Here is a 57,671-nt window from a genome sequence, read left to right as displayed (position 1 = left end):
GTTTCTGAATTAATTAAAAACGGAAATCAATTCGGATTTAACAGTTCTGCTTTCGATCAGTTCAATGAAAATTTAAATAAAAGCTACTCTACGTTAACTTTAAAAGATTACGAAAAAGTAAAAGCACTCCAGATTTCTGAATTTCTGAGTCAGGAAAACGGATTTTACACAGTTTCCAATGTTGTAAAAGTAGATGAAAAGAAAAGAGATGCATTCATTAAAGACGTTGAAAAAAAGCATGATGCTTTGGCAATCGACCGTCAACAGATGAACGAAAACTTTTTGGGCTTGCTGAAAAATGATTTTAACACGTTAATCAATTATTCCCTTTTAGCCATTATTTTAACCATCATTGTGTTCTTCCGTAATTTTGAATTAACGGTTCTCACGATGTTCCCGATTGTTTTAACGGGAGTGGTTACAGCGGGAATTCTTTACTTTTTAGGTCTGGAACTGAATATTTTCAGCACCGTTGTCTGTACTTTGGTTTTCGGAGTCGGCGACGATTTCAGTATTTTCCTTACACAGGCAATGCAGAAAGAGCACACCACCGGAAAAAACGAGCTTCCTACCTACAGAACATCCATTATTCTGGCGGTTTTCACGACCATTTTATCCATCGGTTCATTAATTTTCGCCAAACATCCTGCTTTACATTCATTAGCTTTGGTTGCTTTAATTGGGATGTTCTCCGTAATCATCATCACCTCAACCTTATATCCGTTCTGGTTCCGTTTGCTGATTACGAACAGGGCTAAAAAAGGACTTTCTCCGGTTACCTTCAGGTTATTTTTCAATGCAGTATTGTCTTTTCTGTATTACGGATTAGGCGGATTGCTTTTTTCTGCCATCGGAAGCATCTTTGTAAAGCGATCAAAAGGCAAAACATTAAACTTTATTAAATTAATTTTAGCGAAGTTTTTAACTTCTGTCCTTTATACGAATCCATTTGTAAAGAAAAAGCTCATTAAAAACCCGAATGAAGATTTCAGCAGACCCGCAGTAATTATTGCCAATCATACTTCGTTTCTGGATACTCTGGCTTTGGCAATGACGACGCATAAGATTATTTATCTGGTAAACGACTGGGTGTACAATTCTCCTGTTTTCGGAAAGATTGTGAGAGCATTAGGATTTTATCCCGTTTCTCAGGGTATTGAAAACGGAATGGAAAAGCTGAGAGAAAAAGTAGATCAGGGTTATTCTCTGGTTGTTTTTCCTGAAGCAGAAAGGTCTTATACCAACGATATCAAAAGATTTCACAAAGGAGCTTTTTATATCGCAGAAGAATTCGGACTGGATGTGGTTCCGGTTTACATTCATGGAAATTCTGAAGTACAGCCGAAAGGAGACTTTATTATCTATGACGGTTCAATTACTGTAAAAGTGGGCGACAGAATTGATAAAAATGATGAACGCTTCGGGAAAAATTATTCCGAAAGAACAAAAAAGATCAATGCTTTTTTCAGGGAACAGTTTGCGAAGTTCCGAAGTGAGCTGGAAGATGAAAATTACTTTAAGAAAAAACTATTCCTGAGTTATTTATATAAAGATAATGAAGTAGTAAAGGAAGTAAAAGAAGATTTTAACAAAAACAAATCGGTTTATTTTGAGCTGAATAAACACCTTCCGAAAGATGCAAACATCCTGCATATTGCAGATGATTTCGGACAGAAAGACGTTTTACTTACACTTCAGCAGGCGAGTCGAAAAATCTTCAGCTTAATGAAAGATGAAGAAAAAAGACAAATCGCCGAACAGATTTATTTGGTAAAAAGAAGGAAAATTAAATACATAAAAAACAGTACGGAAATTGATAAAAAGATAGATATTCTTCTGGTTTCGGATAAAAACTTCAAAGCAGACCGAATGGAAAATCTTCCTGAAACCATCATTTTTATGAATGTGGAAAATACGTTACCGGAAAATAATAATTATACACTGAAATTCAGCTCAGAAGCTTTAAAAGTATTTCGTTCTGAAAAATAAATATGAAAAGCATATTTTTGTAAACGATTAAGGAGAACCCATGCAAAAAGATATACTCGTTATATATTATTCACAAACCGGACAGCTTACCGATATTGTAAAAAATATTGCCCATCCTTTTGAAGCCAAAAAGGAAGAGTACCGTGTAACGTATTACAACATTACGCTGAAAAAAGACTTCCCTTTTCCGTGGCCGAATGATGTATTCTTCAACACCTTTCCGGAATCTTATCTTCAGATCCCGAGTGAAATTCTGCCGCCGCCGGAAGAAGTGGTTAACAAAAAGTTTGATTTGATTATCTTTGGTTATCAGGTTTGGTATTTAACACCCTCCATCCCGATCATTTCTTTCCTGAAAAGTGGTTTTGCAGAAAATATCTTAAAAGGCACTCCGGTTGTTACCGTTTCGGCGACAAGAAATATGTGGATGCTTTCTCAGGAAAAACTGAAAGTATATTTAAAGAATTTAAACGCCAAATTGGTAGGAAATATCGCTTTGGTAGACCGACACGACAATTACACCAGTGTTCTTACGATTCTTCGCTGGCTGACTACCGGAAAAAAAGAAAAATCGGGAATTCTTCCTGCCGCCGGAGTTTCGGAGGAAGAAATAAAAGGCTCTGTAAAATACGGGGAAATTATTGAAAAACATTTCAGCAATAATGATCTTGATACTTTACAGCCTGATCTGGTGAGAAACGGAGCGGTGGAAATCCGCGCTTTTCTGGTAAGGGTAGAGAAAGTGGGAAACAAAATTTTCACCATCTGGTCAAACCTCATCATGAAGAAAAAAGAAAAACGACCATTGCTTATTAAATTCTTTAAGGTATATTTGATGGCTGCGATATGGATCATTTCACCTATCGTATTGGTTTTACACTTATTAACAACACCTGTTTTCTGGTTTAAAAGAAAGAAACAAAGAGAATATTTACAAGGAATTAATTTAAAATAGAATGTACGACGTATTTATAACAAAAGCATCAAAATACCTACCCAATGAGCCGGTTTCTAATGATGAAATGGAAACGTATCTTGGTTATATAAACGGTGCAAAATCTAAAGCGAAAGCTCTTATTTTAAGAAATAACAAAATTACGACAAGATACTACGCGTTAGATAAAGAAGGAAATCCTACACATACCAATGCCCAGATTACGGCAAAAGCCATTGAAGGACTTTTTGATGAAAACTTCAAAAAGGAAGACATGAAACTATTGTCTGTGGGAACTACTTCTCCGGATCAGATCCAGCCTTCTCACGCATCCATGGTGCACGGTGAACTGAACATTGGGAAATCTATTGAAATAAATACCGCAACAGGACTTTGTAACTCGGGAATGAATGCCCTGAATTACGGATTTCTTTCTGTAAAAGCAGGAGTTCAGGATCAGGCAGTCTGCGCCGGTTCCGAGAGAATGTCTGCATGGATGACGGCGGATAAATTCAACCACGAAGCAGAAAATCTGGTTTTGCTGGAAGAAAGACCCATCATTGCTTTCAAAAGAGAATTTTTAAGATGGATGCTTTCCGACGGAGCAGGCGCTTTTTTACTTGAAAACAAACCAAGAGAAAACGCTACGAATCTTAAAGTAGAATGGATTGATTTCTATTCTTACGCACACGAGATCGAAGCCTGTATGTACGCAGGATGCGAAAAGCAGGAAGACGGAAGCCTGAAATCATGGGCAGATTATCCGTCCGACGAATGGCTGAAACAGTCTATTTTTGCATTAAAACAGGACACAAAAATTTTAGATAAATATATTCTGGTAAAAGGTGCCGAAAGTTTAAGATCATCCTTCGACAAACATCAGCTTGATCCGGAAACCGTTGATCATGTTTTGGCACATATTTCTTCAGGATACTTCAAAGAAGGTCTTAAAGAAGAATTTGCCAACGTAGGTTTGGATTTCCCTTGGGAAAAATGGTTCTACAACCTTTCAGATATCGGAAACATCGGTGCAGGTTCTATTTTTGTAGCTTTGGAAGAAATAATGAATTCCGGAAAGCTGAAAAAAGGAGAAAAAGTACTTCTTTGTGTTCCTGAAAGCGGAAGATTTGCTTATTCCTGTGCTTTGTTAACGGTTTGCTAATGGAAAACAGACTACCGACATCCGATCAGAACTTTGTGGAAAGCTTAATTCCGCAGCGATTTCCTTTCGTCATGGTGAACAGCATTTCAGAATATTCCGAAAGTCACCTGATTTCAGGTTTTGAAATTAAAGAAGACAATATTTTTGTTCAGAACGGCATTTTTCAGGCCTCGGGAATGATCGAGCATCAGGCGCAAAGTGTTGCTTTGCACACAGGCTATCAATTTTATCTGCTGGGAAAAGAAGCTCCGACAGGTTATATTGGTGCCATTAAAACCTTTGAAGCTACAACATTACCAAAATTGGGAGATACATTAACTTCAAAAGTTTCTATCATCAATGAAATGATGGGCGTAACTTTAGTAGATATCGTAACAAAACTGAACGGTGAGGTTATTGCAAAATCTCAGATGAAAACTGTTGTCATGTAAATTATTAAATATTTGAATTAAAATTTGCGCTTTTTGCGATAAAAAATAATTCAGAAACAATAGAAAATGTAATGGAAATCAAGGAAGAAAACATCATCAATATCCACAACTTTCTCCCGCATCGCGAACCGATGTTAATGACGGACTATATTTTGGAATTGACTAAAGAAAAAGTAATTACTTCCTTCGAAATAAAAGAAGACAACATTTTTGTTCACAATAATGAATTCGTTGAAGCAGGACTAATTGAAAATGCAGCACAAACCTGCTCGTCAATTTTAGGACAGAGCTTTTTTGAAAATCCGGAAGCAGAAACAAAAGTTATAGGCTTCATTACCAACATCAAGAAAATTGAGATATTTACCTTGCCCAAAGTCGGCGACAAAATTATCTCAAAAGCCTCATTGATTTCGCAGTTTGAAAACATCTGTCATATTTTTTGTGAGACTTTTCATAACGAAGAACTGCTCATAAGAAGTGAAATTAATTTATTCATTCAGGAAGTGAAATCATAAATAAACAAAGAAGCTGCTCCAAAAGATCAGCTTCTTTGTTTTAATCCCTCTTTTGATTAATCAATTCTAATGATATCCAGTTTAGATTTCATAAAATTTCTGGTTCTCCGCAATACGCCATAGCCGTTTTCGCTTCCGTCTGCATTGGTATTTCCTTCAATGGTTTCAAAAACATCTCCGCTGCTTTCAATAACAATCCCTGTATGAGTCCAGTCTCGGCTGTTTGCACTGCTCTGCAAAAGAAAAATATCGCCCGGCTGAACATGGTATTCATGACTCCTCACCAAAGTATAGCCAATAAAATTGCCTCTGCGCTGTGCTTCTCCAGCCACCGTATCGCAACTGAAGCTTCTTTTTACAATATTGGTAAAATTACCTCCTATCTGACTTATTGCCTGATCTAGAACGGTCTGCACAAATCCCATACACCAAAGCTGATCCCTTCCTTCACTACCATCCATATAAGCTCTCACCCATGGACCTCTGTTTCCTTCCCCTTTTATGGTAAGTTCTCTTGCTCCGGCAATCAGGTGCTGTTTTGCGGCATTCACCATCAATTCCCTTAATCCTGTTCCCGCAACACGCTGGGTAAAAGCTTTAATCATAGGATCTGCCATTCTCCGGAAAAGCTCTTGGGTTACAATACCATCTTCAGGAAGCCCGTTTGCTTTTTGGTAATTCTTCACCGCTTTTTCTGTAGCCGGTCCGAAGTCACCATCAATCCCTGTTGAAGTTCCCTTTGAAGAATTTAAAAAAGCATAAAGGTTAAGCCAGCTTTGTATTTTCGATACTTCTTTGGAGGAATTCGCAGCTCCTCTTGACTGTACTCCTGAAATCTCGATTTCTCTTTGGAAATAATTTTTAATCATGATAAAAAGAATTTATGGTTATTAATTTTATTTAAAGATCATAACAAATGTAAATTCAAAAACAACACTCGGAAATAACCATTTTGGGTACTATTTTTCAAAAGAAAAAACCAGACATCCTTCTTAAAAACATCCGAAAACACAATAATACGATGTTGCACATTTTTATTATCTTAGCGAACTCATTCAAACCATCTTTCAATATTAATTTCAGATGAAAAAACAAGACCTTCCACAAGACGAAAGCAACTTAAAGTCAGCCAATATGACTGAGGTTTTGTATGTTACAGATGAAAACAACAACTACACGACCGCAAACAGCACTGGCTGGGAAGCAAAAAAAGCAGCTTTGGACGAATCTTTGGCATTAATTAATGAAAGAATTGAAGAAGCAAGACAAAATGTTGCCAACAATACAGCAAGCCCGATTGTCTATTTCATGGAGCTGAATAAAATGGATCTGCAGGTTCTCGCAGCGTATGTAGGAATGTGGCAGTGGCGCGTGAAAAGACACGGCAAACCAAAAATATTTAAAACACTAAGCGATTCTGTACTGAAAAAATATGCCGATGCTTTCGGTATTTCGGTGGATGAACTAAAAAACTTCAAGGGTTAAATAATTCGTTTAAAGTAGAGAGCTACTCAGCTTGTCATTCTGATAAAGGAAGAATCTCTACAGTATAAAACATACATTATTTCCCGCGATAAAAAGAGAAGAGACGAATGGAACTTAATTTTGAACATCACCAGACTGCACATTGCGAAAACGGTGTTGCCTCCAATTTATTATTGAATAAAGGACTGAAGCTCAGCGAGCCTATGATCTTCGGAATCGGTTCCGGATTATTCTTTGTGTATTTACCTTTCCTGAAAGTTAATTTTGCACCGGGTTTCAGCTATCGTCCGATGCCGGGAGCCATTTTCAGCAAAGCCGCAAAAAGACTGGGAATTAAAATCAAAAGAGAAAAATTTTCCAATCCTGCCGAAGCACAAAAAGCATTAGAAAGAAACCTCAACAATAATATTCCGACAGGTTTGCAGGTCGGCGTTTTTAACCTTACTTATTTTCCCGAAGAATATAAATTCCATTTTAACGCTCACAATCTCGTGGTTTACGGAAAAGAAGACGGAAAATTCCTAATCAGCGATCCGGTGATGGATTACACCACAACCCTTACTGAAGCCGAGCTGGAAAAAGTGAGATATGCCAAAGGAGCACTTCCGCCGAAAGGTCATATGTACTACCCTACCCACATTCCGGATCATGTAAATCTGGAAGAGGCGATCAAAAAAGGAATAAAAGATACCTGTAAAAATATGCTGGCTCCCGTTCCAATCATTGGTGTAAAAGCTATGAGATGGGTAGCAAAAAGCATCCCGAAATGGGCTGCCAAAAAAGGTACAAAAACCACCAATCATTATCTGGGACAACTGATCAGAATGCAGGAAGAAATCGGAACCGGCGGTGGCGGATTCAGATTTATTTATGGTGCATTTTTGCAGGAAGCCTCTGTTATTCTTAAAAATGACGAATTACGGGAACTTTCCAAAGAAATCACAGCGATCGGTGATCTTTGGAGAGATTTTGCGGTGGATATTGCAAGAGTGTACAAAAACAGGAACTCCAAAAGCGATATTTATAACCAATTATCAAAATCAATGCTTCACATTGCCGATCTGGAAGAAGCTTTTTATAAAAAACTGAGAAAAGCAATATAACGTGGAACATTTCATAGAAATAAAAAATCTCTACAAAAAATATAAAAATGCAGAAGACTTTTCTGTAAACGATATTTCGCTGAGTATTGCCAAAAACGAAATCTACGGAATTCTCGGACCTAACGGAGCCGGAAAGACAACTTTGATTTCCATGCTTTCCGGATTGATAAAACCGACTTCCGGACATTTTACAATTGACGGACTTTCGCCCCAGAAAAACGGTTTCAGACTGAGACAAATCATCGGGATTGTTCCGCAGGAATATGCTTTGTACCCTACTTTAACGGCAAGAGAAAATTTAATGTTTTTCGGAAGCCTTTACGGGTTGAGTCACAAAAATTTAAAGAATTCGATCACTGAATCTCTGGAAATCATGGGTTTGTCGAAATTTGCAGACAAAAAAGTTGAACAGTTTTCCGGAGGAATGAAGCGCCGCTGTAATCTGATTGCAGGAACCCTTCACAACCCGAAAGTTTTATTTCTGGATGAACCTACTGTTGGTGTGGATGTTCAGTCTAAAAAAGCGATTATCGATTATCTTTTGGATTTAAATAAAAAAGGAACGTGCATCATCTACACTTCCCATCACCTTTCGGAAGCGGAAGAATTCTGTACCAAAATTGCCATCATCGATCATGGGAAAATCCATGCTGTCGGAACACCTGAAGAATTAATCAGTAAGGTTTCCAATGCAGAAAATTTAGAAGACGTTTTTATATCATTAACCGGAAAAGAATTACGAGATGTTGTTGTATAAATTGTGGCGGAGTTTCATCAAGGAGATTCTTTTGCTGAAAAGAGATATCGGAGGAATTGTCATCATTTTTGTGATGCCTTTGCTGTTGATTATCACCATTACTTTAATTCAGGATTCTACCTTTAAAAATCTGGAAGGCACAAAAATTCCGATTATTTTTATTGATAACGACAAATCTGAGATTTCACAAAACATCAAAAAAGAGTTCGAAAATGGTAAAACCTTCGAGCTTCTTACCAATTTCACCGAAGAATCTGCCGAAAAAGCAGTTTTCGGAGGAGATTATCAGATGGCGATTGTTATTCCGAAAAATTTAACGAAGAACATCAATTCCAATGTAGAATCTAAAGTTCAGGCAATCGTCAGTTCATTTGGACTTGAAAATGACTCGACATCTGTGAAGGAAAGTCCCGTTAAATCTGATGATATTCATCTGTATTTTGATCCGGCAACCAATATCGGGTTCAAAAACAATGTGATGACCGCTGTGAACAAAATGGTTTTTGAAATTGAGAACAAAAAGATCTACAAAGCCTTTCAGGATCAGTTGGGAACTACGGAAGATCTCGGAAAAACTAAAAATTTAATCAGCTTTAAAGAAATCACTCCGAAAAAAGGCAAAACAGACATCATGCCGAATTCCGTTCAGCATAATGTTCCGGCTTGGGCGCTGTTTGCGATATTTTTCATTGTCGTTCCTTTGTCTATTAACCTTGTGAAAGAAAAAAGCCAGGGAACAAGCGTAAGAGCAAGAATCAGCCCGACTCCCTATTTCGTTCATATTTTAGGAAAAACATTTACGTATCTCATCATCTGTGTCATCCAGTTTTTACTGATGGTTGCGGTGGGAATTTATCTTTTCCCTTATATGGATCTTCCGCAATTTGACGTTACCGGAAAAATGTTTCCGCTTATTGTCGTGACCATTTTTGCAGGTTTGGCAGCCATCGGATTTGGCGTACTTTTAGGAACGGTTGCCAATACGCAGGAACAGTCGGCTCCGTTTGGTGCGACTTCTGTGGTGGTTTTGGCTGCAATCGGAGGAATCTGGGTTCCCGTATTTTTAATGCCTGAATTTATGCAGACCATCGCCAAATTTTCTCCTATGAATTGGGGATTGAATGCTTATTATGATATTATTTTGAGAAACAGCGGAATCGGAGGAATTGCGAGAGAAATCATTTTCCTGTTTTTATTTTATATAGCAATGGTCGCTATTTCATTATTTTATGAAAGAAAACAAAATGCTGTTTAGGATTAACCACTAAGAGCACAAAGTTTTTCACAAAGGGCTCAAGCATTTATTTTGTGTCCCTTGTGGAACATATTGTGACCTTTGTGGTAAAAATAATTATAAAACACAAATGATATGAATGAAAATGAGATTTTTTTTATTTTATGTAGCCATGGTCGCTATTTCATTATTTTATGAAAGAAAACAAAATGCTGTTTAGGATTAACCACTAAGAGCTCAAAGTTTTTCACAAAGAGCTCAAGCATTTATTTTGTGTCCCTTGTGGAAACTATTGTGACCTTTGTGGTAAAATAATTATAAAACACAAAATGATATGAATGAAAACAACATGCTGTTTGAGGTTTACCAATAATAGCTCAAAGTTTTTCACAAAGAGCTCAAGCATTTATTTTATGTCCCTTGTGGAACCTATTGTGACCTTTGTGGTAAAAATAATTATAAAACACAAAATGATATGAATGAAAATGAAGTTTCAAAAGTTATCTTTGATGCAGGATTAAAAGTTCATCGCCAACTTGGAGCCGGACTTTTAGAAAGCGCATACGAAGAATGTCTGTACTATGAGTTACAGAAATCTGGATTACTGATAGAAAAACAGAAACCAATGCCATTAATTTATGATGACATAAAACTTGACATTGGCTATAGGATTGATTTATTGGTTGAGAGAAAAGTTGTTGTTGAAATAAAATCCGTAGAATCATTAAATGAAATTCATATTGCTCAAGTTTGAACGTATTTAAAATTAAGCAATTGTAAATTGGGTTTATTGATTAATTTTAACTCAGTTTTATTTAAAAATGGGGTTAAAAGATTAATCAACGGAACGATATAAAATTTAGAATATTCATTGTGAACATTGTGTATAACTTTGTGAACTTAGGGGTTTATTCACCACGAAAAACACAAGTTTTTTAACACAGAAAAAGAAAATGTGAAAAATTTATTTTGTGAACCTTGTGAAAACCTTTGTGCCCTTTGTGGTAAAAAAAGAAAACAAAATGCAGTCTAAAGAAAATTTAACTTGTACGGAACAAGTCCGCGTAAGATTCAACGAAACAGATCCGTTGGGAATTGTGTGGCACGGACATTATATCGTTTATTTTGAAGACGGAAGAGAAGCTTTTGGAAGACAGCATGGTTTAACGTATCTTGATATTCAGAAAGCGGGATTTGTAACGCCGATTGTAAAAAGCACCTGCGAACATTTTCTTCCTTTGAAATATGGTGAAACCTTCAGAATTGTAACGACTTTCGTCAATTCAAATTCTGCGAAATTGATCTATAAATACGAGCTTTTTAACGAAGAAGATAAATTGGTCTGTTCAGGTGAAACCATTCAGGTTTTTCTGGATTCTGATAACAATTTATGCTTGTATAATCCTGAGTTTTTTCAGGCATGGAAAGATAAAATGGGACTCTGATGAAGAAAGAAGTTTATATTACAGATTATAACTGCGTCACACCTTTGGGGTTTGATGTTTCTTCAAACTGGAATGCTCTTGTTGAAGGAAAATCCGGCGTAGGTTTACATAAAATCATTGAAAATCAGGAGCCTTTTTATGCTTCGATGATTGATTCTGAAAAACTGGACGAAGAATTCAATAGATTCTTCGACTCCCCTCAGAAATCGGAGATTCGGCGTTTAGCCAATGACAACGTGAGCTTCACAAGACTTGAAAAGATGTTTTTGCTGAGTTTAAAACCATTGGTTGAAAGACATAATATTACAGAAGAAACTGCTTTTATCTTATCAACAACCAAAGGAAATATCAGTTTACTTAAAAATAAAAAGACTTTGCCTGAAGAGGTTTTTCTATCAAATTTAGCTCAGAAAATCGCTGATTTTTTCGGATTTCAAACAAAACCGATTGTGGTTTCTAACGCCTGTGTTTCGGGAGTAATGGCAATTGGTGTCGCTAAGAATATGATTCTGGCAGGAAAATATAAAGATGCTTTTGTTGTTGCCGGAGACGAAATTTCAGAATTTGTGATTTCAGGTTTCAATTCTTTTCAGGCAATCGGAACCGAGATTTGTAAGCCTTACGATAAAAACCGTGACGGAATCAATATCGGCGAAGCGGCAGCAGCGGTTTACATCACTTCAATACGAGATAAAAACGAAAAATTTAGTTTTAAAATTTTAGGAGACTCCGCTATTAACGATGCGAACCATATTTCCGGACCTTCGAGAACGGGAGACGGATTATTTGCAAGCATCAACAACGCAATGACAGAAGCTCAGGTTTCAGCAGAAAAAATAGACTTTATCTCCGCACACGGAACGGCAACCATTTATAATGACGAAATGGAAGCGATCGCTTTTAACAGAATGAATTTACAAAACATTCCTTTACATAGTTTAAAAGCGTATTATGGACACTGTTTGGGCGCATCGGGATTGCTGGAAAGTATCATTTCCATGGAAAGTGCCTTGAATAAAACATTAATTCCATCTAAAAACTTTAAAGAAACAGGAACCTCCCAATCTTTGAATATTATCAAAGAAAACCAATCCGCAGAAATTAAATATATTCTGAAAACAGCTTCCGGTTTTGGCGGATGTAATGCCGCGATTGTTTTGGAAAAATGCTGAAAATAATTTTGTAATTTTATAAAATTAAAGTTTTAAAAATGGACTCCACCGTAGACATCAGAAAACGAATTCACGATTTCATCGATATTGCCGATGAAAGAATTTTACGCATTTTCAAAGGAATTATTGATGCTGAAGAAGAGGAAAATAATTATTCTGTTCCAGACTCACACTACGATGTAATAAATGAAAGAAGAGAAAAATATATAAAAGGGGAAAGCAAATCTTACACTTGGGAGGAAGTTCAGGAAAAAGCTAAATCTGCTTTAAAATGATTTATGAATTAATTATACAGGAAGAAGCAAGTTTAGAAATTCTTGAAGCCTATATTTATTATGAAAATGCACAAAAAGGCTTAGGCGAAAAATTCATGAAGCAACTAAACAAATACTTTGTTAGAATTCAAGACCACCCAAAACATTTCGAGATAAAAAAAAATTACAGAGAAGCATTTGTACAGAAATTTCCTTACCTCATAATTTTTGATATTATTGATAACAAAATCATTATACTATCTGTTTTCAACACCCATCAAAATCCAACAAAAAAGCCCTAATCTTTTTGAAACTTACTCATGAAGAAAACAGACATCTGCACCATAGAAAATTCAAAAATAGTTCTCAACAACGAGGTTATTTTTGAAACCCCCACTGAAAACTTCTCAGACTTTGCGAAAGAAGCTTATAAAAGTTTAGCGCTGAATTATCCGAAATTTCATAAAATGGATCATTTAAGCAAACTCGCTTTTCTTGCCTCTGAAATTATTCTCAAGGATGAAGACCAAAGCAGAACTGCATTGGTTTTTGCAAACAGATCATCAAGCTTAGATACCGATTTTAAATATCAGGAAAGCATCAATTCTCAGGAAAATTACTTTCCGAGTCCCGCGGTTTTTGTGTATACTTTACCGAATATCTGCGTAGGTGAAATCAGCATCAGACACAAAATGCAGACCGAAAATGCGTTTTTTGTTTTGGATGAATTGGATGAAGAATTTTTAAACAATTATTCAGCACAGCTTTTACAGTCCGGAAAGGCAGATAAAGTATTGTGTGGCTGGGTAGAACTATATCAGGAAAGTTACAAAGCTTTTGTATATTTGCTGACATTATAAATTTGATAATTTGAAAATGTGCTGATTTGAAAATGTAAAATCATGTCAATAAAGCATAACAATTAGTTAATACATTTTCAAATTGTCTCATTAACATATTTTCAAATTAATTTTATGGAAAACTTAAGAGAAGAATTAAAACACAAAATCATCGAAGTTCTTAATTTAGAAGACGTTGCAGTAGAAGAAATCAAAGATACAGATCCTTTATTTGGAGGAGGTCTTGGTTTGGATTCTATTGATGCTCTGGAGCTGATCGTTCTTTTGGATAAAGAATACGGAATAAAATTAGCCGATCCGAAAAAAGGAAAGGAGATTTTTACGTCCATCGAAACCATGGCAAAATTCATCGAAGAAAACAGAACAAAATAATTCAATCTAACAATGTATCAATTTAGCAATGTACCAATATTGTTAGGCTGTTAAACTGATACATTGGTACATTATTAAAAGATGGGTCAAAAAATTGCCATAACAGGAATGGGCATCATTTCCGCCATTGGAAACAATGTGGAGGAAAATCTGAGTTCGCTGACTTCCGGAAAGCACGGGATTTCGGACATTACTTTGTTTGAAACACGTCATAAAGGAAACATCAAAACAGGCGAAATCAAATTGTCTAATGAAGAACTTGCCGCAAAACTTCAGCTTAAAGAAGATCATCATGCAACAAGAACCGCTCTGTTAGGAATGATGGCGGCAAAAGAAGCTTTGGAAAGTGCCGGAATTTCGGATATCAATGAATATAAAATGGGACTGATTTCTTCAACCAGTGTTGGCGGAATGGATGTTACCGAAAAATATTTCTACTCCTATGAAGACTTTCCTGAAAAGCAAAAATACATTGACTCACACGACGCGGGAAATTCGTCTTTGTTAATCGCTGATTATCTCGGATTAAAAGGTATGGTTTCCACCATCAGTACAGCTTGCTCATCGGCGGCAAACGCGATTATGATGGGCGCAAAACTGATTAAAAACGGCGTTTTAGACCGTGTAATTGTCGGCGGAACAGATTCTCTTTCAAAATTTACTTTGAACGGTTTCAATACGTTGATGATTTTAACGGATTCTTACAATACGCCTTTCGACAACGACAGAAAAGGTCTGAATCTGGGTGAAGCTGCCGCTTTCATCGTTTTAGAATCTGATGAAGTCGTAAAAAAAGAAAATAAAAAAGTTTTGGGTTATCTCTCCGGTTACGGAAATGCCAATGATGCGCATCACCAAACCGCTTCTTCGGAAAACGGACAGGGAGCTTATTTAGCGATGGAAAAAGCATTAAAAGTTTCGGGCTTAGATAAAGAAAATATCGATTACATCAACGTTCACGGAACAGCAACGCCAAATAACGATTTATCGGAAGGAATTGCAATGATCCGGATTTTTGGGGAAAACAATGTTCCGGAATTCAGTTCTACAAAAGCGTTTACCGGTCATACGCTTGCTGCGGCGGCGGGAATTGAAGCCGTGTATTCTCTTTTGGCGATTCAAAATAATATCATTTTCCCGAATCTGAACTTTAAAACAAAAATGGCAGAGTTTGATTTAACGCCGGTAACGGAGCTTAAAGAGAAAAACATCAACCACGTTCTTTCCAATTCATTTGGTTTTGGAGGAAATTGTTCAACTTTAATTTTCTCAAAATCATGAGTGCCGTTTACATCAACAGTGCAGCCTGTATTTCAGCTCAGGACACTTTAAATGAAGATTTTTTCCGTAATCTCAAACCTGAAAATTCAGTTCAGGTTTTAAAAGCTATTGAACCTGTTTACAAAGAATTCATTCCTCCTGCAATGATCCGAAGAATGTCTAAAACGGTAAAAATGAGTTCCGTAGCTTCTCAATACGCTTTAAAAGAAGCAGGAATTGAAAATCCAGATGCGATTATCACAGGAACCGGAATGGGCTGTTCTCAGGATTCGGAAAAGTTTCTGAAAAATGTGCTGGATAATCATGAAGAGTTTCTGACTCCGACCTATTTTATTCAGTCTACTCACAATACGGTTGCAGGACAAATCGCTTTAGGTTTGCAATGTCACGCGTACAATTTCACGTATGTAAACACTTCGTCGTCTCTGGAATTTTCGTTTTTAGATGGAAAATTACAGATTAATGACGGTGAAGCTGAAAACGTTCTGGTCGGTTCAACAGACGAACAGACGGAAAGAGTGATGGAACTGTACAAATTAAACAAAACCATTAAAAAAGAAGAAAATCTTCCTGTTGATTTTCTGAATTCTGAAATAGAAGGTGTCATTTGGGGAGAAGGTGCTAGTTTTTTTGTCTTAGGAAAGGAAAAAACAGAAAGCTCTTATGCTCAATTATTGGATATTCAGATCACTAACAAATTAGATTTGGAAGAAACTCAGCAGTTTATTGAAGATTTTCTGGCTAAAAATAATTTAACGAATAAAGATATCGATGCGGTTATTTTAGGTTTCAGCGGAGATTTAAAATCGGATGTTTATTACAAAAATGCAATGGGTTCGTTTGACAACTCGACTTTGCTGTATTACAAACATTTGAGTGGTGAATTTAATACGGCAAGTGGTTTTTCTACCTTTATGGCTTGTCATATTCTTAAAAATCAGGAGATTCCGGAAGTGATGATGATTAACGATCTTAAAAAAGAAGAAATTAAAAATGTTCTGCTTTACAATCATTTAGGAGGAAATGATCACAGTCTGGTTTTGTTGGAGAAAGCTTAAAAGTAAAACCTAACAGGTTTTTGAAACCTGTTAGGTTTAATTGAAAATAGGTTCCGTTTGCAGGAGTATTCTATTTAGCAAAGAAAAACAGCATAATTACCATTTCGACGAAGGAGAAATCTCTTAATAATCTTAACTTCTAAACTAAAACTTAATGGTTTATTTTAGCGTAAACATTAAGAATATTAATTTGAGATTCTTCCTTCCGCTTAGCTTCATTCAGAATGACAGCATGGATACAGATTGTGAATATTTTAAACCCAAAATTTAAAGACAATAAAGATGAAACACTATCTATTTATCTTATTTTATCTTTTCTGCAACGTTATTATTTTCGCGTTTCACGGAAGTTTTTGGGTGTATCTGTTCTGTTTTTTGCTGTTTTCTGCGCTTGTAATCTGGGGTTCTTTCGATATTGAACTGGGATATTTTGTCAACAGCATTACGCATAAAAGAACGAAAATCAGAGAAGTGGCACTGACTTTTGATGATGGCCCGACTGAATTCACCCCAAAATTTTTAGATCTTTTAAAAGAAAACGAGGTAAAAGCAACCTTTTTCTGCATCGGAAAACAGATTGAAAAATATCCTGAAACTTTTCAACGAATCATTGCGGAAGGTCATACCGTTGGAAATCATACTTTATCGCACTCCAACAACACCGGTTTTTTATCGACATCAAAAATGACGGAAGAAATTGAGAAATGTGATGAAATCATGCTGAAAACCGGAAATATAAAGACGAATTTATACCGTCCTCCTTTCGGAGTGACCAATCCGAATATTGCCAAAGCGATCAAAAAAACTGGCAAAAAAAGCATTGGATGGAACGTCCGTTCTCTTGATACGATGACAGAAGATGAGAAAAAAATCTACCAGAAAGTAACGAAAAATTTAAAAAAAGGAAGCATTGTCCTTCTTCATGATACTTCACAAAAAACGTACAATGTTTTGGAGGATTTATTAGTATTTTTGAAGCAGAAAAATTATTCAACTTTTACAATTGATAAATTTGAAAGCCATTAAGTCCACAGGGATTTCACCAGGAAGACAAGAATTATTAATAAATATTCTTTAATAGTGTCCTTTGTGAAAACCTTGTCATCCTTGTGGTTAAATTTAAAGACGTTAAACAATGATTAAAAATATAGCTTTAAGCACTCTTTTATTAATTTCGACTTTTGTTTTTGCTCAAAACACGGCAATGTCGGGAGCGGAAGCGAAAGCATTTGTAACCAAAGTTTCTTCGGAAACCAAAGAAATAAAAACGTTACAGGCAGATTTTACTCAGACCAAAAAGATGGATTTTTTGGATAAAAACATTGTCACCTACGGAAAAATGTCTTTGAAAACACCGAATATGCTGAGTTGGAAGTACACAAAACCCTATCAATACAGCATTGTTTTTAAAGACAACAAAATATTGATTAATGATCAGGGTAAAAAATCTTCGGTGGATGCAAAAAGCAAAACATTTGAAAAAATCAACAAATTAATTGTAGGAAGCTCAAACGGACAAATGTTCAACGATCCGGAATTCTCTGTTTCTTACCTGAAGAATGCGACTTCAAACATTGCTAAATTCACTCCGAAATCGGCTCAGCTTTTAAAATACATCAAGCAGATCGAGCTGCATTTTCCTAAAAATCAATCTACGGTTTCTCAGGTTAATATGACGGAATCTTCGGGAGACACCACGAATATTGTTTTCAAAAACACCAAGATCAATGCGCCTGTTGCAGCTTCGGAATTTAGCTTATAGTCTGATTTTCATTCTGTTTGCTTCATGCAAAACGTATAAGCTTACTGATGTAAAACAGATTCCGTCTTCTGAAAAAACGGTGGAAAATTTATATTTTTCATCCAAAGAAGATTATGTGTATAAATGTCAAATGGATATTTATAAAAATCATGTGAGCGGAATTTTAATTATCAAAAAAATCAGCGAAACGACCCATCGTGTGGTTCTGACTTCTGATTTTGGGAATAAACTGATTGATTTTGAGATTTCTGAAGATGATTTCAAGCTGAATTATGTTCTTCCTGATCTGGATAAGAAAATCGTAATTAATTTTTTGAGGAATGATTTTCAGCAGCTTCTGAAGCAGAAATATCCGGTAACAGAAAGTTTTGAAAACGAAAATTCTAAGATTTATCTTTCTAAAATCGATAAGAAAGGGTATTATTTGTTCTTCAACAAAGAAAATAATCTGTTAAAACAAATCGTTTACACGAAAAACAAAAAGGAAAAGATCGATTTTACATTTGATGCAAAGAAAAATATGTTTGCAGACAGTCTTAATTTACAACATAAAGATTTTAAAATCAATATAAAACTATTCCAGATCACCGAAAACCAATAACCTTACATGAAAACAAAGATTTTTGCCTTGCTGATTCTGATCTCCGGATTTTTATCAGCTCAGGTTACTTTCAATCCCGGAATAAGAGCGGGAGTAAATTTTGCCAATCTTACGAACCGAAGCAATGAAACCTTTTATCTCCATGAAGATGAAAACCCGGAAAAAGTAACTCATACAAGTCTGAAAACGGTAACCGATTTTTATATTGGATTACAGGGGAACATTAGATTTACAGAACGTTATGCTTTGCAACCGGAAGTTAACTATTCCAGACAGGGAACCAATTTACAGTACACTACAGAAAACGGAGTTCTTCCGGAAAAAAGACTGCATTATAATTTTATCGGGGTACAGCTTACAAACAAAATTTATATCAAAAATTTCAGTGTTTTTGCCGGTCCGTTTCTGGATTTGGCTGTCGGCGAAAACAATTCCGGACTTGATCTTGGTTTTTCGGGAGGTCTTGGTTATGATATTTTTAAAAATCTGGGGATTGAAGTAAGAGTTAAAAAAGGTTTTGCATCAATGCTGGATCACGAAAATTCCTCCTTCCTATTTTCCAATTCAAATATGGTTTTTCAGATTGGTGGTTATTACACGTTCCATTTTAAGAAATAGAATTGATGTTGATGACCAAAACCATTTTCTTTTCCTTTCAAAAAAACATATCTTCGCAAAGGTTTAAATATTAAATTTTTTGAAATTTTAAAATTCAGAAAAAGATTTCAAACAACTGAAACAGAATACATCATGCAGACAATACTTACAGACTTTTATACGTTACAATCCTACGAAAAAACGGAAAGCGGAAGTTTCACCGCGCAGATTTCCCTGAATAAAGATCACGATATTTTTAAGGGACATTTTCCGGGAAATCCTGTAACACCGGGAGTTTGTATGATGCAGATCGTGAAGGAACTTACGGAAGAATTTACCGGCTCTTCATTATTTTTAAAAACGGCATCGAATGTAAAGTTTATGGCAATCATCAATCCTTTTGAAACTCCGGATCTGAAAATTCAGCTTGATATTACTGAGAATGAAGGAGATGTAAAGGTAAAGAACACGACTTCTTTTGGCGAGACTATTGCATTAAAAATGTCGGTAAATTATCAAAAATTGACAAAATGAAATTAATTTTTTCGTTCATCACGGCTTTTATGCTTTTTTTTCAGTCGGGGCTTGAATCTCTGAGAGAAAGTTATGCCAAAGCAAGCAGCTCTAATGCCAATACAGAAGCGTTCATCAGTTTAGCCGAAAAAACTTCGGGATCGGATGCGGCAATTCAGGGATATAAAGCAGCGGCGCAGATTATGGAGGCAAAAATTTCCAAAAACAACAGAAAAGCTTTGGTAAAATCAGGAGCAACCAATCTTGAAGCGGTTATTAAAAGCAATCCGAATAATGCTGAACTAAGACTGATCCGCATGAGCGTTCAGGAAAACATTCCGAAAATTGTAGGTTACAGAGGAAGCCTTAAAGATGATAAGGTATTTCTCATCAATAATTACAGCAAACAAAATTCAGCTTTAAAAAGTTATATTAAAAAATTTGCAGCACAGTCTAAAACCATGACGGAGACTGAAAAGGCAAATTTTAAATAAAAAACGATTAATCAGCCATTTACATGAATCTTTCTGAAGTACGAAATGCAATCTCTGAAAAGAAAATTTGTGTTTTAATTCCTACTTATAACAATGAAAAAACTCTGAAAAGAGTAATCGACGGTGTTCTGGATTATACGGAAGACATTATTGTTGTAAATGACGGCTCTACAGATTCTACGAAAGAGATTTTAGGAAGTTATTCGCAGATCAAAGTCATTGATTTACCGGAGAATAAAGGAAAAGGAAATGGTTTAAAAATCGGCTTTAGAAAGGCTAAAGAACAGGGCTACGATTATGCGATCACGATTGATTCCGACGGACAGCATTATCCGGATGACATTCCTGTTTTTGTGGAGGCTTTGCTGAATGAAAAGGAAGATGTTTTATTGATTGGGAATCGAAATATGTCGCAGGACGGAATTCCAAAGAAAAGCAGTTTCGGAAACCGTTTCTCTAATTTCTGGTTCTGGTTTGAAACGGGAATCAAACTTGAAGACACCCAATCCGGCTATCGATTATATCCTTTACACAAAATTCCCAAGAAATATTTTACGCCAAAGTTTGAATTTGAAATTGAAATCATTGTGAGAACAGCGTGGAGACACGTTCCGGTTAAAAATGTTCCGGTGAAGGTGCTTTACGATCCTGCGGAAAGAGTTTCTCACTTCAGACCTTTTAAAGATTTTACGAGGATTAGTATTCTGAATACTATTCTGGTTACCATCACTTTACTTTATATTATTCCGCGAAACTTCGTGAATAATTTCAAAAAAAAAAGCATTAAAAGATTCATAAAAGAAGATGTTCTGGAAAGTGACGGAAGCAACAGAATTAAAGCTTTTTCGATTGCTTTGGGCGTTTTTGTAGGCTTTTCTCCATTTTGGGGATTTCATACGCTGATTGTTATTTCTCTTTCTGTACTATTCAAGCTGAATAAAGTACTTGCTTTTTTTGCATCCAATGTAAGTTTACCGCCTTTTATTCCCTTCATTATTGCCGCTTCGCTGTTTCTGGGTTCTCCTTTTGTGCATGGAGACAGCAATATTTTCAGTCAGGAACTGAACTTCGATCTGGTAAAAAATAATCTGTTGCAGTATGTTATCGGAAGCTTTATTCTGGCGACTTCTGCCTCTGCGATTTTAGGTGTTGCGACTTTTCTTTTTCTGAATAAAGTAAGTCCTGATACAGATTAAACTCTCTATTTCAGTTTTTTCACTGTTTTTATCAGATATTTTTCCACATTTTTTCTATCCGGAACGGTTGTAATTTCTTTGGTTAAAGCCTTTTCGAATTCTGTTTTTGCTTTTGCATATTCTTTCTGACTATAATAATATTTTCCTGCATGATAATAAACAAGCCAGAAATCAGGATTTAAAGACTGATAACGGGACAGAAAATCGTCAGTGAGCAAAACATCTCCTTCAATTCCTTTTTCTACCTCTTCACTCATCATTTTGTACCGTTCGTAATTTTTAAATTCCGGAGAGTCTAAGAAAGTATCTTTTGCAATATTCAGTTCAGATTTTGCAAACGCACCGCTTTTTAATCTTTTATCCGAAAAAATTTCATTTAGATCATAACAAACAAATTCTCCCAACTGATAAGGATTTGCAGAAACCCACACTAGTTTTTTCTGAGGTGAAAAGATCACGGCGTGATGCGCCAAAAGCTGATTGATTGCTTTTTCGTTTCCAAATCCTATCTTCTCTCCTTTCAAGCCGGATTTGTCTCTTAAAATCGCAGCCATTTTTTCGGGATTGAGCTTTTTATTTTCTTCTAAAAGTTCCTTCAGTTTTTCATAACGGTATTCTGAATGGCTTTCCGCAATATGTTTCTGATTCCTTTTATCATTTTTATAAGCCTCCGACTGGAAATGATTGGTGCAAAAAACACGGCTTGTGTTTTCCACTTTATACACCCCTAAATTATTGGGAGAAACTTCAATAATCACCGCATTTTTATCATTCGCACTTCCGACCAGAATAGATTCCGAAACGAAGACTTTTCTCTTTTTGGCAATGGCAATTGCTTCATCAATGGTTCTGGCATATTGTAAAATTTCCCTTGTCACCAGAGAAATCGGTGTTTTTGCAGTCAGTGGAATTTTAGATTTTCCAGCGTTAATGGTAACCGTAATTCCTTCTTTGTTCATCCCTGAAACTACGCCGATCATTCCTGCCCATGTCACAGAAAGATAAGGAATTCCTTCTTCCGGCTGAACGAACTCTATGACCTTATTTTTAGCAAAATCATCTCCCACGTAAAAGTCGAAATTTCTTCCGATGAGCAGATCTCCGTCTTCTGTATTTTCATTCCAGACCGCAAGAGAAGTACATCCCACCATCATTAAATCCTGCATGGCATGACCAATGTCGTGCGCTCCGTGCAAATACATACTTCGCAGAAACTTTGGCGCGATGAAATTATATTTGTCCGAAGAATATTGAGACATTCCGTAGATTTCTGCCTGAAAATCTTCCCTTACATTAAGATACATTTTCCGGTTATACCATTTCAGGAAACCTCGCAGTAAATTTTGTTTAAACTTAGACGGAACAAATCCTTCAATTTTGGAAAAGAAAATTTCTTCCTGTTTCTGCATCAGATTTTGGGTTAAAGCGCCATTGTTATAACCTAATTGCAGAGGATTTCCCTGAATATACAATTCCCAGATCTGCTGCTTATTTTTTGTTAAATAATTCTGATTGAAACTGAAGGTAGAATCGTTGATTTTGTTAACCTTCGGAATATCAAGCGAATATTGTTTTACATCGGGAATATGTTTGATGGATTTTCTTATTCCGCAAGAGTTGAGGAAAAGGATAAGGTTTAGACTGAGAAAAATTAAGATTAGAGCTTTGTCATTTCGACAAAAGGAGAAATCTATTTTTTTACGTTTAGATTCTTCATTCCACTTCGTTTCGTTCAGAATGACAGACTGCACATTAGTCTTACCTTTATTTTTCACCTTTATTTTTATTAATCAATTGTGTTAATCTTTCATCAATCAACTCTTTTCCGAGAATTTCTGCACAAGTGTTGAATGCGCCGATCGTACAGCCCAAAATTCCGTGCATATTGACGGACTGCCCCGTAAGAAAAAGATTGTCGATTTTCGTGCGTGGAGAAACCATCGTTTTCAATGGATTTTCTGAGCTTTTCCTATAGCCGTACATATTTCCGTTAAAACTTCCTATATAATCGCGATAAGACAACGGTGAAGAAGTGTAAAAATACTTAATCGATTTTCTTAAATCAGGAAACTTCTTTTCTAAAGCATCGATCATTTTTTCAGCTTTTTCCAGCTTGAATTTTTCATACAATGCTCCTCTTTCATGTTTGTCTGCAACGGTATTGACGGTTTCCTTCCACTCCTCCACTTCCTGAAAATCCATGTAGGAAATGGCAGTAAGACTTTCTGCAAAACCAGGATTGTGTTTGGATTCTGTGGAAGAAAGCATATACGTTTCAGGCCATTTTTCTTTTTGATAACGGTGGGCATTCCAGACCATTTCCTCATTGGCAAAATGGTAAATATTATAATTAAAATTCTGAAAAGATTGCGGTTTCATTACCAGATAAACGCTGAAACATGATGGAACTGGTTCCCAACTTATAATTCTGTTGACAAATGATTTTTTAAGCCTTTCTTCGCCAAGAAGTTTCAGGGTTGTGCGAATTTCGATATTTGAGATGAATTTTTTTGCAAAATATTCTTTTCCTTCTGAGGTTTTTACTCCGGATAACATATTGTTTTCATCAAAAATAAATTCGGAAACTTCAGCATGTTTGTGTACTTCTGCTCCATATTCACGAAGTCTGCGAATCAGCAGTTTGGAAATCTGGCTTCCTCCTTTGATACATTTGTAAGCACTTTGAATATAAGAATTTACGGTAAGTGCATGGACATAAAACGGAACGTTTTCAGAATCTCCTGCATATAAAAAATTAGAACCCAATAAAACGGACTGGAGCTTTTTATTTGAGGTTAAAGATTCAATAAATCTTTTGGTATTTAAATGAAGGATTTCCTCGTTATAATTGTCTTTTCCCACAAGATTGTATCTGGGAAACTGACTGCAAACTCTCTGAATTTCTTCACAATAGTCTTCTAAATTGTCTTTTTCTTCGGGAAAGTATTTTGATAGCTGTTCAACAAAATTTCTGTAGCCTTGTGCGTGAGGATATTCGGTTTCATCGTCTCCAAAAGTGATTTTGTCGTAGCCGTTCTCGTCCATCTTATGAAGCTGAAGTTCATCCATAATTCCCAGATAGGAAAAATACTGATGAAGATTCTGCCCTTTGGAAAGTCCTCCTAAATAGTGAACTCCGGTATCGAAGATGAGCTTGTCGCGGGAAAAGGTCTGTAAATTTCCGCCGTACTGATTGTTTTTCTCGAGAACGCACACCTTCAAACCTTCCTTCGCCAGAACAAGCGCCGAAACAAGACCGCCCAATCCGCTGCCGATGATGAGTATGTCGTGTGTTTTTTTCAAGGAAGAAAGTGTCTTTAATGATTTTGAATTTTAAAACGCAACGTCCACAAAGATTTTTCTTAATCACTTTCTGTTTTTAAGTTCGCAAAGGCGTTAACACTCAGCGAAGATAAAAGGAAACTTAGGACTTTATTTTAAATCTCTAAATCATTTAATGTTTGAGTTAAATATTAGTTTTCTGAAGGTAAAAGTAGGAAATTTAATTAATATCGTCCCAAAAATCAAAATAATTGAACCATTGGAGCGGATATTTTTTGATCATGGATTCGAGATTTCGGGTGTAAGAGTTCAAAAGTCCCTGTGCATCTCGTTTTTTGACGTTTTCGGCAACTCTTGCGTACAAATGATAATGCAGATTTTTTTCTTTCATCACATACACATACACGACCGGAACGCCTAATCTGGAAGCAATGAGAAAAGGTCCTGCAGGAAATTTCGCTGTTTTACCCAGCAATTCACCTTCTAAAAACTTAGATCCTTCAAAATAACGGTCTCCGGTAAAGCAAATGAGCTCGTTTTTAGACAAGGCTTCATTGATGTCGAAAATATGGGACATATCGTCTTTCACGTAGATAAATTTGATGTTGCTTTTCTTAACGGAAACACTTTCAAGGTATTCTTTAATGACTGTAACTTCCTGATCTGTTGTTACTAAGTTGATCTGACAGTCGAAATCAATATCGGCAAAGAAATGTTCGGCAATTTCAAAATTTCCGATGTGCGCACTGATGAGAACGCCGCCTTTTTTTTCGGCTAAAAGGTTCCTGAGGTTTTGAATTCCATCGAATTCGTAGGTATATTTGTTGCGCAATCCTGCTGAAATGGCAGTTTTATCAATAAGAACGGTTCCGAAAGTGAAATAGCTTTTAAACAGAGAAAGTTTTGTTTTCCAGAAGCCATACTTCAGTCTTTCTGAAAAATAATAACGGTAGTATCTGTTGCTGTTTTTTTCGAATAAAAAGTAATAGAACGCAACAAAGTAAAGCACTACATATGAACTTCTGATCCCGATATTTCTAATGCACCAGACGAAAATTTTGTAGCCCAGAATCGTCCCTTTAGATTTACCTTTCCACTTGTTCATATTTTTTGTTCTTAACGCAAAGTTCGCAAGAAATTTTTAACTACTACCTGTTTTTTAAGTTCGCAAGGGCGTTTTACTCAGCAAAGAAGCTAAATCAGTTATACGCTTTTTTCAGTAATCTTGTTTTCGATCACGGTATAAAAATCTTCAAAAGTCACGATGTTTTTGAAGTCTGCTTCTCCTAATTTCACTCCGAAATTAGATTCGATAACCACTACAAGATCAATATAATCTAAGCTGTCTAAACCCAGCGTTTTTTTAAAGTTTGCATCATTGCTGATTTCATCGCCGTCTACTTCAAATTCGTTGACTAAAAAGTCATTGGCAATCGCAATAATCTTTTCCCTTTCCATGTTTTTAATTAAATTTTTTAACAATTAATGCAGAGTTGGTTCCCCCAAATCCGAAAGAATTCGACAAAAATACATCAATTTTTTGACTTTTAGTTTCGGCGATCAAATTTATCTTTTTCGCCTCATCATCAGGATTTTCCAGATTGATATTCGGGGCTACAAAATCGTTCTGCATCATAAGGATCGAGTAAATAACTTCACTCGCACCTGCCATCCAGCATTCATGACCGGTCATTGATTTCGTGGAACTTACCGGAACTTCGCTTCCGAAAATTTCGAAAATGGCTTTTGCTTCATTGGCGTCACCAATTGGCGTTGACGTCGCATGAGCATTAATGTAATCGATATCTTTTGCCGATAATCCGGATTGTTTCAAAGCGCGATCCATTGCTAAAGCCGGTCCGTCTACATTGGGTGTGGAAATATGTCCTCCGTTGGAAGAAAAACCATACCCTACAATTTCTGCAATGATATTCGCGCCTCTTTTCTGAGCAGATTCTAAGCTTTCAACAATTAAAGTTGCTGCTCCTCCACTCGGAATTAATCCGTCTCTGTCTTTATCAAAAGGTCTCGATGCTTTTGTCGGTTCATTTTCCCGTACTGAGAAAACGCCCAAACCGTCAAAGCTCGCCATCGAATATTTATTGGTTTCCTGTGCTCCTCCGCAAATAATCATCTCCTGAAAACCATTTTTAATCATCATATAAGCCAGTCCCAAAGAATGAGATCCGCTTGCACAGGCTGCACTGATGGTTAAATTGATCCCTCTCAGTTTAAAAATAGTCGAAAGGTTCATGGTAACGGTAGAGTTCATGGATTTAAAGATGGCTCCCGAACCCATTAACGTTGTATCTTTTTTCTCTCTCGCAATATCGATCGATTCTACCACCGCCTTGGAAACACTGTCGTTTCCGTATAAAATTCCGACTTCGTTGTGGTCTAAAAAATCCTGCTCTATATTTGCCTGTTGTAAAGCATCAAGCGTTGCGATGTAGGCATATTCGCTTTCTTCACCCATGCTTACGCGCTGTCTGCGACTGAGAAGATTTTTGAGATCCGGCTTCGGAACCACGCCTGTTAATCCCGATCTGAAACCAAATTCTTTTCTTTCGTCTACTAAATGAATTCCGGATTTTCCCTGAAATAAAGATTCTTTCACCTCTTCCAAAGAAGTTCCGATGCAGGAATAAATTCCCATTCCGGTAATGACAACCCTATTTTCCATGTAATGTTCAAGGTTTTAGGTTTTAGGTTTTAGGTTGCAGCTCACAACTGCTTCCTTTTATCTGCCACCTGATTTTATGAGTAGATTCCTCCGTTAATATTGATGACTTCGCCTGTAATGTACGATGACTTTTTAGACGCTAAAAATGCGACTAAATCTGCCACTTCTTCTGCTTCCCCGAATCGGTTTGCAGGAATCATTGCTTTTAATTCGTCTTCATTGAATTCCTGCGTCATGTCCGTTTTTATGAATCCCGGTGCAACAGCGTTTACGGTGATGTTTCTTTTCGCCACTTCCTGAGCCAGCGCTTTTGTAGCTCCTACCAAAGCTCCTTTCGCCGCCGAATAATTGGTCTGTCCTGCCGTTCCCTTTACTCCGGAAACAGAAACCATATTGATGATTCTGCCGTATTTATTGCGCAGCAGTTTCTGGATAAAGAAATTCGTCACGTTGAAAAAGCCATTTAAACTGGTGTTAATCACTGCGTTCCAGTCTTCACTCGGCATCCACATGAACAATCCGTCTCTTGTAATTCCGGCATTATTTACGATCACCTCAACAACGGATTTAGGATTATTTTCCTGCCATTCTGTTAAAACTTTTTGAGTTTCTTCGGCATTTCCTACATCAAATTTCAAAATTTCTCCGGTAGATCCCAATTCTTCAACTTTAGCCAGCGTTTCTTTAGCTGCCGCTTCGTTTGAAGTGTAGTTGATTAAGATATGATAGTTTTTTTCTTCAGCCAGTTTTATACAGATTGCTCTTCCGATTCCTCTTGAGCCTCCTGTGACGATTGCACATTTCATGTGTTGCTTATGTAGTTTTAGTTTTTTGTATATATTTTCCTTTCCTTAAGTATGACAATTAATTTCCTTAAAAAATTACATTGTCTTTAAATATTTCTTCACTTCTTCCAGATAAGGATACATTATCATATCATCTGAAAATGCAGGAATTATTTTTCTTATTTCATCGTACAATTCTTTGGTTGCCGATGAAATTTTATCCTGAAAACCAAGATATTCTATTGCCTGAACAATAGTAATGGCTTCAATCGTCAATACCTCGAATGCATTTTCGATTACTTTTCTGCAAATAACTGCTGCATTGGTTCCCATACTTACAATATCCTGATTATCATTATTATTAGGTATACTGTGAACATACATCGGATTGGATAACATCTGGCTTTCTGCCGTAGTGGAAGTTGCCGTAAACTGAACACCCTGCATCCCGAAATTGAATCCTAATTTACCTAAATTAACAAACGGAGGCAAAATTTCGTTGATTTTAGAATTCAGTAAATAATTAAGCTGTCTTTCTGCCAACATTGTTAATTTGGTGACCACAATTTTCAGCTTGTCCATTTCAAGGGAAATGTAATCGCCGTGGAAATTTCCGCCGTGGTAAACATGCTGATCTTCCACATTGATGATCGGATTATCATTTGCTGAATTGATCTCGTTTTCCAATACTTTCTCAGTATATTCCAACGTATCCAGAACAGGTCCCAAAATCTGAGGAACACATCGTAAAGAGTAGTATTCCTGAACTTTTTCCTTGAAAACTTTTTCCTGCTCTTCAAAGTGAGTATATAAATGATCGGCTCTTTTTCTGATCAATTGACTGTCAGACAAATGAGCACGCATTTTTTCTGCAATTTTCTGCTGTCCTTCGTGAAGTTTGGTTCCGTTCAGCACTTCAGATAAATGATCGTCATACGCCTGAACAATTTCGTTGATCGCACAAGATAATTTGATTGAAATATCAGTTAACTGATTCGCTTTATGCGCATTAACGACTCCAATTCCGGACATCACGGATGTTCCGTTCATCAAAGCCAGTCCTTCACGGATTTCTACCTGAATCGGCTGTAAATTTTCAATTTCAAAAACGTTCTTTGTTGATTGTCTTTCTCCTTTATAGAAAACTTCTCCTTCCCCGATCAATACCAACGCAAGATGTGCCAACTGAACCAGATCTCCACTTGCCCCAACACCTCCGTGTTCAAAAATAAGCGGCGTAATACCTCTGTTTATCAATTCTTTAAGTAAATTTACTACAGAATGATGAACGCCCGATTTTCCTAATGATAAGGTATTCAGTCTTGCCAACATACAGGCTTTTGCTTCGTCTGCCGGAAGCGGATTCCCGATCCCCGAAGAATGGCTTCTGATTAAGTTATACTGAAGCTGATGGGTATCTTCATCGCTGATTTTGAACTGCGCCATGGGTCCGAAACCTGTGTTCACCCCATAAATTACTTTATTTTTTGAAAATTCTTTTAAAAACTGAAAACTTTCATCCACTCTGGCAAGAAGTGTTTCATCCAGTTCTATTTTCTCATTGTTGATGATGACTTTCTTAAAGTCGCTCAGTTCTAAAAAGTTATTTATTTTCATCAATTAAAAAGTAATAAGATAATTTTGTAATTATTAATTAATTGTCATTAATTTTGCGGCAAAGATAGAAGTTATTATTAAAATAAAAAATCAAAGATGAGTAAAGAATTTGTTGACGTTCTTGTAATCGGCGCCGGACCGTCCGGTTGCGTATCTTCTTCATATTTAAAGAAGAACAGCGTCAACGTGAAAGTTGTTGAAAAAACAAAATTTCCAAGACTGGTGGTCGGCGAAAGCCTGATTCCGCGTGTGATGGATCATTTTGATGAAGCCGGACTGTTTCCTGCTCTGGATAAAATGGGCTTTGAGAAGAAACTGGGAGCACGTTTTTTAAGAGGCAACGAGGTCTGCATTTTTGATTTCAGCAATAAATTCGGGGAAGGATGGGACTGGACATGGCAGGTTCCGAGAGCGGATTTTGATAATGTTTTAGCTCAGGAAGTGATTAATAAAGGAATTGATCTTGAATTCGAAACGGAAGTGATCGGCATTGAATTCAACGGAACAGATTCTGTAACGACTGTAAAAAATAAGAACGGCGAAATAAAAGAAATTCATGCCAAATTTGTGATCGATTCCAGCGGTTACGGTAGGGTTTTACCGAGACTTTTAGATTTGGAAAAACCTTCAAAGCTTTCTCCTCATTCTGCGATTTTCTCTCACGTAAAAGACATTAACCGGGAAGAAGGAACGGAAGGAACTCTGATTTCTTTTGATATTATCGAAACGGAAGTCTGGCTTTGGGTAATTCCTTTCTCCAACGGAAACACGAGCGTAGGAATTGTAGGACCAACTGATTTTATTGATAAACTCTCTGAAAACGGCGATACAACTGAAGCCTTGAGAAAAGCAATTTCCCTTTCGGATTATTATGTAAAACGTTTCGGGGATGTAGATTTTCTTTTTGAACCTCAACATCTGAAAGATTATTCGTGCTCGGTAAAAAAATTATTCGGAGACGGATTTGCCTTAACAGGAAATGCTTCGGAATTCTTAGATCCTGTTTTCTCTTCAGGAATGGCTTTTGCCACGGAAGGCGGAATGACCGCAGCAAAATTAGCCTTAAGACAACTGAACGGCGAACAAGTAGACTGGCAAAAAGAATTTGCAGACTATATTTTATACGGCGTTGATGTTTTCACCACCTACGTAAAAGAATGGTACACCGGAAATCTTCAGGAATTATTTTTTCACCAGCCGGAAAATCCTGATGTGAAGAGAAAAATCTGTGCAGTTTTGGCGGGTTATGTCTGGAATAAAAAGAATACTTTTGTGAGAATTCATGATACGGCGATTAAAAATCTGGCGGAATTTATTAAGACAGAAAAACAACAAGCATAAAAAAACCGCTTCTGAAATATGAAGTGGTTTTGTATTATTTTTATTTTACCTGAGTTCGGGATAAGAAATAAATTTAAATAATTGATTTATAGCATTATATTAATTTATCGCAAAGAAAAACAAAAGATTTTTTTACTTATTTAAAGTTTGCAAGTTAAACAAAGGCACTTCGTTTATTTAAAAAAGACAAAAATGGTATTACTTTGATCAGTTTTACGCCTTTGTATATCTTAAAAGCTGAATTCTTGATAATTGAATCTCTTTGTTTATCATTGCGGTTAAGAAGACTTATCCCGAACTCAGATTATTTAATCTTTTTTTCAATCATATGAGCCAAAGTCTTTGCTGTTTTGGCATATCCTTCCGAAATTCTGTCATTATTATTTGGAAGTCCCACAAAATTATCGCCGGGAGCATTCTTACCTTCGATTTCCAGTAAAACATGAGAAGGATTTTCTGTTTCTACAAACTTTAAAAGGGTACTCAGTTTTGAAGGCTGATTCATAATTCCTCCGAACCATCCCGGATAAATCCAGATAGTTTCCACTATAAGAGTATATTTTGCAGATGAATTGTTCACAGAAGTTTTGATATCCGTATTTTTATTCATAGAAGCTAAAAATTTGTCTACAAACTGAGTATTTTTAGAATATTCCCAGTCTTTCTTCCACTTTTCAAATTCCTCAGGACTTTTACCTGCTTTTTGGATCGCTATTTCCTGTTTAGCAATGTAGCCAGCCTCATCTACATTTTCTTTATAGAATGCAACATGGCTGTAATCCATCTTAATGTTCAGTTCAGTCTGACCTTTTAAGAAATCGAAATCTCCGTAAATCACTTTCATCTTTTGTGCATGCAGAACGCAGGCTAAAAAAACCAGAAAGGATAGGAATGTTTTTTTCATGAGTTATTAATTTATTTATATTAGTTACGTAAATCCAAGAAGACAATAGGCTTTCTGCTGTTCGGGTTAAATACCGTTTTAGATAAAACATCAAAATCTACCAGTTCAATTTTCGGGCTCACTCTTAATTTTGCCCTGAAATGATCTCTTACTTCATTTACAAAACCCTCGGAATCGCTGTCTGTGCTTATTTTAATGATGATTTCATCCAACCCGATTTCGTTTGACTGAATAACAATCTGATAACAGAGAATATTATTGAAATCGTTCAGGATGTCATTCATTGCAGGCGGATACAATGTGGTGCCTTTGTATTTGATCATCTGCTGTTTTCTTCCGATGACAGGTCCGAGTCTCATCGTATTTCTTCCGCATTTACACGGCTCATAGTGTGCCTTTACAATATCTCCTGTTCTGAATCTCAGCAACGGAATTGCTTCAACACCCAAAGTGGTGATCGTTAATTCTCCGCTTTCGCCTTCTCTCGCGGGATTTCCTTCATCATCAAGAATTTCCGTGATAATCAATTCCGGATGGTGATGTCCGCCAATTTGTTCTTCACACTCTGTAAAAGCGGTGCTCATTTCTGTTGAAGCGTAGGTTGAAAAAAGTTTAATATCCCACTTTTCTTTAATTTTCTGTGAAAGAATATTATCCGTAAAATCCTGATTTTTGATGCTTTCTCCGATACACACAGCTCCGTAAACACTGGAATTTTTATAATCTATCCCATGTTTTTCGGCATAATCGATCATTTTTAGCAAAAAAGACGGAACGGTAATTAAATATTTCGGCTTGTATCTGAAAATGGAATCCCATTGAAGTTCGGGAATTCCCGGTCCCATTCTTACCACACTCGCTCCCATTTTTCTGAGTCCTAAAAAGTAAGCAAGTCCCGCCATAAATCTTTTATCGATCGTGGTAATCATCTGTACCACATCTCCTTTTTTAATTCCGGCACACGCAAAGGAAATAGCTTCGTTGTACGCTAATCTTTCAAGATCGTTATCTGATAATCCGAACGTTACAGGATCTCCCAGTGTTCCGGATGTCGTGCTGTAATCCACAATTTTATCGGGTGTCACACAGAAAAAATCATCGTTATGCTGCTGAATATCGTTCTTCGTTGTGGTCGGAATTTTCTGCAGGTCTTCCAAAGTCTGAATATCAGCAATATGGATATGGTTTTCTTTGAATAATCTTTGATAAAATGGTGAATGAGTTTCAAGATACGTTAAAAGTTCCTGAAGTTTTCGCTCCTGAAACTTTTTTATTTCCTGAATGTCTGATCTTTCGATGGATGGATAAAAGTCCAATGGTTTTATTTTTAAAGGACAAATTTATTAGTTTATTTTAATTTGTAGCAGGTTTTGCTGATTATGCAGATTTATTTTCCTGCGGATTTCGATGATGACTTGTTTTTGTTATTATTCGTTAAAAGCATTTTGCTGTAAGTATTAACGCAAAGTTCCTGTTCTGCATTCTTTTTATTTTAGAAGGCAAAGGCAAATAATTTGCTTCGCGAAACTTAGAAATATCGCTTTATCAGATCAATATTCGGATTAACTCTTTGCTCATCAGAAAAAATAGTATCACTATAAATAAATTTGCGTTTAAATTTATAAACGAAAATGTAAGTTTCGGTTAAAACCAATTTAAAATATTACTATTGAAGCTGGCTAAAGCCCACCCCTCTGATAAACATCCATAAGAAATCCGCGGTATTTGTGAAAACATTCGTGCTATTTGGGTTTAAAAACATGTTCAAAACTTTACAATTAACACCAGATTGTTCACAAAAAATTAATCTTTTCATTTATTTTTCTGAAACAGAACTTTTTAATAGGAAATATCAAAATAAAACATATATTATAAACCGACAAATTTTAGTAAATTTGCCAACTTAATTAATCAACGATATTGATATATTACAATGAGCCAATTTAAAGAGTACAAAAACCTCAACCTTATTGACGTAGCCGAGAACATCGCAGAATTCTGGAAGCAGAATAAAACTTTCAATAAGAGTGTTGAGATTCGTGAGGGGCAACCTGAGTTTGTGTTTTATGAAGGTCCGCCTTCAGCAAACGGTATGCCCGGAATTCACCACGTAATGGCCAGAGCGTTGAAGGATATTTTCTGTCGTTATCAGACCCAAAACGGAAAGCAGGTTTTCCGTAAAGCGGGTTGGGATACGCACGGACTTCCGGTAGAGCTTGGTGTGGAAAAAGAATTAGGAATCACTAAAGAAGATATTGGCAGAAAAATTTCTATTGAAGATTACAACAAAGCATGTCGTGAAGCGGTAATGCGTTATACAGATGTATGGAATAACCTTACCGAGAAAATCGGATATTGGGTAGATCTTGATGATCCGTACATCACGTACAAATCAAAATACATGGAAACGGTTTGGTGGCTTCTGAAACAATTGTACAACAAAGATCTGCTGTATAAAGGTTACACGATTCAGCCGTATTCGCCAAAAGCAGGAACCGGACTTTCTTCTGCGGAGTTAAATATGCCGGGGACGTATCATGATGTTTCGGATACTACGATTGTGGCGCAGTTTAAAGCAAATAAAGATCAAATTGAAGAAAGATTTGGAATAAGAGAAGTTGTATATTTGTTAGCCTGGACAACTACTCCATGGACTTTACCATCAAATACAGCTTTAGCAATTGGAAATAACATATATTACCAATTAATTAAAACATTTAATCAATATACGGGAGAGCCTATTAATATTATTCTTGCAAAAAGTTTAGTTAGTAAACAATTTGGAAACAAATATAAACTTAGTAATGATGAAGAATTTGGTTCATATAAATTTGGTGATAAATTAATTCCTTATAAGATTCTCAAAGAAATTGAAAGTTTTGAACTAGAAGGCTTGCAATATGAACAACTGATACCTTGGTTTTTACCTGTTGAAAATCCTCAAGAGGCATTTAAAGTAATATTAGGAGATTTTGTATCAGAAGAAGACGGAACAGGTATTGTTCACATCGCGCCTACTTTTGGTGCGGATGATGCGAAAGCGGCAAAAGAAGCCGGAGTTCCGCCCATGTTGGTAAAAGATGAAAATGATAATCTTGTTCCGCTAGTAGATTTACAGGGAAGATTTATCAAGGGAGAAAATGTTCCTGAATTATTCTCAGGAAAATACATCAAGAACGAATATTACGATGAAGGAACTGCACCCGAAAAATCATGGGATGTAGAACTGGCAATTTTACTGAAAACAGAAAATAAAGCCTTCAAAGTAGAAAAATATGTTCACAGCTACCCTCATTGCTGGAGAACAGATAAGCCTGTATTGTATTATCCGCTGGATTCATGGTTTGTGAAAATGACGGCTGTAAAAGACCGTTTGGTAGATTTAAACAAAGAAATCAACTGGAAGCCGAAATCTACAGGAGAAGGACGTTTTGCGAACTGGATTGAAAATGTAAACGACTGGAATCTTTCCCGTTCAAGATATTGGGGAATTCCTTTGCCAATCTGGAGAACAGAAGATCTGAAGGAGGAAAAGATCATCGGATCTGTAGAAGAATTATACAACGAGATTGAAAAATCTGTAGAAGCAGGATTGATGACTGAAAATCCGTTTAAGGATTTCATCATCGGAGATATGTCTGAGAATAATTATGCGTCTGTGGATCTGCATAAAAATATTGTAGACAAAATCGTTTTGGTTTCAGATTCAGGAAAAGCGATGAAGCGTGAGAGCGACCTGATCGACGTTTGGTTCGATTCCGGTTCAATGCCTTATGCGCAATTGCATTATCCTTTTGAAAATAAAGAATTAATTGATAATAATAAAGCGTTCCCTGCAGATTTCATTGCGGAAGGTGTTGACCAGACTCGTGGTTGGTTCTATACGCTTCATGCGATCGGAACAGCGGTTTTTGATTCTGTTGCTTATAAAAATGTAATGAGTAACGGGCTTGTTTTGGACAAAAACGGGCTGAAAATGTCAAAATCCAAAGGTAATGCAGTAGATCCGTTTGAAACTTTAGCGGTTTACGGTCCGGATGCAACACGTTGGTATATGATTTCCAATGCGAATCCTTGGGAAAACCTGAAATTCGACATCGAAGGAATTGATGAAGTGAGAAGAAAATTCTTCGGAACACTGTACAATACGTATTCATTCTTTGCGTTGTATGCGAATGTGGACGGATTTAATTATTCTGAAAAAGAAGTTGAGAACAGACCGGAAATCGACCGATGGATTCTTTCTGAGCTGAATTTGTTAATTAAGGAAGTTAAAGCGTTCTACGAAGATTACGAACCGACAAGAGTAGCGAGAGCGATCAATACTTTTGTGAATGACAATTTATCCAACTGGTACGTAAGACTTTGCAGAAGACGTTTCTGGAAAGGAGATTATTCTGAAGATAAAATCTCAGCTTACCAGACTTTATATACTTGTCTTGAAACGGTTGCTAAATTATCTGCGCCAATCGCTCCGTTCTTTATGGATCAGTTGTATCAGGATTTAAATAAAGTAACCGGAAAAGAAACTGCGGAATCGATCCACTTAACGGATTTCCCTGTTGCTGATGAAAGTTTAATTGATGCAGATTTGGTTGAAAAAACACATTTAGCACAGACGATAACAAGTTTAGTTCTTTCCATCAGACGTGCAGAAAGTTTGAAAGTAAGACAACCTCTTCAAAGAGTGTTGATTCCTGTTTTGGATAAGAAAACGGAAGAACAGATTTCCGCGGTTGCAGATTTAATTAAGCAGGAAGTAAACGTTAAAGAATTACAGTTAATTAATGCTGAAGAAGCGTCTCACCTAATTGTAAAACAGATCAAACCGAACTTCAAAGCTTTAGGTCCAAAATTAGGAAAAGACATGAAAACGGTGGGTGGAGAAATTACCAATTTCACCGCAGAACAGATCTCCACTTTGGAAAAAGAAGGAAAAATTGATGTGCAGGGTTACGAAATCACACCGGAAGATGTGGAAATTTCCACAAAAGACATTCCGGGATGGACGGTAACTTCCGACGGAAAAACCACTGTGGCATTAGATTTGACGCTAACAGATGAATTAAAATCTGAAGGTATCGCAAGAGAATTCATCAACAGAGTTCAGAACCTGCGAAAAGAGAAGGATTTCGATTTGACGGACAGAATTACGATCTCTTTGGAAGAAAACGCTCCTTTCATTGATGACATCAAGAAAAATGAAGAATATATTTCATCCGAAGTCTTGTCAAATAAAATAGAAATTGTATCTTCACTTTCAAATTTTAACGAAATCGAAATAGATGAGGTTAATTTTAAGATAAATGTTGAAAAAAATTAACTTATAGTTATTGTTTTTCAAATTCCATTTCATAATTTTATTAAAAAAGAGAAACGAACATGTCAGACGAAAGAGTAAGATACAGTGATGCTGATTTACAAGAGTTTAAAGCAATCATTAAGGAAAAAATAGAAAAGGCTGAAAAGGATTTACAACTGATCAGAGAAAGTTTTATCAACGACCAAAATAACGGTACGGATGACACTTCCCCTACTTTCAAAGCATTTGAGGAAGGCGCTGAAACGTTGAGCAAAGAACAGAATTCTATTTTGGCCGGAAGACAGGAGAAATTCGTACGTGACCTGAAGAACGCTTTGATAAGAATTGAAAACAAAACTTACGGTGTATGCAGAGTAACGGGTAAACTTATTCCGAAGGAAAGACTGTTGGCGGTTCCTCATGCTACGCTGAGCATCGAAGCGAAAAATATGCAGAAATAACCACAAGGTTAGCTACAATAAATTTGGGTTTATATCGTATTTCGAGGAATACTTTATAAACCTAATTTTTAATATCTACCCATGAGCGAATTATTAATTTTAGGAATTATCGTTGCCATCGTATTGGCATTTTTCAACAGAGACCGGATTAAAAACAGGTTCTTTCCGGATGAAAAGCGCAATTATACGATTGACGATCAGTTTAATTCTGATAAACGGGAAAGGGAAAAAGAGATCGACCGTCTTCTGAGCAAGATGGGAAAAAACGGAGTGAATGATCTGTCGGCAAAAGACAGAAAAAGACTTGACGAATTGTCTAAAAAGTAAAATTTAAATTAAAAAAAATGGAATCCATAATAGTCCACACCAAAAACGCAATGGAGCTTACTGCCCTGAAAAGTGTTTTGAAAGAAATGAACATTAAGTTCGAGAAATTCCATACCAAGAATACCCATCACAACGAAAAAACGGTAAAGAAGATCGTTGACAAAAGAAACGAAAAGATAGGAAAACCTTACAAACCAAAAGGATTATAATGAAGAAGATAGCATTTGTAACCTTGCTTATTTTATTAATAGATCAGGCTTCAAAAATTTATGTAAAAACGCATTTTAATCTTGATGACAGTATTTCTGTACTTCCGGGATTTAAATTAACGTTTGTTGAAAATCCGGGAATGGCTTACGGACTTCATTTCGGAGGTATCATCGGGAAATATTTTCTGGTTTTGGTAAGAATTATCCTGATCGGCGGAATGATCTATTTGTTTAAAAAATGGTTACAGAAAGGAGAATCCAATTATCTTCTGATTCCGATGGCAATGATTTTTGCCGGAGCAATAGGAAATCTTATCGACGGAATGTTTTATGGACTTATTTTCGACAGCGGAACGGTTTACGATGAGAGCATCAACAGATGGATCGGGTATGGAGGAATTTCGAAATTCACCAGTTTCGGAGAAGGATATTCTACTTTCATGAAAGGCTGTGTAGTTGATATGCTGCATTTTCCGCTGGTAGACTGGAACGTTCCTGAAAGCTGGCCTTTAATCGGAGGAAAACATCTGGAATTTTTTAAATATATTTTCAACGTAGCCGATTCGGCAATTACAGTGGGAGCTGCTTTATTATTGATTTTCAGAAAAAAAGCATTTCCGAACGGTCTGGAATTTTAAAAGAAGATACTGTTGATGAAAAAATTAATTAAAAACATTTTTAAAATTTTCCTGCTTCTTTTTGTGGCAGGAATTATTTTTATTGCCTGGGCGAATTACAGCATTAAAAAAGACAGCGAAGCCCATATATCATACAATATCTCAGAGGTTCCGAATATGAAAACGGCATTGCTTCTGGGAACAGGAAAAACACTGAGCAACGGAAAACCGAATGCCTATTTTTATAACCGAATTCAGGCTGCAGCCGATTTATATAAAAGCGGAAAGGCGAAATACATTATTGTAAGCGGTGATAACAGTCAGAAAAACTATAATGAACCTGAAGATATGCAAATGGCTTTGATGGAATACGGAGTTCCAAAGGATAATATTTTTCTGGATTTTGCCGGTTTCAGAACACTGGATTCTGTTGTACGCGCGAAGGAAATCTTCGGACAAAATCAATTAATTATTGTTTCACAGAAATTCCATAATGAAAGGGCGGTATTTTTAGCCCAACAAAACGGCATGGAAGCTTTCGGATACAATGCTCCGGATGTTAATAAATATGCCGGTCTGAAGACGAATCTGAGAGAATATCTGGCGAAAGCAAAAGCGTATCTGGATCTTCTTTTAGAAGTTGAACCGAAGTTTGGAGGAGATAAGATTTTAATTCCTTAATATTTTTTTCTTGCAGATTTTTAACGCAAAGTTTTTAATTTGATAATAATTACTTTTCTAAGTGTGCAAAGAAGCATCAACAAGTTGATTTGATGAAGCTCCGTTTTCAAGCTTCGTGCAGCAAATTTATTTGCTTTGCCTTCTAAAAATAATAGCTTTTGAATAAAATCTTTGCGTTTAAATTCTCCAAACACAAATAACGCTAATGTTTTCACGAATACCACAAACAATAAAACATAAACATCTCTGTAAATTCATGGAATCTGAGGGAGAATTAATTAAATTTGCAGTTCATTAATTTTTAAATATAAATTTTAAACAATGTCAAGAATTCTTACCGGCATTCAAGCCACCGGAACACCTCATTTGGGAAACTTGTTGGGTGCAATTATTCCTGCGATAGAATTATCGAAACAGGAAGGAAACGAATCATTTTTATTCATCGCAAATCTGCATTCTTTAACGCAGATTAAAGACGCGAAAGAACTGAAACAGAATACCTACGAGATTGCTGCGGCTTGGCTTGCTTGTGGATTAGATACCGAAAAAACATTTTTTTACAGACAGAGCGACATCCCTGAAACCTGTGAACTTTCTTGGCATTTATCATGTTTTTTTCCTTATCAGAGATTAACTTTGGCGCATTCATTCAAGGATAAAGCAGACCGTTTGCAGGATGTGAATGCAGGTTTGTTTACGTACCCTATTTTAATGGCTGCAGATATTTTATTATACGATGCGGAGATTGTTCCGGTAGGAAAAGACCAGCTTCAGCATTTGGAAATTGCGCGTGATGTAGCTTCCAGATTTAATAATCAGATGGGAGAAGTTTTTGTTTTACCTCAATCTGAACTTCAGGAAAACACAAAGTACGTTCCCGGAGTTGACGGACACAAGATGTCTAAATCGCGAGGAAACATCATCAATATTTTCCTGCCTGAAAAGGAATTGAAAAAGCAGGTGATGAGCATTGAATCGGATTCTAAAACTTTAGAAGAGCCTAAAGATCCGGAAAACGATAAAACATTTGCCATCTATCAACTAATTGCTACTCCGGAACAAACTGAAGAATTAAGAGCGAAATATTTAGCCGGAAACTTTGGTTACGGTCATGCGAAAAAAGAACTTCTGGATCTTATTTTAACAAGATTTGAAAAAGAAAGAGAACTTTTCTCTTATTATATGAACAATCTTGAGGAACTGGAAGCAAAACTTCAGGAAGGTGCAGCAAAAACGAGAGTGATTGCTACGGAAACGATGAAAAGAGTGAGAGAAAGTCTGGGAATTTAATAACTTATCATTCAAATAAAATCGGCATTCATTAAAATGAGTGCCGATTTATTTTTTGTGACTTCGAATTTGATTACTATGAATTAATTTTTCTTTTTTAGCAAGATATAATTCGCTGCATCGGCTTCCAAAATCATAGAGAACGGATTCATCAAAATCTATCAGAAAAGTTTTTTTGAATGTCAATTTTGTTATAATCGTGGGCATTTTAATAAGTCTGGACTTATCTAAATCATAATAATTCCATTCCCCTATATAATCATCTGTAAGAAGATTTACACTTGATTCTCCACTTCCGTCGTTATTTGCAGGACCAAACTCGTATCTACTCATTCCAATCAGCCTTATTGTTTTATCTTTTGGTTCGTATCTGAACTGCGCCGAATAACCTGCTCTCATGAAATCAATATAAAATTCAAAACCATTTTTTGTATAACTTACCCCAGTAAAATCACCCGACGTTTCAATTTCTTTACTGTAAATCGGCTTAAAATCTAAAGATGATAATTTACATATAATTTTCAATTTCTGAGTATCAAAATAGACAGAATCCGGGACTCCGTCATGATCAAGATCTTTTTCCTGAGCAGATATAATATTTGTAATGCTAAAAAACAGCAAAAAAACCAGTCTTTTCATTTATTGTTATTGAATTAATTTTCGGCGGCACCTTCGGTGCCGCCGAAACTCTTATAAATACTCTTTAATCTGCAAAAGATGCGTAATCACTTTCAAGCCTTCTTCAGATTTGTTTTCCTTTAAAACATCAAAGAAAATCACATCCATACCAAAATTCTGCGCACCGACAACATCTGCAACCCAGTCATCGCCAATTAAAATACTGTTTTCTTTTGTGGCTTCTGAAAGGTTCAGAGAGTATTCAAAAATTTCGGGACGTGGCTTTCTTACACCAACTAAATCTGCGCTTGTGATGGTCTGAAAATATTTATCAATGCCGGATAAAATACATTTTCTCTCCGTCACTTCTTTGAAGCCGTTTGAAATAATATGCAGGGTATAATTTTTTGCTTTAAGATATTCCAGAATATATTCTGCACCTTCTACCAGTTCATTATAATTAAGAATTTTATCTAAGAAATGTTCCTCGAAATACATCGATAATTCCGGATCATCAACCTCAAAATTTTTAAAAGTATCATAAAAACGGTGTTTTCTGAGATATTCTTTATCAATAATTCCATCGCGGATATCTTCCCAGAGTTTTTCATTGATTTCATGATAAACAGAATGGAATTCTTCAAAATTGATATTATATTTCAAGCCGATTTCTTCCTTCTCAAAAAGATCTTTTATCGTTAAATATGCATTGCGGCGGTGATCCCAAAGTGTATTATCGAGATCAAAAAAAATGTGCTGAATTTTCATACAGCACAAAATTAATAATTTTAATTCTTGGATACAGGATAATTCTTGCCTTTGGCTTTCACTACCTCGACGCTCTTTGAAAAGTTGAGTAAAAACTCAATAGTTTGTTTCTTAGGTTTCAAAGCTTTCACTTTTAAGGGATCATTTTTTTTCATAGGCGAAAATGTTTTCCTTAAAAACGAGAATTTTCCGAAATTATTATCTAGCGTGTTAAGATAATATTATTTTCTTCCATGATTTTTCTCAGGTTGATTAAAGCGTACCGTACTCTTCCCAGTGTGGTATTGATGCTCATGTCGGTATGATCTGCAATTTCTTTGAAACTTAACCCGTCAAAAAATCTTAATTTAATGACTTCCTGCTGATTTTCAGGCAGAAACTGAAGCATTCTTAGAAGATCTTCCTGAATCTGGCTGGTAACAAGCTGATCTTCGATATTTTCGGAAGGCTCTCTCAAAAGATCAAAAACAGAATATTCGTCCGTTTCAAAAGTAGTTTCTGAAACCTTCATATTTTTAGATTTCAATCTGAAATGATCGATAATAAGATTGTGAGCAATTCTTTTTGCCCAAAGAATGAATTTTCCTTCCTCGTTATAGCGTCCTTCCTTCAGCATAATGATAATTTTCATGAAGGTATCCTGAAACACGTCATTTGCTAAATCTTCATCATTAATTTTGTAAAAAATGAATGTAAACAATTCTCTTTGATGGCGGTGTATAAGTGTAGACAACGCCTCTTCGTCTCCTTTTTGGTAAAGGGAAATTAGTAAACTATCCGATTTTGATTTCATAACTTCTTCTCAATAAATAATGCTGACCATAATTTTTCCAGATATTTTATCTGGCTTCAGCTGTAAATACAAAACAATTCTTCAGAGTAAAGTCGAATCAATAGGCGGATACAATTTTTCTATGGTGTAAATATAATAAATTTTTAATAACTGTTAACCATTTATTAATTTTTTACGAGAAAATTTAAAAAAACCTATTTAAACATGTCATGAATGAATACAGTAGGGATATTTAGTGTAAAATTAACATTCACCCCTTTCAGTTCTTTACCATTTATTCCACTGTTTCCGATCGGAAAAGCATAACCTCCGGTAAGATCCAGAATCCCGAAAAGTGTAACGCCTACTTTTGGAGCAAAATATTTATTGGTTCCTTCTGCTCCCATCAGAAAATAATAGGAATGGTTGAAGTCTACATTTTTTTCAAAATTCAGCAAAACATCCGCAGAAATTTTGGGCATAATTGCAAATTGGGAATGCGCAGAACCCATCAAAGCAGAACCTCCCAAACGGTAAATAACATCATCATTTTTTAAGAAAAGCAGCTTCCCTCCTACTTCCCCGAAACTTTGGTTTTGGTAAGTATATCCCACACTTATCATTTTATGTACCGTTAACTGTGCTTTAGCAAATGTACTCAGGAAAAATACGGAAAGGATTGCGATTGCAGATCTGGCGTTTATCATTCTTCAAATTTTATTTAATGTAAAAATAAAAAAAACTGCCTTATCAAAAAGATAAAGCAGCCATTTATATTGTATCTGTTTAAAATTAAATTCCGAAAGAAGCTTTAATCTCTTCTACTTTGTCTAATTTTTCCCATGTAAAGAACTCAAGATTTTCCAGAGTAAGCTCATTTTTATGACCTTTATTGAAAGTTTTGCTAGCAATATAATGTTCTTTTCCCATGTGTCCGTAAGAAGCCGTTTCCTGATAGATCGGATTTCTTAGCTTTAAATTCTGCTCAATGGCGTAAGGTCTCAAATCGAAGATGGTAGACACTTTTTTAGCAATTTCTCCATCGTTAAGATCTACTTTTGCCGTTCCGTACGTGTTAATGTACAATCCGCAAGGCTCTGCAACCCCGATTGCGTAAGAAACCTGTACCAAAACTTCATCCGCAACTCCTGCAGCTACCAAATTTTTAGCAATGTGTCTTGTTGCATAAGCAGCACTTCTGTCTACTTTTGAAGGATCTTTTCCTGAGAATGCACCACCACCGTGAGCTCCTTTTCCTCCGTACGTATCTACGATAATCTTTCTTCCTGTAAGACCTGTATCTCCGTGAGGACCACCGATTACGAATTTACCGGTCGGGTTGATATGATATTTGATCTGATCGTTGAATAACGCTTTAATCTCTTCTGTCTGTAAAGCAACGACTCTTGGAATCAGAATATTTTTGATGTCTTCTCTGATTTTGTTTAGCATTTCTTCTTCAGATCCGAAATCGTCGTGCTGTGTAGAAACTACGATAGAATCTATTCTGATTGGTTTGTGATCGTCAGAATACTCAATCGTAACCTGAGATTTTGCATCAGGACGAAGATATTTGATCTCTGAATCTTCTCTTCTGATCGCAGAAAGTTCCTTAAGAATAGTATGTGCAAGATCCAGAGCCAAAGGCATATAATTTGCCGTTTCGTTGGTTGCATATCCGAACATCATTCCCTGATCTCCCGCTCCCTGTGCGTTTGCTTTAGCTTCGAAAGACTCATCATTTACCGCTCTGTCTACCCCCTGATTGATATCCGGAGACTGCTCATGGATTGCAGAAATAACCCCGCAAGAATCTCCGTTGAACATATATTCTCCTTTTGTATATCCGATTCCGTTGATAACTTCTCTGGCAATCGTCTGTACATCAAGATAAGCATCCGATTTTACTTCACCAGCCAAAACCACCTGTCCTGTTGTTACAAGAGTTTCGCAAGCTACCTTTGAATTTTTATCGTATGCTAAAAAGTGATCGATTAATGCGTCGGAAATCTGATCGGCAATTTTGTCCGGATGTCCTTCTGAAACGGATTCAGATGTAAATAAATAAGACATATTATTCTGTTTGTTTTTTAGATTAAAAAATATACGAAGAAAAATAAGAATAAATTGTCTAATGAAGGTCTAAAAAAGAATACTGTTTTAGCATATTTTTATAGAGGTTGCAATCAGGTCAAATTTTTCCTCGTTCGTAAACGTTGGCAAATTTAAGTACTATTTTTTAATACTCAAAATTTTTGTCTACTTATTATCTCTTCTTTAAATTAATGATTTGATGATATTTAACATAAAACACTATTGCGGTTTTATGCTTACAAATTCTTTCGGATTTTCGTGATAATTCAGTTTTTTCTCTAAAGAATTTCTGATAGAATGCGATAATTCATCAATAATTTTCTGCTTAAAGGTCGGTTTGTAGTAAATAATGCTGATTTCTCTGTACGGGAAAGGCTTCTTAAATCTGAAAACATTCTCCTTCTGTACATCAGAAAGCTGATTAAGAGCCAACTCCGGCAAAATACTGATTCCTCCTACTTTATCCACCATGTGAACCAATGTCTGGATATTAGAAGCGAGAAAATCCAAGTTTTTAGGCTTTAATGTATTTTCTTTTAAATGACAGATATTTTCGAACTGGTTTCTCAGACAGTTTCCTTCTTCAAGCAGCCATACTTTTTCTACATTCAGTTCTTCCGGAACCACATAAGAGTTTTTCTTGTTGGCTTCTTTTTCAGAACTGTAGATCATCAATTCTTCATTGAATAAGAAATCCTGATAAAATTCATCTGCCGCATCATAAGGTGTGGAAATAATTCCGGCATCCAACTCTCCTGCTTTCAAAGCTTTGATGATGTTGTCTGTCGTCATTTCCTTTACATTCATCTGAATTTTCGGGTTTTCTTCCAAAAATTTGAAGATTTCCGTAGGCAGGATGAAAGAAGAAACGGTAGGAATAATTCCGATGTTGATGGTTCCTCCTAAAATATTGTTTAAAAGATTGGCTTTATTTTTAAGTTCATTGACAGATTCTATAATCACCTTCGCCTGATCGATGATCTGAAGCCCAACATCTGTGGTACGGATCGGGTGCGTTGTCCTGTCGAAAACCTTCACATCCAGTTCATCCTCAAATTTCTGTATCATTGCACTTAGTGTAGGCTGCGTAATGAAGCATGCTTGAGCCGCTTTCCCAAAATGTTTGTACTTATCAACCGCGATAAGATACTCGAGTTGCTGAATGTTCATCTGATTAATATTATCTATTACAAAGATAAAATGTTTTTGCCATTTGCAATTAAAAATTCAAGTAAATTTGATATTTAGTACCTTTACATAAACAAATACAGTTAAAAAATCATTCACAAAAATCATAAATCTATGGATTCTAAAAAATTAACCTTAAGTAACGGCGCTCCCTATTACGAACATCAGGATTCACAAACAGTCGGTCCGAGAGGTCCGGTATTGCTGCAGGATTTTATTTTACAGGAAAATCTTGCTCATTTTGTAAGAGAAAGAATCCCGGAAAGAATTGTTCATGCAAAAGGAACGGGAGCTTACGGAACCTTTACGGTTACCCACGATATTACCCAATATACAAAGGCAAAATTATTTTCTAAAGTTGGCAATTCATGCAGAATGTTTGCCCGTTTTTCCACGGTAGGCGGAGAAAAAGGAAGCGCAGATACGGCAAGAGATCCAAGAGGTTTTGCCCTGAAATTTTATACAGAAGACGGAAACTGGGATCTGGTTGGAAACAACACGCCGGTATTTTTCATCAAGGATGCGAAAAAATTCCCGGATTTCATCCATACCCAAAAAAGAGTTCCGAAAACGAATCTGAAAAGTGCAACCATGATGTGGGATTTCTGGAGTCTGAATCCTGAATCTCTTCATCAGGTTCTTATCTTAATGTCGGACAGAGGTACACCTTACGGACACAGACACATGCACGGTTTCGGTTCTCACACGTTCTCTATGATCAATGCTCAGAATGAAAGAGTCTGGGTGAAGTTTCACCTGAAATCCAAACAGGGAATTAAAAATTTCACCAATGATGAAGCGGTAAAAATGGCAGGAGAAAATCCAGATTTTGCGCAGGAAGATCTTTGCAACGCGATTGAGGAAGGAGATTTCCCGAAATGGACAATGTATATTCAGGTAATGACGGAAGATCAGGCAAGAGATTTCAGATGGAATCCTTTTGATATTACCAAAGTATGGTTCCAGAGCGATTTTCCGTTAATTGAAGTCGGAGAAATGGAACTGAACGAAGTTCCGGTTAATTATTTTGCGCACGTAGAACAATCTGTTTTCTCGCCGAGTAATTTAATCGACGGAATTAGCTTTTCACCCGATAAAATGCTTCAGGGAAGACTATTCTCTTATCCGGATGCGCACCGATACAGAGTAGGCGTAAATGCTCATCTGCTGGAAGTTAACAGATGTCCTTTTGCGGTTAACAATTATCAGAGAGACGGATTTATGGCAGATTCAAGCCATTATCAGGATAAGCCGAATTATCATCCGAACAGCTTTGATGATATTAAGCCGGATCCTGCCTACAAAAGTTTCGAATATGAACTGGACAGCGCGCACGTAGCGAGCTACAACAGAAATGAAAATGATGACGATCATTACACCCAACCCGGATTATTGTATACAAAGGCAATGAATACGGAAGACAGACAAAACCTTGTAAATAACATCGTTGGAAGCATGAAAGGAATCACGGGACCGAAAAAAGATGAGATCATTAACAGACAGTTATGTCATTTTTTCAGAGCTAATATTGAGCTTGGAATGAAAGTGGCATCTCAACTGAATGTGGTTATTGATGCAAATATGATGAACCACACGAAATAAGTATCTTAAACAATAATTTCAATCAGAAGGAAAAAAAATCAATATTTCTTGCTTTTTTTTATAAAAAATTCATAATTTGCACAGAATAATATTTTAAAGTGGAAAATGGGTTACGAAAATATATTATTAAATAAGGAAGATAAAATATCTATTATTACAATAAACAGACCTGAGAGTTTAAATGCACTTAATGCTAAAACAATCAGCGAATTAAGTTCAGCTTTGGACGAATTAGATTCAGACCAATCCTGCAGAGTAGTTGTTCTTACAGGTAGTGGTGAAAAATCTTTCGTTGCCGGAGCAGATATTAAAGAATTTAGTGATTTTGGACAGGAAAAGGCAGAAGAACTTGCCAAAAACGGACACAATACTTTATTCAACAAAATTGAAAATATGACCAAGCCAGTAATTGCAGCCGTAAACGGTTTTGCATTAGGCGGAGGTCTTGAGCTTGCCATGGCTTGCCACATCAGATACGCATCGGAAAATGCAAAACTGGGGCTTCCGGAAGTAACTTTAGGATTAATTCCCGGTTACGGAGGAACCCAGAGATTACCGAAGCTTGTAGGAAAAGGCATTGCCAATGAAATGATCTTCTCTGCCAAGATGATTCCTGCTGCAAAAGCAAAAGAAATCGGACTGGTAAATGAAGTATATCCAATAGAAGAATTATTAAACAAAACAAAAGAATTAGCCAACGTTATTGCCCACAATTCACCAATGGCAATTTCCAAAGCAATTCAAGCTGTAAACTTATCGGACACGGATAAAGGTTTTGAAACTGAGATTAAATATTTCGGAGAGCTTTTTGAAATGGACGACAAAAAAGAAGGAGTTTCTGCTTTTCTTGAAAAAAGAAAGCCGGGCTTCTAGCCTTTTTTACCCTTAATACAAATTATTTCGAAACAAACAAATGCGGCGGTATGAATAAGTTTGACAAAGCTTATCTAAAAATGGCTCAGGAATGGGCAAAACTTTCCTACTGTAAACGAAAACAAGTAGGAGCTCTTATCGTAAAAGATAGGATGATTATTTCAGATGGTTATAATGGTACTCCTTCAGGATTTGAAAACTGCTGTGAGGACAATGACGGCAAAACACACTGGTACGTACTTCATGCAGAAGCCAATGCTATTTTAAAACTGGCAGCTTCTACGCAGTCTGCAAAAGGCGCAACACTGTATTTAACGCTCTCACCCTGTAAAGAATGCAGTAAGCTCATTCTTCAGGCGGGAATCACCAGACTTGTCTACATCAATGAATATTCGGACGACGACGGGATATCATTTTTAAGAAACCACAATATTGAAATAGAACAAATTTCGGAAAGTGAACTAAAAAAATAACACAACATGACTTGGGATGAAAAAATTAAGGATTTTGAGATCTTTCTTCGATTCGAGAGAAACTTTTCAGAAAACACTCTCGACGCCTATATTCGAGACATCAAAAAACTAAAAGAATACGCAGAAGAAGATCTGGACAACGTCGGACCGGATACTATAGGCTACGAAAATCTGCAGGAATACATCTTCAATCTTTCCAAACAAAAATTCAGCGAAAGATCTCAGGCAAGATGGATCTCTTCCATTAAAGCATTCTTCAAATTTTTACTGGAGGATGAATACCGTGAAGACAATCCGGCTTCTTTGCTTGAAGGTCCTAAATTGGGTCTTTACTTACCGGATACCTTAAGTCTGCCCGATATCAATAAGATTATCAGCGCGATTGAGGTAAATTCCGACCTTGGAAAGAGAAACCAATGTATTATCGAAGTTCTGTACGGATGCGGACTCCGTGTTTCGGAACTTATTGATCTGAAAATTTCCAATATCAATTTTAAAGAGCAGTATATTAAGGTAAACGGAAAGGGAAACAAAACACGTTTCGTTCCTTTAGCGGATTATACGGCAGATCTTTTGGAAAATTACATTCAGGAAGTACGTTCTAAAAGTAAAATTAATAAGAAATACGAAGACACTTTATTCCTGAACAGTCGCGGAACGTCGATGTCCAGAGTAATCGTATTTTTAATTATAAAAGAATTAACAGACAAAGCGGGCGTAAGCAAAAAGATATCACCGCATACATTCAGACATTCTTTTGCAACCCATTTGCTTCAGAATGGTGCAGATCTTCGTTATATTCAGGAAATGCTCGGTCATTCCAGTATTACGACGACAGAGATCTACACCCACCTGAAAACAGAAGAGCTGCGTGATGTGATCTTGTCTTATCACCCGAGAAATATTAATGTAACTCAATGAAAATATTGAAATATTGCCCCAACTGCGGCAAAGAATCTTTACAGTGGGATGGAGAAAGAAAATGGAGCTGCCAAAACTGTGGTTTCACATTATACAACAACGTTGCCGGAGCGGTAGCTGTGGTAATAAGATATAATGATGAAATTTATCTTACAAGAAGAAACAGAGATCCTAAAAAGGGAAAACTTGATCTTGCAGGAGGTTTTGTAGATCCGAAGGAAAGTGCAGAAGAAACCTGTAAAAGAGAACTTTTTGAAGAGCTGCAGCTGGATGTTGATATTTCAAATTTAAAGTACTTAACGAGCCTTCCAAACGTCTATCAGTACAAAGAGATTGATTATAATACCATTGATCTTTTTTATGAATACCGCGTTCCGGAAAAATTTGAAGTGAATCTTGAACTGTCTGAAATTTCAGAAGCAGTCTGGATTCCTTTAAAAGAACTGAATCTCGAGGATATTGCTTTCGATTCTCAGAAAAAGTTTTTTGAAGAGTATCTGAAGAATATTTAATATTCCTAAAATATATTTCTCCCGCAGATTTTACAGACATCTACTGAATATGTGAAATTTGCGGGAGATTTTTTATGCTCTTGTATTGCATGATCGACCTAAACCAACTACTCTTATAGTTGACTTTCAAAATCTGATTATTTTATCGCAGAGGAAAACGAAGAAGTATTGTATTCTCTGAAATGCTTTTAAGAAATGATTGACTGCCTGAATAGAATAAGCAGAATGAAAATCAAACAGTTAAACCATTCATCTTTTTAAATTCTTATATCGATTAAGTATGATTAATAGGTTTTGGATTTCAGCATCTGATCAAAATACTGAATCAGTAAAGCTCTTTCTGCATCGGACAGATTGGCTTCCTTATGATAAACAATATAACCCGGCATCGGCATCGTTTTATTCTGAATAGTCTGGATCGATTTACTCAGCATACTCTGCTTTAAATCTTTATTGTACGTATCCCAAATCGAAAAATTAAGATGTTCCCGCCCTTCATTGATATGACTTTTCACAGACCATGAAATCGGCGCAATGTAGGCATATTTAGGATAGACGGTTTCGTTGGAATGGCAATCGTAGCACGCTCCTTTCAATAATTCCTGAATTTTTGCAGGTGTTTTTTTAGCATCCACAAAATTCACTTTGTGATCAACCGGAGGATTTACTTTATCTGTTGAAATAAACTGAATTAAAGCAAATCCCAGCAAAGTCCAGAAAAATATTTTCTTAAATGTTTTCATATTTATCTTGAAGGCGTTACCAAAGCATCATTTCCTTTCAGATCAAGCTTATTACCATCTTTCGGCTGAGATTTCGGCTCTGCTTTCGGTGTGCTGATTTTTGAAGGATCCAGAACTCTTGTATCTTTCAGATCCCAGTTTTCGTTGCTGTCCCAAAGCGGTCTTACGATGGCTGTTTTGTAGTAAATGTAGGAATCTTCCGCGAAAGTTTCGTTCTGGAAATCTGCTTCATCCCAGAAGCCGTTTTCGTTATTATCTGCCAAAATCCTTACGATGTATTCTCCGGGTTTAAGAATATCAAATTTCACCTCGCTTCCTTTGGTATATTTCTGGAACAATACTTTATCTGAATTATCCAATAACTGAAGCCAGTAGCTTGATTTCGGAGCATTCTGAAGGATGAATTTTAAACTTCCGAAATTCTCAACTTTATCCACTTCAAAATCGAAACGTTTCGACTGATAATTTTTTGCAAAGAATGATGAAACGGTTTCTTTCGGAATGGTAAGCTGATATTTTTTACCTGAAATAAAATCCGCTTTCACCAAAATCTGATACGGATTTTTCTCTGAGATTTTTGCGGTAAAAGGAACAGTGTTCAATGAGTCTCCTGCAACTCTGAAAATCCATTTATCGGTATTTATTTTATCCACATAATAATTGGAAAGGATTTTAAATTCTTCTTTCGGAGGAAGCATGGCACCGCCGTTATCGCTGTTGATATCCATTGCGTTTTTCGCATTGTATCTGTAAAACAACGAGGCGTTATAAAGGCTGTCTTTTTTTCCGACACCTGCATTGTACCCGAATTTTAAATTCTCGTTTGTAGTCTGTCCTACATCACTTTTCACAGCATCAAACCAGATTCTTACGGAATCAGACTTCGGAGCGTGGGTTACCTTGTAATCCTTTATTTTCTCGTTTAAAGGTTTTACGGTTACTTCATTAGGTTTTCCTTCGAAAGTCATGAGAACTCCTCCCGGAGCTTCTTTCATTTCAAGATATTTCACCGGTTTTTTAGAAGGATATAATTTCAGATTTAATCCTGAAACCGATTTTTCTACGACAACAGGATCTTTCTGGAAACCTACTTTTTCTTTTCCCGGATCGTAGATGGAATTTCCGTTTTCATCTTCAAAAGCAATGATTTTATATTTTCCGGCAGCAAGATAATTCAGTTCAAAATAGCCATCATCATCAACTTTTGTTATATAATACGGCTTTTGCTTGTAATTGATGGTGTCTTTTACCTGATATAATCCTACCACAAATTTATTTTCACTGGCTTTTTTAATGGATAAAGCATCTCTTACATCCCCGCTTACATAAAGATCATCAAGCTTGTCTCCGGTAGAAAACGCGAAATTGTAATATCTCAGAATATTGGCTTCATTATTATCTGCAATAGAATTTCCGAAATTAAAATTATACGTTGTATTTGCCTGTAAAGTATCTTTCCACTGGATCAGGATAAATTTATTGGCAATATTGGAAGGAACAATTCTGGTGATATTTTTAATCGGCGGAGAAATGTTCAGGTTTTTGTTGATGTCTTTTAACGTAATGTATTCGTCAAAATCTATTCGCAACTGCTTTATATCTCTCGGAACATTTACTCTTGAAGAATCTATATTTGAGCTTAAAAATTTCGGAGCTAAGGAATCTTTTGCGCCCCCGATAGGCGAACCTACTCTTGCACAAGACTGCAAAAGAAAAGCGAAAACCAATAAAAAAAGAATTCTTTTCATGAAGATGTTTACGCAAAAATAAACATTATTCTCCATAAACTTCACCATGACCTTTCAATGTATCGCGATCATCGCTCATTACGCTGTGAAGTTTATCTTTCTGAGGCGGAAAATCTTCGAATAATCCAGACAAAGCCAAAGCTGTATATACTCTGTTGGAATATTTATTTCCGATGGCGATAATGGTGACTTTAGATTTCAGAAGATGGGCAAAAACGGAATTGGTTCCGTGCCACCAACCGTTGTGATACGTAAGTTTTTCCCCGTTATCAAAAATTTTCATCCTGAAGCCGAAACCGTAATTGTTCATGCCGAATTTTTCATTGCTGTAAGGCGTGAAAACCTGCTCCATCAATTCTGGCTTTAAAAAATCCTTCGAAAACATTGCTTTTGAAAAACTGTATAAATCTCTCGGTGTGGTATATACATTTTTGTCTCCGTAAATTAAATCCAGCCTGTCTAAAGGATACAGTTTATTTCCTCCGTAATAAAAAGACTGTGACGCTGTAGGAATATCTTTTTCCTGAAAAATATAGGAGTTTTTCATTTTCAGAGGATCAAAAACCATTTCTTTCATCGCCTGAGGAAAAGGAACTTTCGTTACTTTTTCAATAATTAAAGCCAACATGGCAAAATTGGTATTGCAGTACATAAATCCGGTGTCTGTTTCTCTCGCCAGATCCGGTTTATATTTAATGATCATATTCAAAATATCCTCATTGGTAAGGAACGTTTTTGAAAGTTCTGCGGGAGCCGGCTGAATTTTCGTAATGAAGTATTCGTATTTCGGAAGACCGCTTCTTTGGTCGAGTAACGTTTTAACGGTAACATTCGGATAAGGAAAACCCGGAAAATACTGGGTAAGATGATCGGATAAATTCACTTTTCCTGCTTCCACCAACTTCAGCATTGCCATTGCGGTTAATGTTTTTGAAACGGAAGCGACATGAAGCGGCGTATTTTTATCAATCGGGTTCTGATTTCCTTCTCTGGCAAAGCCTCTGTAATTTTCGTAAATAATATTATCTCCTTTCGCGACTAAAATTCCCCCACTCAGATCGCCGTTTTCCCAAACTTTCTGATAATAGCTGTTGATATAATTTGCCAGTGAAGCCTTATTGGCAACCTGATTTTCCGCGGGCGTAAAAACTTTGTTTACATCTACATTTCCGTAATTGGGAAGATTGGTCGTGCTTTCAGCAACACTGTCCTGATTTTCAGATTTTTTTTTGCAGGAAAAAAGAAATAAAAAAGCAGATAATACAAGGATAAAATTACGCTTCGTCATGAGTTTCGAAAATGAGCGGCAATTTAATAAAACTCGAAATAATTCGTATCTCCTGAATAGAAATTATGAATTATTTAACATAAATAAAAATGAAAAATAATTCATAAAGTAGTATCGTAAAAATTTGTTTCTAACCTTACTGAATTTCAAGGCTAAGCAAACTGTGCCACAATTTTATCTACAATCACCTGCGCCAGTTTTTCCTTGCTCTGTACCGTCCATCCTGCAATATGCGGAGTAACAATTACTTTCTCGGACTCCAGAAGGTATTGAAGGTCTTCATTTTCTGTTTCCAGATTTTCGAAAGAAGATTTTTCGTATTCCAAAACGTCAAGACAGGCACCTTTTATTTTTCCGGCTTTTAACGCCTCAACTAAACTTTTCGTTTCAACATTCTTTCCTCTTGCTGTGTTTACAAAATAGAAATTGTTTTTCATCTCAGAGATAAACGAACCGTCCACCAGATAATACGTCTGTTCTGTTAATGGAATGTGTAAGCTTACAACTTCGGCTCTTTCCTTTAATTCTTCCAAAGAAACCTGTGTTGCAAATTCATCCGATAGATCCGGCAGAATATCATGAAAAATCACGGTACAGCCAAAACCTGAAAGTCTTTTTGCTGTGGCTTTTCCCATGTTTCCGTAACCGATAAGTCCCACTGTTTTTCCCAACAGTTCGTCGCCTCTGTTTTCTTCCCGAAGCCAAATCCCGTTTTTCACTTCCTGCGATGCGATAAAAAGCCGGTTCATTAAAATCAGCAACATTCCGACAACGTGTTCTGCCACAGAATCCCTGTTTCCTTCCGGAGAATTGATCAGTTGAATTCCCAGTTTCTCAGCAACCGGAATGTTTATATTTTCCATTCCTGCTCCTACTCTTGCAATGAATTTCAGATTTTTAGCTTTTTCTAAAAAATTCTTATCCAAAGGAATTCTGCTTCGGATGATAATTCCGTCATATTGTTCAATTTTAGCACAAACCTCATCATAAGAAGAGCTGAAATCTTCTTCCAGAATAAAGTTTTTAGCTAAAAGCTGTTCGGTAATTAAGGGATGGTTTTTATCGAGGAGTAAAATTCTCATTTTTTTTAACACTAATGACACTAATATTGTTTCACAAATGGCTCTAAACTATAATTTGCCGTTGATTACTCTTTTTACTCCATCTTTAAACTGATGAGTATTAAAATTAATCAACATTCCAAGTTTGGAATTGCTCAATCGAAGATAGGTAAGAATCTGAGCTAAATGCACATCATTCAGTAACTCAACGGATTTTATTTCTAATATAAATTTATTTTCAATAAATAAATCGAGCCTGTAACCTACATCTAATTTCACATCTTCATAAATCAAAGGCATGGGTTTTTGTTTTTCTACAAAAAGTCCCTGCTTTTGAAGTTCATACAGCATACATTCTTCGTAAGCACTCTCCAACAATCCGGGTCCTAAAACTTTATGAACTAAATAACCGGACTCATAAACTATTTTCGAGATTTCATTTTCAGAAATATCATTTTTCATCTTGTGTTATAATAATTTAAAACACAAATTTCTTTTTAAATGTAGTAACGAAATAAAATTACTTGCGGAAATTTATGTAATCATTTGTGTTATTTGTGTTTAATCAGGATTCCTGGAAAAGCTTTTTAAGCTCAATAGATTCAGAGGGTTTCATTCTTCCAGAAAGAATCAGGGAAAGTTCTTTTCTTCTCAGTGCCGCTGCATATCGTTCTTTTTCAAGATCTGTTTCAGGTTCCATATCTGGAATCGGGATCGGTCTGTTGAACTCATCTACCGCAACGAAGGTATAAATTCCTTTGTTGGTCTGAATTTTTTTATGATTGATCGGATCATCCAGCCAAACATCTACATAGATTTCCATTGAGGTGGAAAAAGCTCTGGAAACTTTGGATTCCATTACAACAATTCCTCCTTCCGGAATCGGATGATCGAATGAAACGTGATTTACGGATGCCGTTACGACTCTTCTTTCGCAATGTCTTGTTGCGGAAATCGAAGCACATCGGTCCATTCTTGCCAATAATTCTCCTCCGAAAAGGTTTCTCAATTGGTTGGTATCATTCGGAAGTACAATATTCGTCATCACCGTCAGAGATTCTGACGCCTTTTTTATTTTTGCCATTTCGTTGTCTTAGTGTTGTTTTGAGTTGCCGGAACTTTTGCCGCGTTCTGCACGGCGGGCTGAACCGCTTTTGGAACCACAGAATCTTTCTTTAAAGAATCCGCAACCGGAGCAGGATTCATTATTTTTGGCTGAGCTTTTACAGTATCCTGAATTCTGTGTGTTTTTGTCTGTACAGAGATATTGGCTTTGTCAAAAGATTTCTCTCCGAAAAGAAGTTCCTGCTGCGTGTATGCTACGTATACGATTCCTAAAATCGGGATGATAACCAGAAAAGCCCAAAGAATAGATTTATTAAACTGATAATCTTTTTCGGTATTCAAAGAAATTTCTGACTGAGTGTTTTTATTGCTGATATCGGAAATCTTAATTTCTTCAAGACCATAAAAATCCGGATGATCCGACTGCAGTCTGTTTCCTTTGAAGTGCGTTTTGCCGTCTTCTACAAAAAGGACTCCTAAACCCTGAATTTCAAGCGTCTGATCTGCCTGTAATTTTTTCTTCCAAAAATCCGTCTGAATCTGAAGATCTGTTTTTGAAGCTTCCAAAGTCATCTGTTTCTGCCCCGCAATAAAAGATGCCAAATCATCAGATTTTGCCTCATAATCGGAACTGTAAACGATTTTGCTTGCAGGAGGAAGAATGCTCCCATTTTCGGAATTGATAATGGCTTTGGAATTTTCCAAAGAAAAAACGCCAAAATCCGGAACAATAACGGTTCCGAATTGTTTCAAATATTCTAAAATGTAAGCTGAAATATTCATTTGGCAGCAAATTTATGACTTTTTGAGTAAAAAATAGATTAAAATATTTCATGCTTAACTGTAACCAAATTTATTTTTAACCAATCATATAATTCATCTAATGAATAAGGATTAGATTTTCATGTGTATGACTTATTCTTCTGACAATAATTTGTTGTAGACTGTAGATATTTCTATTTTAATTTCTTAGATATGCCCCATTGAATTTTCTACATACTTTGCCACATAATTTAGTATTAATGTTCTCTTTTTTGTTTTTCTGTTGTAAACTATATTAACTAAAAAATCATCAGGATACCATGCAACAAAAAGAATATCATAATCTTTCGGATTTTTTCTCCAAACATTTCTTATATAGCTAACTCAATATATTTCGTCAAGTGATCAATTTTTGAAAAAGTTCATACGGATCACACCTTACCTTTCTTCTCATACTTTTAGCCTGTGC

At 36.2% G+C, this 57,671-nt stretch carries 61 protein-coding genes and 1 pseudogene (1 of these 62 running past the window's edge); 38 read left to right on the top strand and 24 right to left on the bottom strand.

Annotated elements, in window-relative coordinates; all coding sequences use genetic code 11:
• The 5 genes from BW951_RS20710 to BW951_RS20690 all read left to right on the top strand — a co-directional run.
• On the top strand, positions 1-1,989 hold the 3' portion of the coding sequence (locus tag BW951_RS20710) for an MMPL family transporter (RefSeq protein WP_228427581.1). It extends 969 nt beyond the left edge of the window; 1,989 of the gene's 2,958 nt are visible here — the last part of the coding sequence; the start codon falls outside the window, past its left edge; its stop codon occupies positions 1,987-1,989.
• Between the two features lie 40 nt (positions 1,990-2,029).
• Positions 2,030-2,944, top strand: a complete 915-nt coding sequence (locus BW951_RS20705) for a hypothetical protein (protein WP_076396320.1) — start codon at positions 2,030-2,032, stop codon at positions 2,942-2,944.
• 1 nt (position 2,945) lies between these two features.
• A complete protein-coding gene (gene darB, locus BW951_RS20700) occupies positions 2,946-4,085 on the top strand; it encodes a dialkylresorcinol biosynthesis protein DarB (RefSeq protein ID WP_076396318.1) in 1,140 nt (379 codons plus the stop codon).
• On the top strand, positions 4,085-4,516 hold the full coding sequence (locus tag BW951_RS20695; protein WP_076396316.1) for a hotdog family protein: 432 nt from the start codon (positions 4,085-4,087) through the stop codon (positions 4,514-4,516). The genes darB and BW951_RS20695 overlap by 1 nt, the downstream gene beginning before the upstream one ends.
• Before the next feature lie 71 nt (positions 4,517-4,587).
• Positions 4,588-5,031: a hotdog family protein gene (locus BW951_RS20690; RefSeq protein ID WP_076396314.1), complete on the top strand. Its 444-nt coding sequence runs from the start codon at positions 4,588-4,590 to the stop codon at positions 5,029-5,031.
• 56 nt (positions 5,032-5,087) lie between these two features.
• Here the strand turns inward: BW951_RS20690 and BW951_RS20685 are convergent, their stop codons facing one another.
• Entirely contained in the window at positions 5,088-5,900 is an 813-nt protein-coding gene (locus BW951_RS20685; protein ID WP_076396312.1) for a peptidoglycan-binding protein, read from the bottom strand.
• Positions 5,901-6,114: 214 nt separating this feature from the next.
• On the opposite strand from BW951_RS20685, the gene DarG reads away from it, so the two are divergent.
• The 20 genes and pseudogenes from DarG to BW951_RS20585 all read left to right on the top strand — a co-directional run bounded on the left by DarG (position 6,115) and on the right by BW951_RS20585 (position 21,215).
• Positions 6,115-6,516 carry a flexirubin biosynthesis protein DarG gene (gene DarG, locus BW951_RS20680; protein ID WP_076396310.1) on the top strand — a complete coding sequence of 134 codons (402 nt, stop codon included), beginning with the start codon at positions 6,115-6,117 and terminating at the stop codon, positions 6,514-6,516.
• A 107-nt stretch (positions 6,517-6,623) separates the two neighbouring features.
• Positions 6,624-7,619: a BtrH-related acyltransferase DarH gene (gene darH / locus BW951_RS20675; RefSeq protein WP_076396308.1), complete on the top strand. Its 996-nt coding sequence runs from the start codon at positions 6,624-6,626 to the stop codon at positions 7,617-7,619.
• A 1-nt stretch (position 7,620) separates the two neighbouring features.
• Complete coding sequence (locus tag BW951_RS20670; protein ID WP_076396306.1) at positions 7,621-8,376, top strand: ABC transporter ATP-binding protein; 756 nt, start codon at positions 7,621-7,623, stop codon at positions 8,374-8,376.
• Positions 8,363-9,631: an ABC transporter permease gene (locus BW951_RS20665; protein ID WP_076396304.1), complete on the top strand. Its 1,269-nt coding sequence runs from the start codon at positions 8,363-8,365 to the stop codon at positions 9,629-9,631. Before BW951_RS20670 ends, BW951_RS20665 begins: the two co-directional genes overlap by 14 nt.
• Before the next feature lie 454 nt (positions 9,632-10,085).
• Positions 10,086-10,466: pseudogene (locus tag BW951_RS20660) on the top strand (GxxExxY protein).
• Between the two features lie 166 nt (positions 10,467-10,632).
• Positions 10,633-11,055: an acyl-CoA thioesterase gene (locus BW951_RS20655; protein WP_139326228.1), complete on the top strand. Its 423-nt coding sequence runs from the start codon at positions 10,633-10,635 to the stop codon at positions 11,053-11,055.
• On the top strand, positions 11,055-12,227 hold the full coding sequence (locus BW951_RS20650) for a beta-ketoacyl synthase N-terminal-like domain-containing protein (RefSeq protein ID WP_076396300.1): 1,173 nt from the start codon (positions 11,055-11,057) through the stop codon (positions 12,225-12,227). Before BW951_RS20655 ends, BW951_RS20650 begins: the two co-directional genes overlap by 1 nt.
• Before the next feature lie 38 nt (positions 12,228-12,265).
• A complete protein-coding gene (locus BW951_RS20645; protein ID WP_076396298.1) occupies positions 12,266-12,502 on the top strand; it encodes a hypothetical protein in 237 nt (78 codons plus the stop codon).
• Positions 12,499-12,783 carry a type II toxin-antitoxin system RelE/ParE family toxin gene (locus tag BW951_RS20640; RefSeq protein WP_076396296.1) on the top strand — a complete coding sequence of 95 codons (285 nt, stop codon included), beginning with the start codon at positions 12,499-12,501 and terminating at the stop codon, positions 12,781-12,783. Before BW951_RS20645 ends, BW951_RS20640 begins: the two co-directional genes overlap by 4 nt.
• Positions 12,784-12,801: 18 nt before the next feature.
• Positions 12,802-13,341 carry a 3-oxoacyl-ACP synthase gene (locus tag BW951_RS20635; protein WP_076396294.1) on the top strand — a complete coding sequence of 180 codons (540 nt, stop codon included), beginning with the start codon at positions 12,802-12,804 and terminating at the stop codon, positions 13,339-13,341.
• 114 nt (positions 13,342-13,455) lie between these two features.
• Entirely contained in the window at positions 13,456-13,713 is a 258-nt protein-coding gene (locus BW951_RS20630) for a phosphopantetheine-binding protein (RefSeq protein WP_076396292.1), read from the top strand.
• A gap of 81 nt (positions 13,714-13,794) precedes the next feature.
• Complete coding sequence (locus BW951_RS20625) at positions 13,795-14,994, top strand: beta-ketoacyl-[acyl-carrier-protein] synthase family protein (protein WP_076396290.1); 1,200 nt, start codon at positions 13,795-13,797, stop codon at positions 14,992-14,994.
• Positions 14,991-16,052 carry a beta-ketoacyl synthase N-terminal-like domain-containing protein gene (locus BW951_RS20620; RefSeq protein ID WP_076396288.1) on the top strand — a complete coding sequence of 354 codons (1,062 nt, stop codon included), beginning with the start codon at positions 14,991-14,993 and terminating at the stop codon, positions 16,050-16,052. Before BW951_RS20625 ends, BW951_RS20620 begins: the two co-directional genes overlap by 4 nt.
• Before the next feature lie 282 nt (positions 16,053-16,334).
• Complete coding sequence (locus BW951_RS20615) at positions 16,335-17,078, top strand: polysaccharide deacetylase family protein (protein WP_076396286.1); 744 nt, start codon at positions 16,335-16,337, stop codon at positions 17,076-17,078.
• 109 nt (positions 17,079-17,187) lie between these two features.
• Positions 17,188-17,814 (top strand): flexirubin biosynthesis/transport protein LolA2, encoded by a 627-nt coding sequence (gene lolA2, locus BW951_RS20610; RefSeq protein ID WP_076396284.1) that lies wholly within the window; start codon positions 17,188-17,190, stop codon positions 17,812-17,814.
• The gene (lolB2, locus tag BW951_RS20605; protein WP_076396282.1) at positions 17,780-18,415 is read left to right on the top strand and encodes a flexirubin biosynthesis protein LolB2; all 636 of its coding nucleotides are present in this window, start codon (positions 17,780-17,782) and stop codon (positions 18,413-18,415) included. Before lolA2 ends, lolB2 begins: the two co-directional genes overlap by 35 nt.
• Positions 18,416-18,421: 6 nt before the next feature.
• Complete coding sequence (locus BW951_RS20600) at positions 18,422-19,033, top strand: porin family protein (protein WP_076396280.1); 612 nt, start codon at positions 18,422-18,424, stop codon at positions 19,031-19,033.
• Between the two features lie 132 nt (positions 19,034-19,165).
• Positions 19,166-19,546, top strand: coding sequence for an ApeI family dehydratase (locus BW951_RS20595; RefSeq protein ID WP_084196501.1), 381 nt, complete (start codon positions 19,166-19,168; stop codon positions 19,544-19,546).
• Positions 19,543-20,019 carry a hypothetical protein gene (locus BW951_RS20590; RefSeq protein WP_076396278.1) on the top strand — a complete coding sequence of 159 codons (477 nt, stop codon included), beginning with the start codon at positions 19,543-19,545 and terminating at the stop codon, positions 20,017-20,019. The genes BW951_RS20595 and BW951_RS20590 overlap by 4 nt, the downstream gene beginning before the upstream one ends.
• A 23-nt stretch (positions 20,020-20,042) precedes the next feature.
• A complete protein-coding gene (locus BW951_RS20585) occupies positions 20,043-21,215 on the top strand; it encodes a DUF2062 domain-containing protein (RefSeq protein WP_076396276.1) in 1,173 nt (390 codons plus the stop codon).
• A 5-nt stretch (positions 21,216-21,220) separates the two neighbouring features.
• Here BW951_RS20585 and BW951_RS20580 read toward each other — a convergent pair whose 3' ends face one another.
• The 7 genes from BW951_RS20580 to flxA form a co-directional block, all read right to left on the bottom strand.
• Positions 21,221-22,909, bottom strand: a complete 1,689-nt coding sequence (locus BW951_RS20580) for a C45 family autoproteolytic acyltransferase/hydrolase (RefSeq protein ID WP_084196502.1) — start codon at positions 22,907-22,909, stop codon at positions 21,221-21,223.
• Positions 22,910-22,979: 70 nt separating this feature from the next.
• Positions 22,980-24,518, bottom strand: coding sequence for a phytoene desaturase family protein (locus BW951_RS20575; RefSeq protein ID WP_076396274.1), 1,539 nt, complete (start codon positions 24,516-24,518; stop codon positions 22,980-22,982).
• Between the two features lie 199 nt (positions 24,519-24,717).
• Positions 24,718-25,602: an LpxL/LpxP family acyltransferase gene (locus tag BW951_RS20570; RefSeq protein ID WP_076396272.1), complete on the bottom strand. Its 885-nt coding sequence runs from the start codon at positions 25,600-25,602 to the stop codon at positions 24,718-24,720.
• A gap of 98 nt (positions 25,603-25,700) precedes the next feature.
• On the bottom strand, positions 25,701-25,955 hold the full coding sequence (locus BW951_RS20565; RefSeq protein ID WP_076396330.1) for an acyl carrier protein: 255 nt from the start codon (positions 25,953-25,955) through the stop codon (positions 25,701-25,703).
• Positions 25,956-25,959: 4 nt separating this feature from the next.
• Positions 25,960-27,180: a beta-ketoacyl-[acyl-carrier-protein] synthase family protein gene (locus BW951_RS20560; RefSeq protein ID WP_076396269.1), complete on the bottom strand. Its 1,221-nt coding sequence runs from the start codon at positions 27,178-27,180 to the stop codon at positions 25,960-25,962.
• 74 nt (positions 27,181-27,254) lie between these two features.
• Positions 27,255-27,986: a flexirubin biosynthesis SDR family reductase FlxB gene (gene flxB / locus BW951_RS20555; RefSeq protein WP_076396267.1), complete on the bottom strand. Its 732-nt coding sequence runs from the start codon at positions 27,984-27,986 to the stop codon at positions 27,255-27,257.
• 75 nt (positions 27,987-28,061) lie between these two features.
• On the bottom strand, positions 28,062-29,582 hold the full coding sequence (gene flxA, locus BW951_RS20550) for a flexirubin biosynthesis tyrosine ammonia-lyase FlxA (protein ID WP_076396265.1): 1,521 nt from the start codon (positions 29,580-29,582) through the stop codon (positions 28,062-28,064).
• A gap of 96 nt (positions 29,583-29,678) precedes the next feature.
• Between flxA and BW951_RS20545 the strand changes: the two genes are divergently transcribed.
• Positions 29,679-30,923 carry an NAD(P)/FAD-dependent oxidoreductase gene (locus BW951_RS20545; protein WP_076396263.1) on the top strand — a complete coding sequence of 415 codons (1,245 nt, stop codon included), beginning with the start codon at positions 29,679-29,681 and terminating at the stop codon, positions 30,921-30,923.
• Positions 30,924-31,227: 304 nt separating this feature from the next.
• Here BW951_RS20545 and BW951_RS20540 read toward each other — a convergent pair whose 3' ends face one another.
• Both BW951_RS20540 and flxY read right to left on the bottom strand, forming a co-directional pair.
• Positions 31,228-31,827 carry a hypothetical protein gene (locus BW951_RS20540; protein ID WP_076396261.1) on the bottom strand — a complete coding sequence of 200 codons (600 nt, stop codon included), beginning with the start codon at positions 31,825-31,827 and terminating at the stop codon, positions 31,228-31,230.
• 20 nt (positions 31,828-31,847) lie between these two features.
• Entirely contained in the window at positions 31,848-33,143 is a 1,296-nt protein-coding gene (gene flxY, locus BW951_RS20535) for a flexirubin biosynthesis putative acyl-CoA ligase FlxY (RefSeq protein WP_076396259.1), read from the bottom strand.
• A 617-nt stretch (positions 33,144-33,760) separates the two neighbouring features.
• Between flxY and ileS the strand changes: the two genes are divergently transcribed.
• From ileS to BW951_RS20505, 6 genes are all read left to right on the top strand, one after another.
• On the top strand, positions 33,761-37,150 hold the full coding sequence (gene ileS / locus BW951_RS20530) for an isoleucine--tRNA ligase (protein ID WP_076396257.1): 3,390 nt from the start codon (positions 33,761-33,763) through the stop codon (positions 37,148-37,150).
• Positions 37,151-37,209: 59 nt separating this feature from the next.
• Positions 37,210-37,590 (top strand): TraR/DksA family transcriptional regulator, encoded by a 381-nt coding sequence (locus BW951_RS20525; protein ID WP_002983772.1) that lies wholly within the window; start codon positions 37,210-37,212, stop codon positions 37,588-37,590.
• A gap of 81 nt (positions 37,591-37,671) precedes the next feature.
• Positions 37,672-37,917 carry a DUF6576 domain-containing protein gene (locus BW951_RS20520; RefSeq protein WP_076396255.1) on the top strand — a complete coding sequence of 82 codons (246 nt, stop codon included), beginning with the start codon at positions 37,672-37,674 and terminating at the stop codon, positions 37,915-37,917.
• A 17-nt stretch (positions 37,918-37,934) separates the two neighbouring features.
• Complete coding sequence (locus BW951_RS20515; protein ID WP_076396253.1) at positions 37,935-38,126, top strand: DUF2683 family protein; 192 nt, start codon at positions 37,935-37,937, stop codon at positions 38,124-38,126.
• Complete coding sequence (locus BW951_RS20510; RefSeq protein ID WP_076396251.1) at positions 38,126-38,764, top strand: lipoprotein signal peptidase; 639 nt, start codon at positions 38,126-38,128, stop codon at positions 38,762-38,764. The genes BW951_RS20515 and BW951_RS20510 overlap by 1 nt, the downstream gene beginning before the upstream one ends.
• 15 nt (positions 38,765-38,779) lie before the next feature.
• Positions 38,780-39,424, top strand: a complete 645-nt coding sequence (locus BW951_RS20505) for a SanA/YdcF family protein (RefSeq protein WP_076396249.1) — start codon at positions 38,780-38,782, stop codon at positions 39,422-39,424.
• Between the two features lie 20 nt (positions 39,425-39,444).
• Here the strand turns inward: BW951_RS20505 and BW951_RS20500 are convergent, their stop codons facing one another.
• Entirely contained in the window at positions 39,445-39,639 is a 195-nt protein-coding gene (locus tag BW951_RS20500) for a hypothetical protein (RefSeq protein ID WP_139326226.1), read from the bottom strand.
• A gap of 106 nt (positions 39,640-39,745) precedes the next feature.
• On the opposite strand from BW951_RS20500, the gene trpS reads away from it, so the two are divergent.
• Positions 39,746-40,714, top strand: coding sequence for a tryptophan--tRNA ligase (gene trpS / locus BW951_RS20495; RefSeq protein ID WP_076396245.1), 969 nt, complete (start codon positions 39,746-39,748; stop codon positions 40,712-40,714).
• Between the two features lie 48 nt (positions 40,715-40,762).
• Here trpS and BW951_RS20490 read toward each other — a convergent pair whose 3' ends face one another.
• From BW951_RS20490 to BW951_RS20465, 6 genes are all read right to left on the bottom strand, one after another.
• Positions 40,763-41,353, bottom strand: a complete 591-nt coding sequence (locus tag BW951_RS20490; protein ID WP_076396243.1) for a hypothetical protein — start codon at positions 41,351-41,353, stop codon at positions 40,763-40,765.
• Between the two features lie 51 nt (positions 41,354-41,404).
• Positions 41,405-42,100: a YjjG family noncanonical pyrimidine nucleotidase gene (locus BW951_RS20485; protein ID WP_076396241.1), complete on the bottom strand. Its 696-nt coding sequence runs from the start codon at positions 42,098-42,100 to the stop codon at positions 41,405-41,407.
• Between the two features lie 202 nt (positions 42,101-42,302).
• The gene (locus tag BW951_RS20480) at positions 42,303-42,893 is read right to left on the bottom strand and encodes an RNA polymerase sigma factor (RefSeq protein ID WP_076396239.1); all 591 of its coding nucleotides are present in this window, start codon (positions 42,891-42,893) and stop codon (positions 42,303-42,305) included.
• A 194-nt stretch (positions 42,894-43,087) separates the two neighbouring features.
• Positions 43,088-43,579 carry a hypothetical protein gene (locus tag BW951_RS20475; protein WP_076396237.1) on the bottom strand — a complete coding sequence of 164 codons (492 nt, stop codon included), beginning with the start codon at positions 43,577-43,579 and terminating at the stop codon, positions 43,088-43,090.
• A gap of 85 nt (positions 43,580-43,664) precedes the next feature.
• A complete protein-coding gene (gene metK, locus BW951_RS20470) occupies positions 43,665-44,945 on the bottom strand; it encodes a methionine adenosyltransferase (RefSeq protein ID WP_076396235.1) in 1,281 nt (426 codons plus the stop codon).
• A gap of 240 nt (positions 44,946-45,185) precedes the next feature.
• Complete coding sequence (locus BW951_RS20465) at positions 45,186-46,136, bottom strand: LysR substrate-binding domain-containing protein (protein WP_076396233.1); 951 nt, start codon at positions 46,134-46,136, stop codon at positions 45,186-45,188.
• Between the two features lie 132 nt (positions 46,137-46,268).
• Here BW951_RS20465 and BW951_RS20460 point away from each other — a divergent pair, with 132 nt between their 5' ends.
• The 5 genes from BW951_RS20460 (at position 46,269) to BW951_RS20440 (ending at position 50,535) form a co-directional block, all read left to right on the top strand.
• Positions 46,269-47,756, top strand: coding sequence for a catalase (locus BW951_RS20460; protein ID WP_076396232.1), 1,488 nt, complete (start codon positions 46,269-46,271; stop codon positions 47,754-47,756).
• A gap of 105 nt (positions 47,757-47,861) precedes the next feature.
• A complete protein-coding gene (locus tag BW951_RS20455; RefSeq protein ID WP_076396230.1) occupies positions 47,862-48,629 on the top strand; it encodes an enoyl-CoA hydratase/isomerase family protein in 768 nt (255 codons plus the stop codon).
• A 50-nt stretch (positions 48,630-48,679) separates the two neighbouring features.
• Entirely contained in the window at positions 48,680-49,102 is a 423-nt protein-coding gene (locus BW951_RS20450; protein ID WP_076396228.1) for a deoxycytidylate deaminase, read from the top strand.
• 6 nt (positions 49,103-49,108) lie between these two features.
• Positions 49,109-50,023, top strand: a complete 915-nt coding sequence (gene xerD, locus BW951_RS20445) for a site-specific tyrosine recombinase XerD (protein WP_076396226.1) — start codon at positions 49,109-49,111, stop codon at positions 50,021-50,023.
• Positions 50,020-50,535, top strand: coding sequence for an NUDIX hydrolase (locus BW951_RS20440; protein ID WP_076396224.1), 516 nt, complete (start codon positions 50,020-50,022; stop codon positions 50,533-50,535). Before xerD ends, BW951_RS20440 begins: the two co-directional genes overlap by 4 nt.
• Before the next feature lie 284 nt (positions 50,536-50,819).
• Here BW951_RS20440 and BW951_RS20435 read toward each other — a convergent pair whose 3' ends face one another.
• The 7 genes from BW951_RS20435 to BW951_RS20405 all read right to left on the bottom strand — a co-directional run bounded on the left by BW951_RS20435 (position 50,820) and on the right by BW951_RS20405 (position 57,223).
• Positions 50,820-51,278 (bottom strand): heme-binding domain-containing protein, encoded by a 459-nt coding sequence (locus tag BW951_RS20435; protein ID WP_076396222.1) that lies wholly within the window; start codon positions 51,276-51,278, stop codon positions 50,820-50,822.
• Between the two features lie 2 nt (positions 51,279-51,280).
• Positions 51,281-53,026 (bottom strand): Ig-like domain-containing domain, encoded by a 1,746-nt coding sequence (locus BW951_RS20430; protein ID WP_076396328.1) that lies wholly within the window; start codon positions 53,024-53,026, stop codon positions 51,281-51,283.
• Between the two features lie 25 nt (positions 53,027-53,051).
• Positions 53,052-54,314, bottom strand: coding sequence for a serine hydrolase domain-containing protein (locus tag BW951_RS20425; RefSeq protein WP_076396220.1), 1,263 nt, complete (start codon positions 54,312-54,314; stop codon positions 53,052-53,054).
• 152 nt (positions 54,315-54,466) lie between these two features.
• Complete coding sequence (locus BW951_RS20420) at positions 54,467-55,396, bottom strand: 2-hydroxyacid dehydrogenase (protein ID WP_076396218.1); 930 nt, start codon at positions 55,394-55,396, stop codon at positions 54,467-54,469.
• A gap of 48 nt (positions 55,397-55,444) precedes the next feature.
• The gene (locus BW951_RS20415; protein ID WP_308003981.1) at positions 55,445-55,837 is read right to left on the bottom strand and encodes a GxxExxY protein; all 393 of its coding nucleotides are present in this window, start codon (positions 55,835-55,837) and stop codon (positions 55,445-55,447) included.
• Between the two features lie 103 nt (positions 55,838-55,940).
• A complete protein-coding gene (locus tag BW951_RS20410; RefSeq protein WP_076396216.1) occupies positions 55,941-56,459 on the bottom strand; it encodes an acyl-CoA thioesterase in 519 nt (172 codons plus the stop codon).
• Positions 56,447-57,223 carry an HU domain-containing protein gene (locus BW951_RS20405; protein WP_076396214.1) on the bottom strand — a complete coding sequence of 259 codons (777 nt, stop codon included), beginning with the start codon at positions 57,221-57,223 and terminating at the stop codon, positions 56,447-56,449. The genes BW951_RS20410 and BW951_RS20405 overlap by 13 nt, the downstream gene beginning before the upstream one ends.
• Positions 57,224-57,671 lie beyond the last annotated feature (448 nt).

The organism is Chryseobacterium gambrini (genome assembly GCF_900156825.1).
Lineage (GTDB): Bacteria > Bacteroidota > Bacteroidia > Flavobacteriales > Weeksellaceae > Chryseobacterium > Chryseobacterium gambrini.
The sequence above is the reverse complement of the archived record's forward strand: the minus strand, read 5'-3'. Positions and strand labels throughout refer to the sequence as shown.

Bases quoted from the DNA above. Each gene is read 5' to 3' on its own strand.
- lolB2 (WP_076396282.1), top strand. From the start codon at position 17,780: ATGCGCCTGTTGCAGCTTCGGAATTTAGCTTATAGTCTGATTTTCATT.
- darB (WP_076396318.1), top strand. From the start codon at position 2,946: ATGTACGACGTATTTATAACAAAAGCATCAAAATACCTACCCAATGAG.
- BW951_RS20625 (WP_076396290.1), top strand. From the start codon at position 13,795: ATGGGTCAAAAAATTGCCATAACAGGAATGGGCATCATTTCCGCCATT.
- BW951_RS20595 (WP_084196501.1), top strand. From the start codon at position 19,166: ATGCAGACAATACTTACAGACTTTTATACGTTACAATCCTACGAAAAA.
- BW951_RS20455 (WP_076396230.1), top strand. From the start codon at position 47,862: ATGGGTTACGAAAATATATTATTAAATAAGGAAGATAAAATATCTATT.
- BW951_RS20435 (WP_076396222.1), bottom strand. From the start codon at position 51,278: ATGAAAACATTTAAGAAAATATTTTTCTGGACTTTGCTGGGATTTGCT.
- BW951_RS20655 (WP_139326228.1), top strand. From the start codon at position 10,633: ATGCAGTCTAAAGAAAATTTAACTTGTACGGAACAAGTCCGCGTAAGA.
- BW951_RS20440 (WP_076396224.1), top strand. From the start codon at position 50,020: ATGAAAATATTGAAATATTGCCCCAACTGCGGCAAAGAATCTTTACAG.
- BW951_RS20705 (WP_076396320.1), top strand. From the start codon at position 2,030: ATGCAAAAAGATATACTCGTTATATATTATTCACAAACCGGACAGCTT.
- BW951_RS20565 (WP_076396330.1), bottom strand. From the start codon at position 25,955: ATGGAAAGGGAAAAGATTATTGCGATTGCCAATGACTTTTTAGTCAAC.
- metK (WP_076396235.1), bottom strand. From the start codon at position 44,945: ATGTCTTATTTATTTACATCTGAATCCGTTTCAGAAGGACATCCGGAC.
- BW951_RS20685 (WP_076396312.1), bottom strand. From the start codon at position 5,900: ATGATTAAAAATTATTTCCAAAGAGAAATCGAGATTTCAGGAGTACAG.
- lolA2 (WP_076396284.1), top strand. From the start codon at position 17,188: ATGATTAAAAATATAGCTTTAAGCACTCTTTTATTAATTTCGACTTTT.
- BW951_RS20545 (WP_076396263.1), top strand. From the start codon at position 29,679: ATGAGTAAAGAATTTGTTGACGTTCTTGTAATCGGCGCCGGACCGTCC.
- darH (WP_076396308.1), top strand. From the start codon at position 6,624: ATGGAACTTAATTTTGAACATCACCAGACTGCACATTGCGAAAACGGT.
- BW951_RS20540 (WP_076396261.1), bottom strand. From the start codon at position 31,827: ATGAAAAAAACATTCCTATCCTTTCTGGTTTTTTTAGCCTGCGTTCTG.
- BW951_RS20570 (WP_076396272.1), bottom strand. From the start codon at position 25,602: ATGAACAAGTGGAAAGGTAAATCTAAAGGGACGATTCTGGGCTACAAA.
- BW951_RS20640 (WP_076396296.1), top strand. From the start codon at position 12,499: ATGATTTATGAATTAATTATACAGGAAGAAGCAAGTTTAGAAATTCTT.
- BW951_RS20615 (WP_076396286.1), top strand. From the start codon at position 16,335: ATGAAACACTATCTATTTATCTTATTTTATCTTTTCTGCAACGTTATT.
- BW951_RS20520 (WP_076396255.1), top strand. From the start codon at position 37,672: ATGAGCGAATTATTAATTTTAGGAATTATCGTTGCCATCGTATTGGCA.
- BW951_RS20430 (WP_076396328.1), bottom strand. From the start codon at position 53,026: ATGAAAAGAATTCTTTTTTTATTGGTTTTCGCTTTTCTTTTGCAGTCT.
- BW951_RS20410 (WP_076396216.1), bottom strand. From the start codon at position 56,459: ATGGCAAAAATAAAAAAGGCGTCAGAATCTCTGACGGTGATGACGAAT.
- BW951_RS20690 (WP_076396314.1), top strand. From the start codon at position 4,588: ATGGAAATCAAGGAAGAAAACATCATCAATATCCACAACTTTCTCCCG.
- BW951_RS20635 (WP_076396294.1), top strand. From the start codon at position 12,802: ATGAAGAAAACAGACATCTGCACCATAGAAAATTCAAAAATAGTTCTC.
- trpS (WP_076396245.1), top strand. From the start codon at position 39,746: ATGTCAAGAATTCTTACCGGCATTCAAGCCACCGGAACACCTCATTTG.
- BW951_RS20405 (WP_076396214.1), bottom strand. From the start codon at position 57,223: ATGAATATTTCAGCTTACATTTTAGAATATTTGAAACAATTCGGAACC.
- BW951_RS20525 (WP_002983772.1), top strand. From the start codon at position 37,210: ATGTCAGACGAAAGAGTAAGATACAGTGATGCTGATTTACAAGAGTTT.
- BW951_RS20665 (WP_076396304.1), top strand. From the start codon at position 8,363: ATGTTGTTGTATAAATTGTGGCGGAGTTTCATCAAGGAGATTCTTTTG.
- BW951_RS20475 (WP_076396237.1), bottom strand. From the start codon at position 43,579: ATGATAAACGCCAGATCTGCAATCGCAATCCTTTCCGTATTTTTCCTG.
- BW951_RS20450 (WP_076396228.1), top strand. From the start codon at position 48,680: ATGAATAAGTTTGACAAAGCTTATCTAAAAATGGCTCAGGAATGGGCA.
- BW951_RS20505 (WP_076396249.1), top strand. From the start codon at position 38,780: ATGAAAAAATTAATTAAAAACATTTTTAAAATTTTCCTGCTTCTTTTT.
- BW951_RS20600 (WP_076396280.1), top strand. From the start codon at position 18,422: ATGAAAACAAAGATTTTTGCCTTGCTGATTCTGATCTCCGGATTTTTA.
- xerD (WP_076396226.1), top strand. From the start codon at position 49,109: ATGACTTGGGATGAAAAAATTAAGGATTTTGAGATCTTTCTTCGATTC.
- BW951_RS20420 (WP_076396218.1), bottom strand. From the start codon at position 55,396: ATGAGAATTTTACTCCTCGATAAAAACCATCCCTTAATTACCGAACAG.
- BW951_RS20425 (WP_076396220.1), bottom strand. From the start codon at position 54,314: ATGACGAAGCGTAATTTTATCCTTGTATTATCTGCTTTTTTATTTCTT.
- DarG (WP_076396310.1), top strand. From the start codon at position 6,115: ATGAAAAAACAAGACCTTCCACAAGACGAAAGCAACTTAAAGTCAGCC.
- BW951_RS20515 (WP_076396253.1), top strand. From the start codon at position 37,935: ATGGAATCCATAATAGTCCACACCAAAAACGCAATGGAGCTTACTGCC.
- BW951_RS20650 (WP_076396300.1), top strand. From the start codon at position 11,055: ATGAAGAAAGAAGTTTATATTACAGATTATAACTGCGTCACACCTTTG.
- BW951_RS20490 (WP_076396243.1), bottom strand. From the start codon at position 41,353: ATGAAAAGACTGGTTTTTTTGCTGTTTTTTAGCATTACAAATATTATA.
- BW951_RS20590 (WP_076396278.1), top strand. From the start codon at position 19,543: ATGAAATTAATTTTTTCGTTCATCACGGCTTTTATGCTTTTTTTTCAG.
- flxA (WP_076396265.1), bottom strand. From the start codon at position 29,582: ATGAAAATAAATAACTTTTTAGAACTGAGCGACTTTAAGAAAGTCATC.
- BW951_RS20415 (WP_308003981.1), bottom strand. From the start codon at position 55,837: ATGAAAAATGATATTTCTGAAAATGAAATCTCGAAAATAGTTTATGAG.
- flxB (WP_076396267.1), bottom strand. From the start codon at position 27,986: ATGAAATGTGCAATCGTCACAGGAGGCTCAAGAGGAATCGGAAGAGCA.
- BW951_RS20465 (WP_076396233.1), bottom strand. From the start codon at position 46,136: ATGAACATTCAGCAACTCGAGTATCTTATCGCGGTTGATAAGTACAAA.
- BW951_RS20630 (WP_076396292.1), top strand. From the start codon at position 13,456: ATGGAAAACTTAAGAGAAGAATTAAAACACAAAATCATCGAAGTTCTT.
- BW951_RS20645 (WP_076396298.1), top strand. From the start codon at position 12,266: ATGGACTCCACCGTAGACATCAGAAAACGAATTCACGATTTCATCGAT.
- BW951_RS20460 (WP_076396232.1), top strand. From the start codon at position 46,269: ATGGATTCTAAAAAATTAACCTTAAGTAACGGCGCTCCCTATTACGAA.
- BW951_RS20695 (WP_076396316.1), top strand. From the start codon at position 4,085: ATGGAAAACAGACTACCGACATCCGATCAGAACTTTGTGGAAAGCTTA.
- BW951_RS20485 (WP_076396241.1), bottom strand. From the start codon at position 42,100: ATGAAAATTCAGCACATTTTTTTTGATCTCGATAATACACTTTGGGAT.
- ileS (WP_076396257.1), top strand. From the start codon at position 33,761: ATGAGCCAATTTAAAGAGTACAAAAACCTCAACCTTATTGACGTAGCC.
- BW951_RS20480 (WP_076396239.1), bottom strand. From the start codon at position 42,893: ATGAAATCAAAATCGGATAGTTTACTAATTTCCCTTTACCAAAAAGGA.
- BW951_RS20560 (WP_076396269.1), bottom strand. From the start codon at position 27,180: ATGGAAAATAGGGTTGTCATTACCGGAATGGGAATTTATTCCTGCATC.
- BW951_RS20620 (WP_076396288.1), top strand. From the start codon at position 14,991: ATGAGTGCCGTTTACATCAACAGTGCAGCCTGTATTTCAGCTCAGGAC.
- BW951_RS20510 (WP_076396251.1), top strand. From the start codon at position 38,126: ATGAAGAAGATAGCATTTGTAACCTTGCTTATTTTATTAATAGATCAG.
- BW951_RS20585 (WP_076396276.1), top strand. From the start codon at position 20,043: ATGAATCTTTCTGAAGTACGAAATGCAATCTCTGAAAAGAAAATTTGT.